We start from the raw sequence: 56,220 nt of genomic DNA, 5'->3' as shown, positions 1-56,220 counted from the left end.
GAGACCTGCCAGTGGGCGATCTTCCTGCGCAACCACGACGAGCTCACGCTCGAAATGGTGACCAGCCGCGAGCGCGACTATCTCTGGAGCGTATATGCGGCCGAGCCGCGTGCCCGCATCAACCTCGGCATCCGCCGGCGCCTGGCGCCGCTGCTGGAGCGTGACCGCCGCCGGGTGGAGCTGATGAACAGCCTGCTGTTCTCGATGCCCGGCACGCCGGTGCTGTACTACGGCGACGAGCTCGGCATGGGCGACAACGTCCATCTCGGCGACCGCGATGGCGTGCGCACGCCGATGCAATGGTCGCCCGACCGCAACGGCGGCTTTTCGCGCGCCGATCCGGAGCGCCTGCCGCTGCCGGTCATCATGGGCCCGCTCTACGGCTACGAAGCCATCAACGTCGAGGCGCAGCAGCGTGATCCGCATTCGCTGCTGAACTGGACCCGCCGCCTGCTGGCGCAGCGCCGCCAGACGCAGGCCTTCGGCCGCGGCTCGCTGCGCTTTCTGTATCCGGGCAACCGCAAGGTGCTGGCGTATCTGCGCACCTGGCAGGACACCACCATTCTGTGCGTGGCCAATCTTTCGTCCGCGGCGCAACCGGTGGAGCTGCATCTGCAGGACTACAACGGCCGGGTGCCGGTCGAGATGCTGGGCAAGACGCCCTTCCCCGGCATCGGCGAACTGCCCTACCTGCTGACCCTGCCGCCCTACGGCTTCTACTGGCTCGACCTGAGCGCCGATGTGGCGCCGCCGGGATGGCACGCCAGCATGCCGGAAGCGATGCCCGATCAACTCACGCTGGTCCTGCGCGGCAAGCGCCGCGGCGGCCTGGCGTTTACCGACACCTCGCAGCCGCTGCTCGAACGCGAGGTGCTGCCCGCCTATCTGGCACGTCAGCGCTGGTACCCCGCGGACGGCGCGCCGTCGCGCGCCCAGGTGGTCAGCATCACGGCGCTGCCGGTGGCCTCCAGCGAACTCGAGTGCTATCTCACCGAGCTCGATACCGGCGCGGCGCCCACACGCATGCAGGCGCCGCTCGCGCTGTGCTTCGCGGATGCCTCCGTGCCCTACGCGATCGCCCGCGCCCGCCGCGTCGCCGAGGTCGGCACGATGACCGACGCGATGCTGTTGCCCGAGTTCGTCCGTGCGCTGGTGTCGCAGTTCGCGCAACAGACCCGCCTGCCCAGCATCGATGCCGACGGCGCGCCCGACGGCGAGGTCAGCTTCGAGGCCGAGGCCGGCCTGCCGGAGATCGACGCGGCCGAGATCGAGCTGCGCTGGCTGTCGGCCGAGCAATCCAATACTTCCGTCGTCATCGGCGAGCACGCCGTGTTCAAGCTGATGCGTACCGTCGCGCCCGGCGCCTCGCCCGAAGTCGAGATGAGCCGCTACCTCACGCGCGGCGGGTATCGCCACACGCCGGCCCTGCTGGGCGAAATGGTGCGCATCGACGCGCAGGGCGAGCGCCGCACGCTGGGCGTGATGCATGAATACGTCGTGAACGAAGGCGACGCCTGGCGCTGGACGCTCGATACCGTCAAGCGCCATCTGGACGGCGCCCTGCTGACCGGCACGTCCGTCGAAGAATTCGAAGCCAATCTCGAGGGCTTCGAGGTCATGGTCGGCACCATGGGCCAGCGTCTGGCCGAGCTGCACGCGCTGCTGGCGCAGCCCAGCGACGACGCAGCGTTCGCGCCGCAGACGGCGAGCGACGAGGACGGCGAGGCTGCTGCCGCGCGCGTCGTGGCACAACTCGACGCGGCGCTGGCGGCGCTCACGGCCACGCAGGCCCGACTCGAGCCCGGCTCCCGCGCGTGCGCGGCCTGGCTGGCCGAGCACCGTGACCGGCTGGTCGCGCTGATCGAGCGCCTCGCGGGCCACCTGACCGGCACCACGCTGTCTCGCGTGCACGGCGACCTGCACCTGGGCCAGATCCTCGTGGCGCAGACCGACGCCTACCTGATCGACTTCGAGGGTGAACCCATCCAGGGGCTGGAGCAGCGCCGCGCGCTCGCCAGCCCCATGAAGGACGTGGCCGGCATGCTGCGTTCGTTCGATTACGCCACCGCCACGCTGCAGCGCGATGAAGCCGCGGGCGCGGTGCCGCTGGACGCCAACACGCCGCCGGCCACCGCCGCCGGCCAACCGCAAGAACAACGTGACCATCTGCTGGGCCGGGTGCGGGCACGCGCGGCGCAGGCCTTCCTCGCGGGTTACGCGACGGGCGGCCAGACCGTGTCGGAGCCGCTGCTGTTGCTCGCCCAGCTGGAAAAGGCCGCCTACGAGATCTGCTACGAGGCGGCGCATCGCCCCGACTGGATCTCCATCCCCCTGCACGCACTGGCCGAACAGGCGCGCGCCTGCCTGATCGACGCCGCCCTCGACAAGGACCCCGAGTGATGTCTTCCCGCCGTACCCCCGTCTCCGACACGGACCTCGCCGCGCTGGTCGCGGGCCGTCACGCCGATCCCTATGCGGTGCTGGGCCCGCACGCCGGCGAGGTGCGCGCGCTGCTGCCCGGCGCCGTCTCGGTCACGGCGCTCTCCCCGGACGGCGAACGCGTCGCGCTCGAAGAAACCACGGCCGGCGTGTTCAGCGCGCCGGTCGACTTCGCGCGCGCGGGCGAGCCCGGCTCGTACCGGCTCGCCATCGTCTGGCCGGGCAGCGCCGGCCAGCAGACCGAGATCGAAACCGCCGACCCGTATGCCTTCGGGCCGCTGCTCGACGACGACACCGTGCATGGCCTGGCGCAGGGCTCGTGGTGGCATGCGGGCCAGGTGCTCGGCGCCACGCCCATGACGGTGCACGAGATCGACGGCGTGCGATTCGCGGTGTGGGCGCCCAATGCAGACCGCGTCGCGGTCGTGGGCGACTTCAACGGCTGGGACACGCGCCGGCATGCCATGCGGCTGCGCCATGCCGCCGGCGTCTGGGAAATTTTCGTCCCCGCCATCGGGCCGGGCGAACGCTACAAGTTCGCCATCACCACCCGCGCGGGCCAGACGCTGATGAAGGCCGACCCCTGCGCGCGCCAGACCGAGCTGCCGCCCGCCACCGCGTCGGTGGTGGCCGAGCCCGCCACCTACGCCTGGTCGGACCAGGCCTGGATGGACCGGCGCGCCGCGGCGCAATCGCCGCAGGCGCCCATTTCGATCTACGAGCTGCAACCCACGTCGTGGTTGCCCGCGCCCGGCACGACCGACGGAGACAGCGTGTGGGCCCGCCTCGCGGACCGGCTGCCCGACTACGTGCAATCGCTGGGCTTCACCCACATCGAGCTCATGCCGATCATGGAGCATCCGTTCGGTGGCTCCTGGGGCTACCAGCCGCTCTCGATGTTCGCGCCGAGCGCGCGCTACGGCACGCCCGCCGAGTTCGCGCGCTTCGTCGACCGCTGCCATGCCGCGGGCATCGGCGTGATCCTCGACTGGGTGCCGGCGCACTTCCCCGACGACGCCCATGGCCTGGGCCGCTTCGACGGCACGGCGCTGTACGAATACGAAGATCCGCGCGAAGGCTATCACCCCGATTGGCACACGCTGGTCTACAACCTGGGCCGCACCGAAGTGCGGGCCTTCATGATCGCCAGCGCCATGCACTGGCTGCAGCAGTTTCACATCGACGGCCTGCGCGTCGACGCGGTCGCCTCGATGCTGTATCGCGATTACAGCCGCAAGGCCGGAGAGTGGATTCCCAACGTGCACGGTGGCCGCGAGAATCTCGAGTCCGTGGCCTTCCTGCAGAGCCTGAACGAGACGCTGCGCGAGCACTGCCCCGGCGCCATCTCGGTGGCCGAGGAGTCCACCGCGTGGCCTGGCGTGACGGCACCGGTCGCGCAGGGCGGCCTGGGCTTCCATTACAAGTGGAACATGGGCTGGATGCACGACACGCTGCGCTACATGGCGCACGACCCGGTGCATCGCAAGCACCATCACCACGACATGACCTTCGGCATGGTCTACGCCTACTCCGAGCACTTCGTCCTGCCGCTCTCGCACGATGAAGTGGTTCACGGCAAGGGCTCGCTCGTGCGCAAGATGCCGGGCGACGACGAGACCCGGCTGGCCAATCTGCGCGCGTACTTCGGCTACATGTGGGCCCATCCCGGCAAGAAGCTGCTGTTCATGGGCGGCGAGCTGGCGCAGTTCGAGGAGTGGAACCACGATGCACCGCTGCCGTGGCACCTGCTCGACCAGGCGCGGCATCGCGGCGTGCAGCGTCTGGTGGGCGACCTCAACCGTCTCTACCGCGACCTGCCCGCGCTCTCGGCGCGCGACTGCGAGCCCTCGGGCTTCGCGTGGGCCATCGGCGACGACGCCGACAACAGCGTGCTCGCCATGCTGCGCACCGACGGGCAGGACTGGGTGCTCGCGGTGAGCAACCTCACGCCGGTCACGCGCCGCGAGTATCGCATCGGCGTGCCTCGCGCCGGCCGCTGGACCGAATGCCTGAACACCGACGCCAGTGTCTATGGCGGCCATGGTGAAGGCAACGGCGGCGCCGCGCAGACCGCCGAGACGCCGGCCCATGGTCATTCGCAATCGCTTTCCCTCACCCTCCCCGGCCTCTCCACGATCTACCTGTCGTTCAAGGAATGACTCCCATGGATTATCTCGGTCTGCCCCGCCTGCTGCCAGGCCGTCCCTACCCGCTCGGCGCCACCAGCGACGGCCTGGGCGTGAATTTCGCGGTTTTCTCGGCCAACGCCACCCGCATCGAGCTTTGCATTTTCGATGCACGCGGACGCAAGGAGCTCAAGCGCTTCACCCTGCCCGAGTGCACCGACGAGGTCTGGCACGGCTACCTGCCCGACGCCCAGCCCGGCCTGCTTTATGGTTATCGCGCTTATGGTCCCTACGATCCGCGCAACGGTCACCGCTTCAACCCGCACAAGCTGCTGCTCGACCCTTACGCGCGCCAGTTGTCGGCGCCCTTGCAGTGGTCCGACGCGCTGTTCGGCTATCGCCTGAACCACGCGCGCGCCGACCTGAGCATGGACCGCCGCGACAGCGCGCCGGCCATGCCCAAGGCCGTCGTGACCGAAGACGGCGTCTTCAACTGGGGCGATACGCGCCCGCCGCGCACCAACTGGAACGACACCGTGGTGTACGAGGCGCATGTGCGCGGCGTGTCGATGCAGCGCGACGATCTGCGCCAGCCCATGCGCGGCACCGCCACCGCCCTGGGCGATCCCCGCTTCATCGATCACCTGCATCGCATCGGCGCGACCGCGATCGAGCTGCTGCCGGTCCACGCCTTCCTGCAGGAACGTTTCCTGACCGAACGCGGGCTGCGCAACTACTGGGGCTACAGCACGCTGGCGTTCTTCGCGCCGGAGCCCGCCTACGTGCCGCAGCAGGGCCCGAACGAACTGCGCCAGGCGATCCGCCGGCTGCACGCGGCCGGCATCGAAGTCATTCTCGACGTGGTCTACAACCACACCTGCGAAGGCAGCGAACTCGGCCCGACCCTGTCGTGGCGCGGTCTGGACAACGCCAGCTATTACCGCCTGATGCCCGGCGAAGAGCGCTACTACATCAACGACACGGGCGTCGGCAACACGGTCAACGTGTCGCACCCGCGCGTGCTGCAGATGATCACCGACTCGCTGCGCCACTGGGTGCAGTCGTACCAGGTCGACGGGTTCCGCTTCGACCTGGGCTCGACGCTCGGCCGCGAAGGCACGGGCTTCGACCCGGGCTCGGGCTTCTTCGACGCGGTGCTGCAGGATCCCGTGCTGAACGGCGTGAAACTGATTTCCGAACCCTGGGACATCGGCCCCGACGGCTACCAGCTCGGCAACCACCCGCCCCGCTTCGCCGAATGGAACGACCGCTTCCGCGATGGCGTGCGGCGTTACTGGCGCGGCGACCCCGGCCAGCGCGGCGATCTCGCGGCACGGCTGGTCGGCTCGCGCGACGTCTTCGACCGGCGCCACCGCCGGCCCTGGGCCAGCGTGAACTTCGTGGCCGCCCACGATGGCTTCACGACCGCGGACATCGTGAGCTACAACGAGCGCCACAACGAAGCCAATGGCGAGGAAGGGCGCGACGGTCACAGCGAGAACTACAGCCGCAACTGGGGCGAAGAAGGCCCGACCGACAACGCCGACGTGCTGGCCACGCGCGCCCGCGTGCAGCGTGCCTTGCTGTCGAGCGTGTTGCTGGCCGACGGCACGCCCATGCTGCTGGCGGGCGATGAGTTCGGCAACAGCCAGGACGGCAACAACAACGCCTATTGCCAGGACAACCCGCTCTCGTGGCTGGACTGGAACCAGGCCGCCTCGCCCGAGGGCCGGTCGCTGACGGCCTACGTCGGCCGCGTGGCGGCGCTGCGCCGCGAGCACCCGAGCCTGCGCGCCGCGCGCTTCGGCAACGCCGACGAGGAACTGCATCCCGGCGTGAACGCCGTCACCTGGTTCGATGCCGGTGGCCAGCACATGAACCAGCCGGCCTGGGAGAACGCCGAGGACCGCGTGCTGCAACTGCGGCGCGCCTTCCGCTGCGAAGACGGCTCCGTCGACGTGACGCTGCTCATCATGAACGCCGGTGACGACGATGCCGAGGTCACGCTGCCCCAGCCGCAACTGGCGTGGGAAAGCGCCCTGGACAGCGCCGCGCCCGATGCCGCGCCCGGCCCGCATGGCGAAGCCACCATTGCGGTCGGCGCGCACGCGCTGCGCGTGCTGTGCGTGCGGGTGCCGGCGGCGAGCGACGCCGCCCCCGCAAAGGAACAGGAGGCCGGATCGCCCGAGCCCGACGCGCCGGGCGAACCGCGCCCGGACGATGGCGGCGCCGATCAGCCCGCCGCGCAACCCGAAGCACAGGTGTCCCCATGATTCAGGCTCGTTTCCCCGCCTTTGGCGCCTGGGTGCTCCCCGACGGACGCACCCGCTTCCGCCTGTGGGCGCCCAGCGCCCCGCCTGGCCTGGCCCTCGAGATCGACGGCCGCGCGCCGATTCCGCTGGTGCCTGACGCCGACGGCTACGCCGAGACCGTGGTCGATTGCGGGCCGGGCGCCCGCTACCGTTACCGCATCGACGACGACACGGTGGTACCGGATCCCGCGTCGCGCCTGCAGGACGGCGATGTGCACGACCCCAGCGTCGTCGTCGCGCCCGACAGCTATGCCTGGCAACACACCGAATGGCGTGGCCGCCCCTGGCACGAGTCCGTCATCTACGAAGCCCATCCCGGCCTGGCCGGCGGCTACGCCGGTCTTGCCGCGCGGCTGCCCGCGCTGGCCGCGCTGGGTATCACCGTGCTCGAGCTGATGCCGATCGCCGACTTCCCCGGCCCGCGCAATTGGGGCTACGACGGCGTGTTGCCCTACGCGCCGGACACGGCCTATGGCACGCCCGACGAACTGAAGGCGCTGATCGACACCGCCCATGGCCTGGGCGTGTCGGTGATGCTGGATGTGGTCTACAACCACTTCGGGCCCGACGGCAACTATCTCCCGTTGTATGCGGGTCCGTTCTTCACGGCCGATGCCTCCACGCCGTGGGGCTCCGCCATCGATTTCAGCCAGACCGCGGTGCGGCAGTTCTTCGCCGAGAGCGCGCTGCACTGGCTCAAGGAATATCGCTTCGATGGCCTGCGGCTGGACGCCGTGCACGCCATCGCCAGCGACGAATGGCTCGTGGAGCTCGCCGCCACCTTGCGTGCCGAGATCGGCGATGGCCGCCATCTGCATCTGGTGCTGGAGAACGACGACAACCGCGCCCATCTGCTGCAGAACGCGTACGACGCGCAATGGAACGACGACGGCCACCACGTGCTGCATCGCCTGTTGACCGGCGAGTCCGCCGGCTACTACGGCGACTACAACGAGGAACCGGCCACGCTGCTGGCGCGCTGCCTGCGCGAAGGGTTCGTCTACCAGGGCCAGCCGTCGGCGCACCGCGGCGGCGTGCCGCGCGGCGAGCCCAGCGGCGCACTGCCGCCCACGGCGTTCGTGCTGTTCCTGCAGAATCATGATCAGACGGGCAACCGCGCACTCGGCGACCGCCTGCAGGCGCTGGTCGACGACCCGGAACGACTGCGCGCGGCGGTCGCGCTGCAACTGCTCGCGCCGCAGATCCCGCTGCTGTTCATGGGCGAGGAAACCGGTTCGCAGGTGCCGTTCCAGTACTTCACCAGCCATCCCGATCCCGCGCTGGCCGAGGCCGTGCGCGAGGGCCGTCAACGCGAGTTCGCGAGCTTCCTGCGCGATCACGACAGCGCCACCCTGCCGGATCCCAATGCGGCGTCGACCTTCATCGCGAGCCAGCCCGAACTGCTGCCGGCGCCCGGCGAAGCCATCCCGGACGTGCGCGCGACCGCGTGGATCGACTATTACACCTTGCTGCTGCAGCGACGTGCCGAGTGGGTCACGCCGCGCCTGGTGGGTGCCCGCGCCGTCGATGCTCAGCCGCTGGGCCCCGCCGCCGTGTACGCCAGCTGGCGGCTCGGTGACGGCAGCACGCTGCTGTTGCTGGCCAACCTGGGCGAGGCCGAAGCCGTGCTGCCCGCCGGGCTGCGTCAACAGCTCGCCGGCATCGACACCGGAACGCGCTTCGAGAGCCGTGATGGCGCGCTCGACGCCTTGAGCGATGGCGTGCTGGCGCCCGCCTGCACCATCGCGCTCCTGACCGCTCCCGACGAGGCCGCATGACGCATCGCGCCGATCCCCTCCTGAGCGAACTGGCCGAGGCCGCCGGGCTGGCGCGGCACTGGACCGATGCCCAGGGCCGCGGCCAGCAGGTGGGCCCGGACACCCTGCGCACCGTGCTGGACGCACTCGGCTTCCCCGCGGCCAGCCTGGAGCAGGCGCGCGAGAGCCTCGCCGACCTGCGCGCGCAGCAGGAGGCCCCGCCCGCGCTGCTGGTCACCGACGCGGGCGCCGCGTGCCCGATCGCCGGTCTGCCGGGTGCGGCTAGCGGGCCCTACGAGATCCAGCTCGACAACGGCTCGGTCGCGCAGGGCGTGCTGCAGCTGGACACGCAGGGCCGGCCCTGCATCGTGGCGCCGCAGCGCCCGGGCTACCATCAGTTGGTCATTGGCTCGCACAGCGTGCGACTGGCCGTGGCGCCCGCCACGCCGACCTCGCTGCCGGCGCGCTCCTGGGGCGTGGCCGCACAGGTCTACGGTCTGCGTTGCGGCGATCCGGCGCGCCCCTCCAGCCGCGCCGGCCACGGCGACTTCGCCGCGCTGCGCGAACTGGCCGTCGCGGCCGCCGCGCAAGGCGCCCAGGCCGTCGCCATCAGTCCCGTCCATGCGCTCTACGCCGCGCATCCCGCGCACGACAGCCCTTATTCGCCGTCGAGCCGACTCTTTTTCAATCCGCTTTATGCCGATGCCGCGGCCGTGCTCGGCAGCGCCATGGTGGAACGCGCGTGGCAGGCCCTGCCCGCGTCCGAGCGCGCGCTCGCGGCGCAGATCGATGCCCGCAGCGAGATCGACTGGCCGCGCGCCGCGCGCGTGCGCTTCGCGCTGCTGCGTCAGCTGCATCGCGACTTTGCCCGCGCGCCCGCCGTTCTCAAGCGGCGCTATGCCGGCTTTCGAACGGCCGGCGGCCAGGCCTTGCGCGACCACGCGGTGTTCGAGTCGCTGCACGCCGAGCACACCACCGCCGTGGGCAGCGTGGCCGAGGCGCACTGGCAACACTGGGCGGAGCCGCTGCGCGACGCCCGCTCCAGCGCCGTGGCGGCCTATGCGCTGCGTCACGAGGACGACGTCGATTTTCATTGCTTCGCGCAGTGGCTCACCTCCGCCAGCCTGAGCGAGACGCAGCTGGCGGCGCGCCGCGCGGGCATGCGCGTCGGGCTCATCACCGACCTGGCCGTGGGCGCGGATCCGCGCGGCAGCCAGACCTGGAGCCGGCCCGGCGACTTCCTGGCGCAGCTCTCGATCGGGGCGCCTCCCGACATCTACAACCCGCTCGGCCAGGCCTGGGGCCTGTCGGCCTACTCGCCGACCGCGCTGCGCGCGCAGGGGTATCAGCCCTTCATCGACCTGCTGCGCGCCAGCCTCAAGCCGGCGGGCGGCGTGCGCATCGATCACATCCTCGGCCTCGCACGCCTGTGGCTGGTGCCGGGCAACGTGCCCGCCGAGGGCGTTTACCTGCGCTATCCGCTGGCGGATATGCTGCGGCTGGTGGCGCTCGAGGCATGGCGGCATGAAGCCGTGGCCATCGGCGAGGACCTGGGCACCGTGCCCGAAGGCATGGGCGAAGCGCTGGAGGCGGCCGGCGTGGCCGGCATGAGCGTGCTCTGGTTCGAACGGGGCGCCGCCCAGGACGGCCCGGCGCCCTTCCTGCCCGCGCGCGAATGGTCCGACCGCAAGCTCGCGCTGACCACGACGCACGATCTTCCCACCGTGCGCGGCTGGTGGCGCGAACGCGACATCGACTGGCGCGTGCAGCTGAACCTGCTCGGCCCCGACGAAACCGAGGCGAGTATGCGCGAAGCCCGCGCGGCGGATCGCGAAGCGCTGTGGCAGACGCTGGCGCCGGCCTCGCGCCGGCCCGCGCCCGTCGCCGCCCCGCTGGCGCGCGTGCTCGACCACGTGGCCGCCACGCCCGCCCCGCTGATGATCGCGACGCTGGAAGACCTCTGCGCCGCGACCGAACAGCCCAATCTGCCGGGCACCGTCAGCGGCCATCCCAATTGGCGGCGCCGCCTGCCCGCGCGGCTCGCCGCGCCCTTCGACCAAGCGGCCGTGCAACGCCGCGCAGCCCTGCTGCGCGCTGCACGACCCGGACCCACCTCTACCGAAAGCGAGCCACAATGAGTTCCCCGCGCGCCACCGCCCGCCTGCAGCTGCATGCAGGCTTCACCCTCGATCAGGCTCGCGACCAGGTTCCGTATTACGCGGCACTGGGTGTGAGCCACCTGTACCTCTCTCCGATCACGCAGGCGCGCGAGGGATCGACGCACGGCTACGACGTGGTCGATCACACCGTCGTGAGTCCGCATCTGGGCGGCATCTCGGCCCTGCGGCGACTCGCCGAAACGGCCCGCACGCACGGGCTCGGCCTCATCATCGACATCGTGCCCAACCACATGGCGGCGCATCCCAGCAATGCCTGGTGGTGGGATGTGCTGGCCAATGGCGCCGCGAGCGTTCACGCACGCTGGTTCGATATCGATTGGCATGCGCAGGACCCCGCGCTGCGCGGCAAGGTCCTGCTGCCCATCCTGGGCCAGCCCTACGGGCAGGCGCTCGAGAGCGGCGACCTGCGGCTGGTCTTCGACACCAGCGCCGCGCGGTACGCCGTCGCCGCGGGCGGCACGCATCTGCCGGTGGCAGAGGGCTCCTTCGCGGCGGACGCCCTGCCCGACGCCACGCTGGCCGCCCATGCGCCCGACGACGCGGCCGGCCGCGCCCGTCTGCACGAGCTGCTCGAAGCCCAGCATTACCGCCTGGCGTGGTGGCGTTGCGCGCCCGACCAGATCAACTGGCGCCGCTTCTTCGAGATCAGTGAACTCGTGGGCGTGCGCGTCGAGGAGGAAGAGGTCTTCGATGCCGTGCATGCGCTCGTGCTGCGCCTGTACGGCGCCGGCCTCATCGATGGCGTGCGCGTCGACCACATCGACGGCCTGGCCCAGCCGGGCGCGTATGCGCGCCGCCTGCGTACCGCGCTGCGCGATGCCGGCGCCCATCGGCAGGCCCAGGGTCTGAGCGTCGAGCCCTATATCGTCGTCGAAAAGATTCTTGCCGCCGGCGAGCCGCTGCCCGCGAGCTGGCAGGTGCAGGGCACGACCGGATACGACTTCATGGATCAGGTGTCGGCCGTCCTCCACCTGCCCGACGCGCAGGCACCGTTCGAGGCGCTGTGGCAGGAGCTCGCCCACGACGACCGCCCCGTAGAGGAACAGTGGCTGGCCGCGCGCGACCGCATGCTGCGCCGGCATTTCGTCGCCGAACGGCGCACCCTCACGCGCCTGCTGGCCGAGATCGCCCGCAGCGATCGCGCCACGCGCGACTGGACCGAGGCCGCGATCGGCCGCGCGCTGTATCTGCTGTTGCGCCACTTTCCGCGCTACCGCAGCTATGCCGGCGAGCACGGCCGCAGCCCGTCGGATCAGCAAGCCTGCGATGTGGCCCTGCAGGCGGCGCTGGCCGAGTCGGCGGGCGACCCCGCGCAACAGGACTTGCTCAGGCAGATCGACCAGTGGCTCTCGGGCGGCGCCCCCGCCAGCAAGGCCACCAACGGGCAGCGCGCGCAGGCCGAGACGCAGGCGCGCCTGCGCGCCCAGGCCGTGCAACGCTTCGAGCAACTGACCCCGCCGCTGGCCGCGAAGTCGCTCGAAGACACGCTGTTCTACCGCTACGCGCCGCTGCTCTCGCGCAATGAAGTGGGCTCGGAGCCGACCCACTTCGCGCTGTCCGTGGCCGACTTCCATGAGGCGTGTACCACGCGCGTGAGCCATCATCCGCAGGCGATGCTCGCCACCGCCACGCATGATCACAAGCGCGGCGAAGACGTGCGCGCGCGTCTCGCCGTACTCACCGAAGACCCCGAGCACTGGGTGCGATGGGCGCACGACTGGGTCGCCGATGCCGGCGCCGCGACGCGCGTCCATCCCGCCGACCGCTACCAGCTCGCGCAGACGCTCGTGGGCGCATGGCCCGACGGCCTGAGTCCCGACGACGCCGAAGGCGTGCAGGCCTGGCGCGAGCGGCTGGAGCAATGGTGGATGAAGTCGCTGCGCGAAGCGAAGGAGCGCACGAGCTGGACCGATCCGGACGCCGACTACGAGGCCGCGTGCACCGCGTTGCTCGAGGCGCTGGCACCGGGCGCCCCGCTCGCCCCGCTGATGCAACGCGCCGCGGCGCTGTCCGCCCGACTCACGCCCGCCGGCCGCATCAATAGCCTGGCGCAGACCTTGCTGCGCCTGACCACGCCGGGCGTGCCCGATCTATACCAGGGCACCGACCTCTGGGACTACAGCCTGGTCGACCCCGACAACCGGCGCCCGGTCGATTTCGACGCACGCGCGGCGCTGCTGGCACGTCCGGCGCAAGCCGGCGCCGCACCGGCCGCGGGCGACTGGGAAGACGGCAGCGTGAAGCAGCGCGTGATTCGCGCGGCGCTCGCGAGCCGGCAGGACTGGCCCGCCCTGTACGCGCAGGGCGACTACACGCCCCTGACGGCGACCGGCCCCGGCGCGGACCACGTCATCGCGTTCCTGCGCGCGCACGGCGGCCGCTGGATGCTGGTGGCGGTGCCGCGGGGCTGCGCCACGCGCCTGGCCGCGCCCGACGACGCCGCAACGAAGCAGGGGCTGGCCGATACGCGTATCGGTCTGCCCGCGGACCTGGCCGGCTTGAGCTGGACCGATGCGCTGTCGGGAGACGCCGCAGCGGCGCGGATCGCGGCGCACGACGGCCAGGATCAGCTGACGCTGGCCGATCTGTGGGGCCGGCTGCCCGTGGCCCTGCTACACGGCGCCTGAGCGCGGACACGCGCCCGGCTCCCTGCGGGTTCAGGCCACGTCGGAGGCGGGCGGTTCGGGCGCCACGGCCCCGGCCGCCCCGTCCGGGCCCGTGAGCTGGCGCATCTGCTGCTGACGCAGCACGCGACTCACGCGCTGCGTCAGCTCTTCCATGTGGAACGGCTTCACGATGAGCTCCATGCCCTCATCGAGAAAGCCCTTGCCGCGCGCCGCATTCTCGGCGTAGCCGGTCATGAGGATGATCTTCACGTGCGGATGGGTGATGCGCGCCGCGTCGGCCAGCTGACGCCCGTTCAGGCCCGGCAGTCCGACGTCGGTCAGCAGCACATCGACGCGCGGCGCGTTGCACACCATGTTGCGGCCCGCTTCGCCATCCGCCGCCGTGATCACGCGCACCTGCAGCTGCTCGAGGCTGGCGCGCACCATCTCGCGCACGCCGGCATCGTCTTCCACCAGCGCCACCACGGCATGCGGATCGCCGACCGGGCCCACGCTCGCGTCGAAGACATCGGGCGGCACTTCCGTCACGACACCGTCGTAACGCGGCAGGAAGATGGTGACCGTCGTGCCGCGGCCTGGCGCGCTCTGGATCGTGGCCACGCCGCCGGCCTGCTGCGCGAAGCCATAGATCATCGACAGGCCGAGGCCCGTGCCCTCGCCCAGCGGCTTGGTGGTGAAGAACGGATCGAAGGCCTGCGCGACCACGTCGGGCGGCATGCCGACGCCGGTATCGATGACCGACAGCGCGACATACTCGCCCGGCACCAGTTCGGGAAACTGCCGCGTCACGACCGGCTCGAGACGGCGATTCTCGGCGCGAATGCGCAGCGTGCCGCCATCGGGCATCGCGTCACGGCCGTTGATCACTAGATTGAGCAGCGCGTTTTCGAGTTGGTTGCCATCGCAACGAACGCCCGCCAGATCGTCGGCGAAGTCCAGCACCAGCGCGACGTGCTCGCCGATGTAGCGGCGGAACAAATCCTCCATCGAGGTCAACACCCGGGCCGGCGACAGCGGTTTGGGATCGATGGGCTGGCGGCGCGAGAATGTCAGCAGCCGCTGCGTGAGCCGCGCGGCGCGCTCGGTCGACTCCATGGCCGTGTTGATGAAGCGTTCGACCTCGTCGACCTTGCCCGACGCCAGCTTGCGACGGATCAGGTAGAGCGCGCCGGAGATCCCCTGCAGCATGTTGTTGAAATCGTGGGCGATGCCGCCCGTGAGGCGGCCCACCGCCTCCATCTTCTGCGATTGGCGCAGGGCGTCGGCCGTCTGGGCCAGCGCCTCGGCCTGCGCCTTCATTTCGGTATCGTCGCGGCCCGCCAGGTACAGCATGCCCTGGGTCTGGGCCATGCTCCAGGTGATCCAGCTATAGCTGCCGTTGCGATTGAGCAGCCGGCTTTCGAGGTGGCGCGCGCCCAGCTGACCCGGTTGCGGCGGACTGAACGCGGCCAGCGTGTCGGCGAGGTCTTCGGCGTGCACCAGCTCGGCCAGCGGCATCGACAGAAACTGATCCGGGCTCCAGCCCAGAATCGATCGGACGGCCGGATTCACGCTGATGAAGCGGCCCTCGGCGTTGACGACGGCCAGCAGCTCGGGCGACAGGCGCCAGATGCGATCGCGTTCGGCGATCGCGAATTCCACGCGCTGCTCGAGCATCTTGGAATAGCCCGCGCGCTCGATGGCGTCGCAGACGCGTTCGGCCACTTCTTCGATGAACGCGATGTCGTTGCCCTTGATGCGTCCGCCGGCGCTGGGCCGCACATACAGCGCGCCGCCCATGCGGCCCCACCGGCGCATCGGCACCGCGAGCGCGCTCGGATGCGCGGTGCCCGTGGCGGTGGTGAGAAACGGCGCGAGATACGCGGTCTTGCCGCTGCGCACGGCTTCGCGGAATTCGCTGCTCAGCTGATTGGCCAACGCATCCGGCTCGAGCTCGTCTTCACCGTGGGCGAACCAGCAGGTCGAGAGCGTCACGCGGTCGTCGGCCTCGACATCGACCACGGCCGACACGCCCAGCCCCAGGTGGCGGCCGAGGGCCTCGCAGGCCGTCGTTTCGATCTCGTGCTGGCCTTGCTGGTTGCGCAGGGTGTCGCCCAGCGTCAGCAGGAAACTCTTGCGGTGCTGCCCTTCCCAAAGCTCGGCCTCGGCCGCCTTGCGCGCGGAGACGTCGAGAAACAGCGCGGTGAGCTGATCGTGCCCTTCGCGCCGGGCGCGCGCCTCGTACCAGCCTTCGCGCGGGCCGGGCACGGCGATCTCGAACTGCGCTGGTTCGCCCGTCTCCACCACGTTGATGAAGGTCTGCATGATCTGGTCGGGCACGCGCGGAAACATCTCGCGCAGCGTGCGTCCCAGCGTGTCGCCCGCGCGCAGGCCGCTCTGGCGTTCGAGCGCCGGATTCACCTCGAGAAAGCGGAAGTCGGTGATCTGGCCATTGCGGTCGCGGATCGCCTCGCTCAGGAAGAAGCCTTCCTGCATGCGTTCGAAGATGCCGCGCCACCGCTCGCTGCTGCGGCGCAGCGCGCGATCGCTCATGTAGCGTTCGATCACCAGGGCCGCGGTGCGCGTCACCAGCGCGATCGCGTCGATGTCCTGCGCGGAGGGCGTGTGCGGCGTCAGGTAGTAATTCGAGAAGACGCCGAGCACGCGGCCGTCGGTCGCACGGATCGGCGTGGACCAGCAGGCGCGCAGGCCATGGGCCAGCGCCTCGTCGCGCCAGGCCGTCCAGTTGGGATGCTGAGCGATGTCATCGACATAGACCGGCGCACAGAAATACGCGGCCGCGCCCCACGACGCCACGGTCGGCCCGATCGGCGCCTGCTCGATGGTGTCGAGATAGGCCTGCGGCAGGCTCGGCCCCACGACATCGATCAGGTGCTCGCCGGTGTCGTCCAGAAACGAAATCGCCGTGCGCAACGGAACACTGGACTGCGCCTCGACCGCATGCAGCACATGCGCCAGCACATCCGCGAGCGGCACGCCCGCGGCAATGCGTTGCAGCATGACGCGCTCGTCTTCGAGACGCGCCAGGGTATCGGTCCATGGATTGCTGACCTGGTCGCCCTTGCTCAGCATGCTCGCCCTCCCGCGCCTGCAACCATTCTGCCCATCGGCCTCCCCAAAACGGTGCTTCGTATCCTATGCCGACTGTATTGCGGATGACGGCATGCGCCAAGTCCTGCCCGGCCCACGGGCGCCAGCAAACGATGTGCCATGCGGGAATAGCGACCGGCGGTCGCTCTGAGGGAGCGGGACATAGGGCGGAGAAACAGTGACCGGACTCCGCATGGTAACCGAGTGGGGCAGCCGCCCCCGCGCGGGCGGGCACGGCGCACCCTCGCCGCCGCGTTGCGCGGCGGCGCGCCGGCGCCTCAATAGCGGGCGCGAGATGACGCCGTTGGGGGGGCGCCTGCGCGGGTCAGGGACCACGCGCTCCGGGCAGAGCGTGCCCGCAGCGACGCTCAGCGCGCGGTGGCGCCCAGCACCTCGCACAGCAGCCGGACATGGGCGTCGCGGCGCTCGATCCAGCCGGCCGTGCTGCCGGGCGGCTCGGTCAGCGTGAGCACGATGCCGTGGACCAGCGGCGAGAGCGCGAGCCAGGGTTGTTCGATCAGCACCGTATCGCCGCACAAGCCACGCTCGCGCGCGCGCCGCAGCATGTCGGTGACGGCGCGCAGATGTTGCGCCACCGCTTCTTCACGCCAGCGCTGCACCAGTTCGGGCACACGCTGGCTTTCGGTCAGCAGCAGCCGCAGAACGCGAATCCGGTCGGGCTGCCCGATCCACTCATAGACCTGGGCCAGGAAGCGCTCGATCAGGGTGCGCAGATCCGGCGCGAAATCTACCAGCGCGGCCACATCCAGCGGCAGCGGCGCCAGGCCGCGTTCGAGCAGCGCTTCGAACACGCGCTCTTTGCTGCGGAAATGCGCGTACAGCCCTCCTTTGGACAGGCCCGCGCGGCGGGCGATGTCGTCCATGCGCGTCTCGGCATAGCCGCCTTCGGCGAACTGCACCAGCGCCGCATCCAGGATCTGGTGCATGCGCAGGGCGGGCGGGAGCCGGCGACGAACCGGCGAGTGGCCGGACGGTGTCGAGGCGGGGGCGTGGCGAGTGTCCATGAGGGGCGGCGAGCGGCCGGCATTTACAGTGATCCCCCATTGAAATCCGACCGCCCGGTCGATTCATTGATCTGTATCAAACGCGCCGCAAGCAGTGTGCCGAAACCGCGTTCCCGAGGCCGTTCGGGCCCGCGGGGCACGCCTCGGAAAGGCTCGCGACATGCCGATACACACTATTTGATCGTGCGCAAGGCACGAACTTTCTACTTTGCTATCCTGGACTTGCGGGTTACGAGCGGGGAGGCAGGCGCACGGGGCGCCCGCCGGCGACCCCGCCGCATACTAAGGAAGAGACCATCATGCTCAAGATCCTGGTTCCCATCGACGGTTCGGACTGCTCCCTGCGAGCGCTCGACAACGCCATCGCCATGGCGAAAGACAGTGCCAGCGCCGAGCTCTACCTGCTCAACGTGCAGGTGCCCATCGTGTCCGGCCACGCCAAGATGTTCCTGCGCAATAACGAGATCGACGAGTACTACGCCGCCGAGGCCAAGACCGCGCTCGAAGAAGCCGTCAAGCGCGCCGAGGCGAGCGGCGTGTCGTACAAATCGGAAATGCGCAGCGGCCAGCTGGGCGAAACCATCGCCACCGCCGCCAAAGAACACGGCTGCGACCGCATCGTGATGGGCACGCGCGGCCTGGGCGCCGTCGCCGGCCTGGTGCTCGGCTCCGTGGCGCGCAAGGTGATCCACGTGGCCGAAGTGCCGGTCACCCTCATCAAGTAAACAGCCGCGCGCATCGCGACGATGCGCACAGCCCCGGCACGCGCGGGATCGGCGCGGCCGGGGCTATTTTCAGCCAGGCCATACAAAACGCCCCCCGGGGGGGGCAGCAAGCCGAAGGCGCAGCGTGGGGGCCCTAACCCTTTTTGTTTACCCTTTTTTCCCTGACATCACGAGCCAACGCCCGTGCAGCGCCTGGTCGCGCGCGGCCTGGGTCCAGTAATCGCGCTCGTATGCGTCGGCCGCGCGCCGGCGGCGTCCGGACAGGTACATCTTGGCCGGCAGTGCCAGCAGCCGTTCGCGCATGCGGCGCGGCTTGGGTTCGTTCACCTCGTGCAGCTGGATATCCTGCAGGCCGGCGCTATCCAGGAACAGGTGCAGCTGCGGGAACGAAAACGGAAAGTACGGGATATAGTCGCCGCGCTTCAGCCCGACGCACGGGCGGAATCCCGAGTGATAGCCGCGCAGGAAATACTGCAGCCGGCTGGCCAGATTCCAGGTATTCGGCGTCGTGATGATGATCCTGCCGCCGGGCCGTACCGCTTGCACGAAACCATCGAGCAACAGCCCCGGATTGCGCACCAGATGCAAGGCTTCGCCGCAGACCACGGCGTCGTACTGCTGGCAGTTCGACGGCAGCGGCGTGTCGAGGTCGTGCTCGCGGGCGCTGGCGTAGCCGTCATCGGCTTCCGGAAACTCCCACAGCCCCAGGCCGTCGAGGTGCAGCGAGCGCCCCTGCTGCTTGAGCGCCTGGCCGAGCCAGCCTTGGCCGCACGGTGCATCGAGCACCCGTTGCGCGCCCATCTCGCCGAGGATGGACAACACCGTCGCATGGTACGGCTTGATCTTGTGGCGGCCACCGGCGTCGTGATGGGTCGAGGCAAACGAGGATGAAGACGAAGACGACATCGGGTCTGACAGGCTCTCGGGTGGCGGAGGGTTGAGCGGGCCCGGATCGCCGGCCCCGCTGCGCATCCCGTGCGGATCGCGCGGGCCACATGGTGCCCCAGACCTGTTACGCACGCTACCCCCCGCCCCCGCCGCGCTTACCATTCGAGCGTAATCCCTAAGTCTCGCATCAAAACGATCGGACGCTTCCCGGGCGCCAGGTACGACAGGCCCGGGCTTCGACGGCAGCCGCCACCGCTGGCGCACAGTCCGCCAGCCCTGGGGGATGGGCAAGCGTGCGGCCCCCGTGATCTACTGCGCTGAGCGCCGCGCGCGGCCGCACCGTGCGCACCCGCCGTGGCCGCGGCCCGCACCGCCGGGGTGGCGCAGGCTGCCGCCGCCCACTGGCCGTCCTATAGGAGTACGCATGTCCCTTCGCCCTGCCCCCGCCGACGCGCCGTCCAATCCGGCTCGCGCCCGCCTGCTGCGCGCCGGCCTCGCCGCCTGCGCCGTCGCCGCGGGTACGCGTGTGCTGCCGGCGCACGGGCAGTCCGCCTCCGCGCTCGCGCGGCGCAGGATCCCGTCGAGCGGCGCGTTGCTTCCCGTCATCGGCTGCGGCACCTACATCGGCTTCGATGCCGCCGAGGGCAAGGCCGCGGGTGGCGAGCTCGACGGCGTGGTCCGTGCGCTGGTCGACGGCGGCGGGTCGGTGCTCGACAGCTCGCCGATGTACGGGCGCGCCGAAGCCGTCACCGGCGAGATCGTGCAGCGCCTGGGCCTGCGTGACCGCACCTTTCTCGCCACCAAGGTCTGGACCAGTGGCCGGGCCGCGGGCATCGCCCAGATGGAAGACTCGTTCCGGCTGCTGCGCACCGATCACATCGATCTCATGCAGATCCACAACCTGCTGGACTGGCGCACCCATCTGCCGCAACTGCGGCAGTGGCAGGCCGACGGCCGCATCCGCTATCTCGGCATCACGCACTACACCTCGAGCGCCTACGATCAGGTGGAGGCGGTGCTGCGCCAGGAAAAGCTCGACTTTCTGCAGATCAATTACGCCGCCGACGACCGGGAGGCGGCGCGACGCATCCTGCCGCTCGCCGCGGAGCGCGGCGTGGCGGTCATCATCAACCGCCCGTTCGGGGGCGGCGGCCTGCTGCGCCGCCTGGCGGACCGGCCGCTGCCCGGCTGGGCCGGCGAGATCGGCGCGGGCTCCTGGGCCCAGGTGCTGCTGAAATTCGTGTTGTCGCAGCCCGCCGTGACCTGTGCCATTCCGGGCACCGCGCGTGTGCGCCACATGCGCGACAACCTGGCGGCGGGCAGCGGCACGATTCCGGAGCCCGGCTGGTGGAAAGACAAGTTGGAAGCGCTACGTTAGCCATCCCTCGGTATAGCTATTCCACTTGCGCGGAATTTGCAATAATGAGCCGCTTTTCGCGGAACTTTCCGACCCAGGCCCGGCTCTGACTCGCGCTCTTGCGCCCGACACTGTCCCGTCCCGCGTCAGATCTCTAACACCTCTACTAGCCGAGTTCCTACCATGATTAAATCCGACGACACTGGCAAGCTGATCCTGCGTCTCGCCCTGGGCATCCTGATCCTGCTGCATGGCCTGTTCAAACTGAGCAGCGGCGTGGGCGGCATCGCCGGCATGCTCTCGCAGCACGGCCTGCCTGCCTTCCTGGCCTACGGCGCCTATGTGGGCGAAATCGTTGGCCCCCTGCTCATCATCCTGGGCATCTACACGCGCCTCGGCGCGCTCATCATCGCCGTCAACATGGTGGTTGCGATCCTGCTGGCCCACAGCCATCAGATCGCGGCGCTCAACGCCCAGACCGGCGGCTGGCAGATCGAGCTGCAGGGCATGTTCCTGTTCACGGCGCTGGCGCTGATGTTCATGGGCGCGGGCCGCTTCAGCCTCGCCGGCTCCGGCGGCCGCTGGAACTGATCCTGGCTTGGACAACCGGCCGGTGCGCGAGCGCCGGCCGGTTTTTTTATGCGCGCCGTCGATGCGCAGGAGAGCCGCACCGGCGTCGCGCGTCGGCCGCCGCTGCAACAATTGTCAATGCCAGTCACCGATTAAAGGTGTTTCTCATCCATTACATCGATGCACGCGGCCCGCGCACGGTGGCCTAATGGAAGCATCCAGACTCGGCGCCGCCTGCCGGCGCGCCACCCGGACCCGCACCATGAAGAACCCTCGTCTTTCCCCGCTCGCGCTGCCCCGCCACGCCGGCCGGCTGGCCTTGCCGCTCGTCCTGCCCCTGCTGGCGGCCTGCGCGCAGGCCCAGGTTGCCGATCCCGCCTATGCGCCCGGCTACGATCCCGCTTACGACGCCGCCTACCCCGCGGCTCAGGGCACCGATCCGGCCACCGCCAACATGGCGCCGGTGTCCATCTCTCAGGAAGCCCCGCCGCCGCTGCCGGCCTATCAGCAGCCTCCGGTGCCGGGAGATGGCTATATCTGGGTGCCCGGTTACTGGGCCCGCAATGCCATCGGCTTTTACTGGGTGCCCGGCGCCTGGGTCATCGCGCCGTATGCCGGCGCGCTCTGGACCCCGGGATACTGGGCCTACGACACCAGCTACTACCGCTGGAACCCCGGCTACTGGGGTCCTCACGTGGGCTTCTATGGCGGCATCAACTACGGCTATGGCTACCTCGGCTTCGGCTACGTGGGCGGCTACTGGAACGCGGACCGCTTCTACTACAACCGCGCCGTCACCATGGTCAACGTCACCCGCGTGAAGTACGTCTACGATCGCCGTATCGACGTGCACGACTACGACCGCGGCCGCATCAGCTATCACGGCGGCCCGCGCGGCATCCAGCGCGCGCCGAGCCCGCAGGAGCTTGCCGCGCGCAACGAGCGCCACCGCCCGCCCACGCAGGCGCAGTTCGATCACGCGCGCTGGGCCGGCAACGAACGCGGCCAGCGCTACGGTCATGGCAACGGGCCGGCGCGCATGGCCGACGACCGGCCGATCGGCGGCCCCCGCGACGGACGGCGTTGGGACGACGGGCAGCCTGGCCGCGGCAATGTCGCGCAAGGCGGCCGCCCGGGACAGGAATGGAGCACGCGTCCGAACCCGCAGCGCCCGGATCGCGACAACCTCACCCCCAATCCGAATCGTCCCGACAACGGCCAGCTACGGCCCAACCCCAATCGCCCCGACGGCGGACAACTCACGCCGCGGCCGCAGCCGCCGCTGCCCAACGGGCACCCCGGCTTCTCGCGGCCCGCGCCGACGCCCTCGCCCACGCGACCGGAAACGGGGCGTGGGCCCGACAACCGCCCGGGCCAGGGCCGTCCCGACACGGGGCGGCCTGGCGCGGCCCGGCCTGACGTGGCGCGGCCTGACGCGGCCCGGCCGTCGCGCCCCCGGCCGGACGGTGGCCAGCCCGGCGCCGGCGGAGGTTCCGGACGGCCCCAGGCCGAGCGGCCGCCGCAACGCGAAAGCCGTCCGCCTCCCCAGCGCGAGGCGCGGCCCCAAAACCCCAACGCCGGACAGCCGCAGCAACAGCGCGGCCCGGAGCGCGCAGCGCCTCGCGGCAATGATCGCGGCGACGGCGGCGGTCGCGGGGGCGGAGGCGGAGATCGGGGCGGTGGCGGCGGTGGCGGTGGCGGTGGCGGCGGCCCCCGCTCCGATCGCGGCTGAGCCTGACGAAAAAAGGCATCGGAGGATCCGATGCCTTTTCTCTTTTGGTTGCATGCGCAACCAACTGCACAACCCCGGCCGTCGCGGGCGCAGGGTCGTCAGCGCGGGCCGCGCAAGCCGCCGCGATTACTTGCCGTCGAGCTCACGCTTTGCAGCGGCGAGATCGTCGTTGTAGTTGCGGCGCGCTTCGGCCTCGCAACCCTTGCGCTCGGCAGCGCCCATCGCGCGGCACTGCTTGCGCGACTCATCGTAGCCATTCACGGCTTCCTTGCGCTTGGTTTCGTAGCGCTGCTTGGGCGTCACGTCCTCGCGGTGCCATTGCGGCGGATCGCCCGGCAAGGCCACCGGCGCCGGCGCGGGGGCGCCCATCGGTGCGGCCGCGCCAGCCGGAGGCGGCGGCGGAGTCTGATAGCCCGGGCGGGGCGGCGGGGTCTGGTAACCCGGCTGCGGCGCCGGAGGGGGCGTCTGGTAGCCGGGTTGGGGCGCGGCCGGCGCATTCTGATAGCCCGGCTGCGGGGCCGGCGTCTGATAGCCAGGCTGCTGGGCCGGCGGCGTCTGGTACGTCTGCGTGGGCGTGGCGGCGCCAGGGGCCGGCGGCTGCCAGCCCTGCGCGTGCGCGGCGCCAGCGCCGAACACCATGGCGGCGGTCAGGCTCGCGGCCAGCACCGGGCGGGACAAGATACGGGACAGCGGACGGACACGCGATTGTTCGAGTTGGTTCATGACATCCTCCTTGCCGTGATGACGCGGTTTAGACCCCCTCAGACTCCCTGATCGGCACGCACCGGTCAACGGGCCCACGTAAACGAATGTGTACGGGATCGGCGCGTAACTGGACCGGAGAAACATCTGTCTATAAATTAACGCAAGGCCTGCGAGGATTGCGACAGAAACCCCTGCCGCACGGGCCGCCAGGAGTCCTTCATGTCCGTCTTTTCTTTCGGCAAACTGCGCGGCCTGCGCGTCTTGCATGGTCTGGCGCTGAGCACCGCGCTGACCGCCCTATCGCTTTCCGGCGCGGCGCATGCCGAGCTGCCGGCGGGCGCCAAGGCCCCCACGTTCTCCACCGAAGCGGCCCTCGCCGGCAAGGTGTTCCGCTACGACCTCGGCGCGGCGTTGCGCGACGGCCCCGTGGTCCTCTACTTCTACCCCGCGGCGTTCACCCAGGGCTGCTCGCTCGAGGCGCGCGCGTTCGCCGAGGCCATCGATCAGTACAAGGCGCTCGGGGCCAGCGTGGTCGGCGTATCGGGCGACGACATCCAGACGCTGCAGAAATTCTCGGTCAGCGAGTGCGGTGGCAAGTTTCCCGTGGCCGCGGGCACCGCCGACATCATCAAGGCCTACGAAGTCACCTCCAGCCGCGACCCCGCGCGCTCCAAGCGCACCTCGTACGTCATCTCGCCCAAGGGCGAGATCGTGTACAGCCATACCGACAGCAACTTCGAGCACCACGTGACCAACACGCTCAAGGCCGTGCAGGACTGGAAGGCGAAGCAGCCGTCCTGAGCGCGCGTCCGGTCCCGGCCACGTGCCGGGACCTGTGCGGATCGTTGCAGGCGCAACGGACCCGCGCGACCCGTTCACAAAAAAATGGCCCCGCTTGCGCGGGGCCCTTGCGTTGCGGACCACGACCCGGCCGCGGCGCGTCGCTCAGGGCAGGATTTCCTGCACCCGCTCGGCCGGGCGGCACAGGCGCGCGCCGCGCTCGGTCACGACGAACGGGCGGTTGATCAGGATGGGGTTCTCGACCATCGCGTCGAGCAAGGCTTCGTCGTCGACACCGGGCTCGCCCAGGCCGAGCACGTCGTAAAGCGACTCTTTGCTGCGCACGGCCTCGCGCACGGACAGCCCCGACTGCTGAATCAGCCCGGCCAGCGTGGGACGCGACGGCGGCGTCTTGAGATACTCGATGATGGTGGGTTCGATCCCCGCGTCCCGCAGGGCCTGCAACACGTTGCGCGAGGTACTGCAACGCGGGTTGTGATAGATGGTGGCGGACATGAGGGCTCCTCAGAGGTTGCACGGTGCTGCCGAAGCGCGCCGCGCGGCTTGCTGAAACAAGCGCCCAGTCTACCCCGGCCGCGCGCCGGCCGGTGCCTTACCCCTTCAGTTGAACGGCCATACCGTCGGATGGGTGCCGGGCGGCACCGAGGGCCGCGTCCAGCGTGCCGGCGTGGCCGAGAATTGCGCGGCATGACGCACCGCGCGCAGCGAGCCGAAGCCCGAGGTCTCGGTGTCGAGCAGGCCTTCGATATCGGGCAAGGGACAGGCAAGCCCGTCCGCCACGCGGCCCAGGCTGCGCAGCCACGCGGCGGTGCGGGCGAGCGACACGCGCACATGCCAGCTGCCGCCTTCGGTGCTCTGACGCGCCAGCGCGGCCAGCGCACCGAACGCCATCAAATACCCGCTCGCGTGGTCGAGGATCTGCACCGGCAGCGGCTTGGGCTGCGCCTGTCCGGCTGCCTGCGCTTCGGCGTGATTGAAGCCCGTCGCGGTCTGCACCAGCGAATCGAATCCGCGCCGCGCCGACCACGGACCCTGGGAGCCGTAAGCCGACAAGGACACGTAGACCGCGCCGGGCCGGATGCGGGCCACTTCTTCGGGACCGAATCCGAGCGCGGCCATGCCACCGGGGCGATAGCCCTGCACGAAGACATGCGCGCTGCGCAGCAGATTGCCCAAGGCGATCCGGCCATCGGCGGTCTCGAGGTCGGCATGCACCGAAAGCTTGCCGCGGCTGGTGTCGATGATGTTGTCGATGTTCGGCAGATGCGGCGAATTCACCAGCATCACGTCCGCGCCGTAGGCGGCCAGTGCGCGGCCGCAGACCGGGCCCGCGATGATGCGGGTGAGGTCGAGCACGCGGATACCCTGCAGCGGGCGGGCCTCGTGGCCGTACTTGGGCAACGGCCGCGGGTCGGCGTCACCGATGCGCTCGATGGCGACCAGCGGTTCGGACGCCAGCGCCAGCGACTGCGGATGGGCGTCCCACTCGTCGAAGCTGCGCATGGCCGCGACCGCGAGCCCCGCGTCGGCGGCCACTTGCTCGAAATCGAACGCGCGCCAACGGGTGAGCGCCTGCTCTACGGTGGCACGCGTGGAGCCATCGCCCGGCGCGCAGCCCAGCAAGGCCAGTGCGCCGTCACGATGATGCGCGAAATTGGCATGAATTCGGACCCATCCGCCATCGCCACAGGGATAGACGCCCGTGATCGGATCCCAGATATTGGGCGCGATGCCATTGATCAGGAAGTGGCTGCGGCACTCCTGGGCGGCATGCAGCATGTCCAGGGAGACGGTCTGGCGCGGCTTGCCGCGCAGATGCCAGATCTCGGCGGCCGCCAGCGCAGCCGCGGCGATGCTGGCCTGCGCCGCGGTGCCCACCGCGAACGACGAGGGCAACACGGGCTCCGTGCCGCGAAGCACCACGTGCTCCAGCGACTCATCCGGAAGATCGGCGCCACGCCAGATGTTCTGCAGGGCGTGCAGTGCCGTCTTGCCCGTCGAGTTGGTTTTCGCTTGTCCCCGCGAAAAGGGGGAGCGCAAATCCATCAAATTTCCCATAGCCTTCGTTCCACGCGTCGTTCTCACTTTTCCAGCACCTGGATTACAGAACTCCGGGTCGCCAGGCGTCAAGAAACCCGCCGCGCCACGGTGTTTCACGGTTTGACGCGTTGGAGGTGCCTGCCAGGCCGCGCCATTGCTCGCTGGCGGGGCGGCGAGCCAGCACTGGCGCGGTCTTGCACCGGACCCGGCGCGCGGCCGGACCGACGTTGCGGAGATGCTACCGCTCGTGCTTTGGTCACAACTTCACTCACGTTTTACACGAAACCACGCTGCGCGGAACCTGCGGCGCGGGCATCGTGCAGCGCACCATCGCGGCTGTCCGGGGGAGTGCTCATCCACGTAGAATGCCGGATCGCCGCGCATGTCGGACGGCCCCCCGGGCCCTGCCGCATGACGCGTTGGCATGAACATCGTACCGATCAGACTCCATGACGCACACCCTGGCCTGGCTGCGCACCGACCTGCGCCTGCACGACAACCCCGCCCTCGCCGCCGCGGCCGAAGGGGGGACCGTCACGGCGCTCTTCATGCCGGCGCCCGCGCAGTGGCGCTCGCACGGCGACGCCGCGGTCAAGGTCGACTTCTGGCTGCGCAACCTGCGCGCTTTGCAGGCCAGTCTGGCCGAACGCAACATCGCGCTCGCGCTGCTGCCCGTCGCGGATTGGGGCGAGGCACCCGAGGCGCTGGCGCGCTGGTGCCGCGACCACGACATCGCGGCCGTCCATGCCAACGCCGAGTGGGGCATCAACGAGCAGCGCCGCGATGCGGCGACCGCCGAGGCCCTGGCCGACGCAGGCATCGACTTCACCCTGCATCACGGCGGCACGCTGCTGCTACCCGGCAGCGTGCTCACCGGCAAGGGCGACACCTACAAAGTGTTCACGCCCTACGCGAAGTCCTGCCGCGCGCGCCTGCAGGGCGCCATGCCGCAGGCCGTGCGGGCACCGCGTGCTCAGCCCCAGGCGGGCCTGCGCAGTGATCCGCTGCCCGCGTCCTTCGACGGCTACGACACGCCCGACGAGGCCTTGCGCACGCAGTGGCCGGCGGGCGAGGACGCCGCGCACGAGCGCCTGCGCGCGTTTCTCGATGGCGAGATCGCCGAGTATCACGACGCGCGTGACTTCCCGGCGCAACGCGGTACCAGCATGCTCTCGCCTTATCTGGCGGCCGGGGTGCTGTCGCCCGCGCAATGCCTGCGCGCCGCGCTGTCGGCCAATCAGGGCGAGATCGACAGCGGCGGGATCGGACCGCGCACGTGGATCACCGAGCTGCTGTGGCGCGAGTTCTACCAGCACCTGCTCGCCGCATCGCCCGGCCTCTCGATGCATCAGCCGATGCGCCCCGAGACGGTGTATCTGCAGTGGCGCGACGCCCCCGACGATCTCGCCGCCTGGCAGACCGGGCGCACCGGCATCCCGATCGTCGATGCCGCGCAGCGCCAGTTGCTCGCGACGGGCTGGATGCACAATCGCCTGCGCATGGTCACGGCGATGTTTCTCACCAAGAATCTGTTGATCGACTGGCGCCAGGGCGAGGCCTGGTTCATGGCTCACCTGATCGACGGCGAGCTCGCCGCGAACAACGGCGGCTGGCAATGGAGCGCGTCCACGGGCGCGGACGCCGCGCCCTACTTCCGCGTGTTCAACCCGGTATCGCAGTCGCGCAAGTTCGATCCGCAGGGCGTGTTCTTGCGCCGCTGGCTGCCGGAGCTGGCCGACCTCGACAACGACAGCCTGCACGAGCCCAGCGCGGCCCAACGCCGCGCGACTGGCTACCCCGAGGCCATCGTCGATCTCAAGAGCAGCCGCCAGCGCGCCATCGAGGCGTTCGCCGCCCTGCCGCGCGCGCTGCCGACCTGAGCGGCCCGGCGTGCCGGGCCGTGGGCCCGCGCTCGGGCGCGCGCCGCCCCAGGCTCAGCTGCCCGGCGTTTCCGAGGCCGCCTTGTCCAGCCGGCGCAGAAACACGCCGATCTCTTTTTCCACCTGCTTGTCGCCGCGCTCGCTGGCGCAGCGCGCGCCCTGCTCCCAGGCCTCGCGCGCGCCCGCCGCATCGCCCTGCGCCAGCAAGGCGCGCCCGAGCCACTTCCAGGCCACCGAATACGTCGCATCGAACCCCAGGGCCGCCCGCAAATGCGTGACGGCCTCGGCGTATTGCTCCTGCTCGGCATAGGTTTTGCCCAGCGTGAAACGCAACAACATGTTGTCCTGTCCCTGCGCCAACATGGCGCTCAGGCGCGCGATCATCTCCGCCATAGCCGCTTTTTCCTCCGTGCTGCCCGCGCGTACGCGCGTGACCGATCCCATGATGATAGGTGCGCAAGCGCTTCAGACAGGGAAAAACCATGTGTGTCGGAGCGTTTCCCGCCACGCAAATCGCGGAATTCTTGAGCGATAGTGCGGTCCAGAACCACAGTCGTCCCTGGAAACCGCTCGTGCTCCACCGCCACCCGCATCTGTTCAAGCGCGCCGCCGCGCTGCTCCTTCTTGCCGCCGCCGCGCTCGCGCAGAGCGCCGTGCTGGCAGCGGAATCCGTCGCGCCCGCCGACCTGGCCGCGCGGGTCGACCGCCTCACCTGGGGCAGCACGCCGGCCGAGCTCGAACGTGCGCGCCAGATGGGCTGGCCCGCGTGGCGAGACGCCCAGCTGGCGCCGGCCGCCCGACCCGCCCTGCCGGCCTACGTGGCTGCGCAGATCGCGGCCATGCCGATCAGCAAGGTGGACGCACGCGAGGCGGTGCTGACGCAGCGTGCGCGCAATGCCGAGGTGCAGGAGATCCAGGATCCGGACGACAAGCTCGCGGCACGCCGCGAGAATCGCAACTATGGCCGCGAGCGCGCGGCGCAGACGCAGGCGCGGGCCGTCTGGCTCGCGCTGTATTCGCCCAATCAGTTGCAGGAGCAACTGACGTGGTTCTGGATGAACCATTTCAGCGTCTATGCGGGCAAGGCCAACGTCGGGACCGTGCTGGCCGATTACGAAGACCGCACGATCCGCGCCCATGCGCTGGGCAAGTTCAGCGACTTGTTGCGCGCCACCGCGATGTCGCCCGCCATGCTCATCTACCTGGACAACATCCGCAACACCGACGGCGCGATCAACGAGAACTACGCGCGCGAGTTGCTGGAGCTGCACACGCTGGGCGTTCATGGCGGCTACAGCCAGAAAGACGTGCAGGAGCTCGCGCGCGTGCTGACCGGCGTCGGGCTGAACCAGACCGACCAGCCCTTGAAGGTGCGCGCGGCCCTGCGTGATCGCGTGGTGGAAGACGGCCTGTTCGCGTTCAACCCGCAGCGTCACGACGCCGGCGACAAAGTGCTGCTGGGCAAGACGATCCGCGGTGGCGGATGGCCCGAGGTCGAGACCGCGCTGGACCTGCTGGCCCGCCACCCCGCCACCGCGCGGCACGTCAGCACCAAGCTGGCCGTGTACTTCGTGTCGGATACGCCGCGCAAGGCACTCATCGACGCCATGGTGCAAACCTGGCAGCGCACCGATGGCGACATCGCCGAAGTGCTGCGCACCATGATCGACTCCGACGCCTTCACCGCCTCGCTCGAGACAGGCAAGTTCAAGGACCCCACGCACTACATGATCTCGGCCGTGCGGCTGGCCTATGCCGATCGCGAGCCGATCCGCCATCCCGAGGCCGTGGTGGCCTGGCTCGACCGCATGGGCCAGCCGCTCTATCAACGCCTGACACCCGATGGCTGGCCCATGATGCAGACCGACTGGTCCGGCTCGGGGCAGATGACCACGCGCTTCGAGGCCGCGCGCGCGGTGGCCGCCGTGCCGGCCACGTTCTATCAACGCAAGGGCGAGCCCAAGCCCGAGCTCGCACCGCTGCCGCGTCTGGCCCAGGCCTATGGCCAGGACGGCCCCTTCGCCCAGTGGTCGCCCGCCTCGCGCGAGGCCATCACCGACACCCGCAACCTGCGCGACGCCAACACTTACGTGCTGGCGGCGCCGGAGTTCATGCGCCGCTAGCGCGCACGCCGCTGCCGCGCGCCGCTACCGCGCAGGCCCGCCTGACCGCCGACCGGGAGATTCCATGCATCGCCGCGACCTTCTCAAATGGGCACTCGCCCTGCCCCTCACGTGGCACGCCACGCGGCTGCTGGCCGCCCCCGCCACCGATCAGCGCCTGCTGGTGGTGTTCATGCGTGGCGCCTACGATGCGGCCAACCTGCTGGTGCCCGTAAACAGCGACTTTTATTACGAGTCGCGGCCCACCATCGCCATCCCGCGTCCGGGCGAGCGCAACGGCGCGATCGCGTTGGCCGACGGCTGGGGCCTGCACCCGGCGCTCGAGCAAAGCCTGCTTCCGCTCTATCGCGACAAGTCGCTGGCATTCGTGCCGTTCGCGGGCACCGACGACACCAGCCGCAGCCATTTCGAAACACAGAATCGCATCGAGCTGGGACGCGGTGCCGACGCGGGCGGCGCGGCCAACTCGGGCTTTCTCAACCGCCTGGTCACCGAGCTCGGGGGGCCGGTGCCCGCAGCCGCGTTCACCGAAGACGTGCCGCAGATCTTTCGCGGCAATGCGCGCGTGCCCAACATCGATCTCGGTGGCGCCAACCGCAAATCCCGCCTGGACGACGACCGCAATCGCGCGATCGCGCAGATGTACCAGGGCACCGATCTTGACGCCGCGGTGCGCGAAGGCATGCAGGTGATGGGCGACACGCGCCAGGCCCTGGCCAAGGAGCTCGCCGAGGCCAACGGCAAGTCGGTCTCCACCGAAAAGCTCGAACAGGAGGCGCGCCGCATCGGCCGCTTCATGGCCGAGCGCTACAACGTGGGCTTCGTCGATGTAGGCGGTTGGGACACCCACGTCGGCCAGGGCGGCGCGCAGGGCGTCCTCGCCACCAAGCTCGGCCAACTGGGCCGCGCGCTCGTCGCGTATGCCGACGCCATGGGGCCGGCCTGGAAGCAGACGACCGTGGTCGTCATCAGCGAATTCGGGCGGACCTTCCGCGAAAACGGCAACAAGGGCACCGACCACGGCCACGGCAGCGTCTATTGGGTGCTGGGCGGCAACGTGCGCGGCGGCCGCCTTGCCGGCCGCCAGATCGAGGTGGCGCAAAAGACCTTGCACCAGGATCGCGACTATCCGGTGCTCAACGACTACCGGGCGTTGTTCGGCGGGCTCTTCGGGCGGCTCTACGGGCTCGCGCCGGACCGGCTCGCGCGCATCTTCCCGGGCGTACCGCCGCAGGATCTGCAATTGGTGTGACGTCGCCCGCTCCCGCGCGGCGCGGCCCGGCGCTACACTGGCGGCCGAACCCGTCCGAACCCAGGCGGGGCATGCCCCACCGGGTGCCCCGCTTTTACGCTGGAGGCATCATGGCCACACTTTATGAATTCACCGCACGCGATCTCGCCGGACAGGATGTCGGGCTCGACCGCTGGCGCGGTCAGGTCGTGCTGGTGGTCAATGTGGCCTCGCAGTGCGGCTTCACGCCGCAATACACCGGCCTCGAAGACCTGTATCGCGCCTACCAGGATCGCGGTTTCGCGGTGCTGGGATTCCCGTGCAATCAATTCGGCCACCAAGAACCCGGCGACGAGGGCGCCATCCGCCAGTTCTGCGAAACGCAATACGGCATCAGCTTTCCGCTGTTCGCCAAGATCGACGTGAACGGCGCCGATGCCCACCCGCTCTACCGCTGGCTCAAAGAACAGAAGCCCGGCCTGCTCGGCACCGAAGGCATCAAGTGGAACTTCACCAAGTTCCTGATCGGCCGCGACGGCCAGGTCCTCAAGCGCTACGCTCCGACCGACACCCCCGCCTCGCTCAAATCGGATATCGAAGCCGCGTTGGCCACGCCGCTGCCCGAGTGACACGCCGGTAAGAGGCGCGCCGGCAGCACGACACCGAACCGACGGTAAGAGGCGCGCCCACGGCGCGACGTGCGCTACCGCAGCGGCGGCAGCCGCCGCGCGATGGGCGAGGTCTTCACGATGGCGGTGTTGGTCTCGGCAAACTCGGTCACGCGCTCGAGAATGGCGTCGAGCTCGCTGATCGACCGGAGCACGAGGCGCGCGACGAAGCAGTCGTCGCCGGTGACCTTGTCGCACTCGATGAAAGACTCGATCTCCGTAATCAGACGCTCCACGCGTTGCAACTGCCCCGGCAACGGGCGGATGCGCACGATGGCGGTCAGGCCATAGCCGAGCGCCGCCGGGTCGATGTCGACCGTGTAGCGGCGGATCACGCCGCTCTCCTCGAGGCGGCGCAACCGGTCCGCCACGCTGGGGGCGGACATGCCCACCTGACGCGCAAGGTCGGCGACCGAGGTGCGCGCGTGGTCCGTCAGGGCCTGCACCAGACGGCGATCGATGCCGTCGAGAATGTGATTTTCGTTTTCAAGGTCGGAAGGCATTAAATAACTCCAAAACCAAGGCTAATACTCGGCATTCAACGAGAATTATGCCTGCTCCTGCGCTTCTCCGCCTGGGATAATTTTTCCATCAAATCCCACTCCGGAGCCGCGCCATGCGCACCTTCTCCTCTCCCTCCCTGTCCTCCGCCGGCCCCGCCCCGGCCCCTCGCTCGCCCGCGTCCACGGGCCAGAGCGGTCTGTGGCAAATGGCGGGGGCCATGACCCTCTCGGGCACCATCGGCCTCTTCGTCATCGAGTCCGGCCAAAGTCCATGGAACGTCGTCTGGCTGCGCTGCGTGTTCGGCGCGCTCGGCCTGGCGCTCTACTGCTGGCGCGCCGGTCTGCTGCGCGACACCGGCTTCACGCGGCGCACGCTGCTGCTGGCGCTGGCCGCCGGCGCCGCGCTGGTGCTCAATTGGGTGCTGCTCTTCTCCGCCTACCGCCACGCGTCGATCTCCCTGGCCACGGCGGTCTACAACGTCCAGCCCTTTCTGCTGATCGGCCTGGGCGCGCTGGTGCTGGGCGAGCGGCCCGGCTGGAAGCGCGTCGGCTGGAGCGTGCTGGCCTTTGCCGGTGTGCTGCTGGTGCTCCCCTGGCACGGCACGCCGGCCGAACGGCACGAGCTGCTGCTGGGCACGCTGTACGGCCTGGGCGCGGCGCTGCTCTATGCGTTCACGGCCTTGATGGTCAAGCGGCTGCGCGCCATCCGCCCGCAACTGCTGGCGCTGGTGCAGGTCACGCTGGGCGCCGTGGCGCTCGCGCCGTTCGTGGATGTGAGCGCCCTGCCCGTCACGGCCGGCCCCTGGGCTTACCTCGTGACGCTCGGCCTCGTGCACACCACGCTGATGTACATCCTGATGTACGGCGCGATCCAGAAGCTGCCGACCACCTCGGTGGCGGCGCTGTCGTTCATCTATCCGGCCGTGGCGATCCTGGTGGATTTCGTGGCGTTCGGCCAGCGCCTCGATCCGCAGCAGTGGCTGGGCGTGGCCGCCATCTTCGCCGCGGTCGCCGGTGTCACGCTGGCCTCCCGCCCGGCGCCCACGGTGGCGGCCGCACCTCGCCGCAACGTGACGGCGCGGCTATGATGACCGGCATGAGCCAAGCCGACCTGCTGTTTCGCCGCGCCACCCGCGCCGACCTGCCCGCCATCATCGCCATGCTGGCCGACGACACCCTGGGCCAGACCCGCGAAGATCCGGCCATGCCGCCGAACGCGGCCTACGAGCGCGCCTTCGGCGCCATCGATGCCGATCCCAACCAGCTCCTGGCCGTCGCCGAGCGCGGCGGTCAGGTGATCGGCTGCCTGCAGCTGAGCTTCATTCCGGGCCTGTCGCGGCTAGGCCTGTGGCGCGGCCTCATCGAAAGCGTGCGCGTGGCCGCCAGCGAACGCGGCGCCGGCACGGGCCGCGCCCTGTTCGAATGGGCCATCGCGCAGTGCCGCGAACGCGGTTGCGGGCTGGTGCAGCTGACCACCGACAAGCGCCGCGCCGATGCCCAGCGCTTCTACGCCTCGCTCGGCTTCGTCGCCACCCATGAAGGCATGAAGCTGGAACTGTAGAATCCGCCTATCGGCCGCGCCGCTTGCGCGCGGCCCCTTCATTCCGGCGCCTCACGCGGCGTGCAGCAACAGGAGTCCGTGCCATGCATGGCGAATACAAGGTCCCCGGCGGCAAGCTGGTGGTGGTGGATCTGGCGGTGGCCGACGGCCGCCTCGCCGAGGTCCGGCTCTCCGGCGATTTCTTTCTCGAACCGCCCGAGGCGATCGACGCGATCAACCGCGCGCTGACCGGCCTGCCGGCCCAGGCCAGCGAAGCCGACATCGCCGCGGCGGTCACGCGCGCCCTGCCCGCCGACGCCGAGCTGTTCGGCTTTTCGGCCGAGGCCGTCGCCGTCGTCGTGCGGAGGGCGCTCGCATGAGCCACACCGCCTGGAACGACTACGAGTGGCAACTGATCCACCCGGGTCCGCTCACGCCGATGCTGCACATGGCATTGGACGCGGTCATCACCGACGAAGTCGGCGCCGGCCTGCGGCCGCCCACGCTGCGGATCTGGGAGTGGGCCGCGCCCGCGGTGGTGATCGGCCGTTTCCAATCCCTCAAGAATGAGGTCGACCCTGAAGGCGCGCGCCGCCATGGCGTCGAAGTCGTGCGCCGCGTGAGCGGCGGCGGCGCGATGTTCGTCGAACCCGGCAACACCATCACGTATTCGCTGTCGGTGCCCGAAGCGCTGGTGCAGGGCATGAGCTTCCAAGACTCGTATGAGTTCCTCGACAGCTGGGTGATCAAGGCACTGCACGAGCTCGGCATCAAGGCCTGGTACCAGCCGCTCAACGACATCACGTCCGACGGCGGCAAGATCGGCGGCGCCGCGCAGGCGCGCCGCTCCAAAGCCGTGCTGCACCACGTGACGATGTCGTATGACATCGATGCCGACAAGATGGTCGAGGTGCTGCGCATCGGCCGCGAAAAACTCTCCGACAAGGGCACCACCAGCGCCAAGAAGCGCGTCGATCCGCTGCGCAGCCAGACCGGTCTGGCCCGCGACGTCATCATCGAACGCATGCTGCAGACCTTCAGCGGCATGTGCCACGTGACCCCGGCCACGCTGTCGCAGGACACCCTGGCCAAGGCCGAGCAGCAGGTGCGCGAGAAGTTCGCCACCGAAGACTGGATCGGCCTCGTGCCCTGAACTTTCCCGCTGCCCGCGGAGTCTGTCCCAGGGCGCGCGCGTGATCGCGAGCGCCCTGTCATCTGTTGCAAGGAGTCGTCGTTACATGCCCGGCACGCTTACCCTGACCTCGTGGCGCACGCTCGCCGCCGCCACCGCGCTCGCCGCCCTCGCCGGCTGCGCCAGCTCGCCCCCGGCCGACATCAGCCTGCCGCCCGGCGGCGCGCAAGCCGGCTCCGCCAACGCGGCCTTGCCGGCCGGCGGCCGTGCGGTGCAGGTGGGCAATCTGCGCACCGAGCGGATCGAATGGAAAGGCGTCAAGCCCGAGTGCAGCGGTGAATGCCCACGCATCGAGATCGACAGCGTCGCGTTTCCCGACATCCCGCAACTGACCAAGCTGGTCGACCGTGTGCTCGCCAGCCTCACCGGCGTCGACGAAAACCTGCGCGGCCAATACGACTCGCTCTCGACCTTCGTGCAGTATTTCTGGCGCAACGCGCAAGGCCGCGACACCACGTATTTCAAGGCCCAGGTGCGCGACGTCCAGGCCGGCGTGATCGCCGTCGAGCTGCACACCGCCCAGTACTTCACCGGCGCCGCGCACGGCATCCCGGCCACGGTCTTCCTCAACTGGCAGGTCGCCACCAACAGCGTGGTCCCGCTCGACGCCCTGTTCATCCCGGGCCGCAAACCCGAGTTCGACGCGCTGCTCAAGAGCGCCCATCAGCGCTGGCTCGGCACCAACGAAGACGCAAAGCGCGACCGCGCCGCCTACGATCGCATGTGGCCGTTCCAGCCCAGCGAGAACTACGCGCTCACCGAGAAAGGCATGGTCATCAAGTACGACGCCTATTCGATCGCGCCCTACTCCCACGGCGAACCCGAGCTGCTGATCCCCTACGACCAGTTGCGCGGCGTGCTCAAACCGGAGTTCCTGCCGCGCGGTTGACCCGGCCCTCGGCATGCAAAAAGCCCACGGCGAGCCGTGGGCTTTTTGCTGTCTCCTGCCATTCACGGGCACCTCGCGGCGCCCGCTCCGACCTTGTGTATCAGGGGTACAGACCGCGCACCTGGCGCGCCTGCAGGATGCGGGTGCACGCCACCACGAACGCGGCGGTGCGCAGCGTGATGTTGTGCTCGCGGGCGACCAGGGCGACCGACGAATAGGCTTCGCGCATCAGGCGCTCGAGGCGCTGATTGATCTCTTCTTCGCTCCAGAAGAACATCGAGAAATCCTGCACCCATTCGAAGTAGCTGACGGTCACGCCGCCGGCGTTGGCCAGCACGTCGGGCACGACGTACACGCCGTTTTCGCGCAGGATGTCGTCGGCCTCGGGGGTCGTCGGGCCGTTGGCGCCTTCGACCAGGATCTTGGCGCGCACCTGCGACGCGTTGGCCTTGGTGATCTGGCCTTCGAGCGCGGCCGGGATCAGGAATTCGGTTTCGAGGTGCCAGAAGGTCTCGGCATCGATTGCCTCGGCTTCGCCGAAGCCGCCCACACCGCCGGTGCGCGAAACGTGGGCCAGCAGACGATGCACGTCCAGGCCATTGGCATTGTGCACGGTGCCGGTGTGATCCTGCGCCGCGATGACCTTGGCGCCGGCTTCATGGAACAGGCGGGCGGCGGTGCCACCCACGTTGCCGAAGCCCTGCACCACGACGCGGGCGCCCTCGACGGGCACGCCCTGGTCGCGCGCGGCTTCGCAGGCCACCACGAACACGCCGCGGCCGGTCGCTTCGACACGGCCCAGGCTGCCGCCCAGCGCGATCGGCTTGCCGGTGACGACGCCGGTCGCGGTCGCGCCTTCGTTCATCGAATACGTGTCCATCATCCAGGCCATGGTCTGGGCGTTGGTGTTCACGTCGGGCGCGGGAATGTCTTTCGACGGTCCGATGATGACGCCGATTTCCGAGGTGTAGCGGCGCGTGACGCGCTCGATCTCGGATTGGGAGAGGTTGCGCGGATCGAGCCGCACGCCGCCCTTGGCGCCGCCATACGGCAGGTTGACCGCCGCGTTCTTGATCGACATCCAGGCCGCCAGCGCCATCACTTCGGAGAGCGTGACATCCTGGTGGAAACGCACACCGCCCTTGCCGGGACCGCGCGAGGTGTTGTGCTGGACGCGGTAGCCTTCGTAGTGCGCGACCGTGCCGTTATCGAGCTCGATGGGCACGTCGACGATCAGCGTACGCTTGGGGCGCTTGAGGGTTTCGACCCAGCGGGCCAGCGATCCCAGATACGGCGTGACGCGATCCACCTGCTGCAGGTAGATGCCCCAGGGGCCGAGATGCTGAGGGTCCAGATACGAAGGCAAAGGATGGGCGGGTTGTTGCGACATTTTGAGCGACGCTCCTCACTGAATTTGCGCCATTTTACGGATAAAAGTAGTACGTCCCCTATTAATATAAAAATATATTTAATAGGGACATATACCTGACTACCCCGTCCCGCGGGCTGGCCCACCGCTCGCCACCCGCCCCTCCCCGCCTTGCGCGGCGCCTGCATCGGACGCCCTGTGATCGCTCATGCTACGACGCCATCCGTTGCCGCGTCCAGACCTGTGTCAGACCACCCTCGGACTCGCGTCCAGATCAAGAGACGGCCCTTCCGCTGCGTCCGTTTCGCTTCTGCCCTCCCGCTCCTTTCCCGCCGCGCCGGCCCCTTCCGATTCGGCCGCGCTCAGGCCGCGACGCGGTTCTTGCCGCCGCGCTTGGCCGCGTACAGCTGGGCATCGGCACGCCGGTACAAGACCTCCCAGGCCTCCTCCGCCCCGGCCACGGCCACGCCGGCGCTGAGCGTGACGGGGGACGCGCCATCGGGCGTGCGCACCTGACGGGCGACCGCGTCGCGCAGACGTTCCGCGCGCGCCAGCGCGTCGTCGATGCCGGCACCCGGCAACAGCACTGCGAACTCCTCGCCGCCGATGCGGCCGAGCAGGTCGCCCGGCTGTGTGGCGCCTTCCAGCGCGCGCGCCACGTCCTTCAGCACCGCGTCGCCGCCGTCATGGCCGTAGACGTCGTTGATCCGCTTGAAGTCGTCCACGTCGCACAGCACCAGGGCGCACGTCGCCGGCGCGGGCACGCCGGCTCGGGCCGGTGCGAGCCGCGCGTCGAACCCACGGCGGTTCAGGAGCCCGGTCAGCCAATCGGTGTCGCCCTCGCGGCGGGCGTCGTCGAGCGCGTCCGCCGCGACCGCCGCCAGCAGCGCGATGGCCAGGCCCACGCTGAAGACCGCCAGCGACAGCTGCGTGAGCTGCCAGAAGCGCGAGTCCGCGAACGCCAGCGGGCCTTCGGGCGCGCGGCGGCCCAGGCTGAGCAGCGTGCGCGGCAGGAAGTGCAGCCCGAAGACCAGCACGATGGCGAACAGCGCGCGATCGATCCTGCGGCGGCTGCGCGCGCCGCGCATGCGCAGCGCGGTGACGCAGAACAGCGCGCCCAGCCCGCCGTTGAGCAGGTATACGCGGGCGAGCAGATTGCGATCGATATAGAAGAAGTAGGCCAGGACGCCGACCAGGGCGCCGCAGAACAGGGCATAGACCCACCACGGCAGCGGGCGTCCCGCGCGCAGCAGCAGGCTCTGGGCGACCAGGCTGGCGGCAACGGCATACAGCGTCGCGGAGACGACGGCATTGAGGCCCGTGTCGCGCGGGATGTAGAGCACCTGCGACGCCGCCCCCAGCGCGAACAGCAGGCAGGCGGCGGCCAGATGCAGCAGATGGGCACGACGCCGGAAGCCATACCAGAGGCCGAAAAACGCCAGACCGAACACCACCAGCAGCGCGGGCGCGATCAGGGACAGCGTGACACGGACTTCAGCACCGATCATGGGCACGTGCGAAGACGCCGCGCGCGAGCGGCGGGAGGGTCGAAGAAAGACGTCCGCGGCGGCAAGCCTGGCCGATCACCGCGTGGCGCAGGCCGGGGGTACGACCGCGACGCGTTCAGTAGCGGTTGAGGTTCACGCCCTGCACGCCCTGCACGCCCGAGCCATTGGTCGCGGGCGCAGCGGGAGCGGACGGCATGGCTGGCGTACCCGTTGCAGGACCGCCCGCCGCCGGGGCAGACGGCATGGACGGCGCCGACGGCAAGGAAGGCGCGCTCGGCGCGGCCGGGGCCGACGGCAGACTCGCGCCCGCCGCGCGCTGCGCGTCCCGCTCTTTCCATGTCTTGTCGGCAATGCGCTTGAGCTCTTCCGACAGGCTTTCGGATTTGCCGGCCAGCGCCCAATCGGCGGCCGAGCGGCCCTGCTGATCGGTCGTGGTCGGATCGGCGCCCGCATCCAGCAGCAACTGCACCATGTCGCGATTGCCGGACAGCGCGGCCATCATGAGCGGCGTGCGGCCCTCGCCCGACGGCGCATTGACCATGGCCTTGTGGCGCAGCAGCATGCGCGCCGTGTCGACGTTGCCCTTGGAGGCGGCATACGCGAGCGGCGTCCAGCCCAGGCGATTGACCTGCGCGCCGCGCGCGATCAGCGCCTCGGCACGCCGGGTGTCGCCGGCGATGGCCAGATACATGAGCGGCGTCTCGCCGGCCGGGTTCTCGATGTTGAGGTCGGTGCGCCGATCGGCGGCCAGCACATCGAACACCTCCCAGGCGCCTTCGGCGACCGCACGCATGATCGTGGGCTGGCCGGTGCGATGCCGCGTGTTGGGATCGGCGCCCTGCGCCAGCAGCTTCTTCAGGTCGTCCGCGCGATCGTTCGTCACGTACACCCACCAGTTGCTCATGTCGGCAGCGGCGTGGGCCGGGGGCGGCGCCACGGTGAGCGCCGCGCCGGGCACGGCGAGCGCCAGCATCAGCGGCAAGGCCGCCAGCCAGGAACGACCGCGGCCACCCGGGCGGCGTGATTCGGCGTTGCGATTGTGCTTGCTCATGCTCCCTCCTCGTGGGGCGCGATCGTTGCGCCCGCAGCCATCATGATTCGGCGCCGGCCCGCGGCAGGCCCCTCAGCGCTCGATCTTGCTGAACAGTTTGAAGAAATTCTCGGTGGAGGCCTGCGCCACTTCCGCGACCGACAGACCCTTCAGATCGGCGATCTTCTCGGCCACGTGGATCACCTTGGCCGGGTCGTTGAGCTTGCCCCGGTAAGGCACCGGCGCCAGATAAGGCGAATCCGTTTCGATCAGCAGGCGGTCGAGCGGCATGTTGGTCGCGACCTCGTGCACCACGGCGGCGTTCTTGAAAGTGACGATACCCGACAACGAGATATGAAAGTTCAGGTCCATCGCGGCCTGCGCGATCTCCCACGACTCGGTGAAACAGTGCATCACGCCACCCACCTCGTCCGCGCCCTCTTCCTTGAGGATCTTGACCGTGTCTTCGGCCGACGAACGCGTGTGGACGATGAGCGGCAGCCCGGTTTCGCGCGCGGCGCGGATGTGGCGGCGAAAACGCGCGCGCTGCCAATCGAGCGGCTCGCTCAGGCGGTAGTAGTCGAGGCCCGTCTCGCCGATCGCCACGACCTTGGGATGCCGCGCGAGGCGCACCAGCTCCTCGGGCTCGGGATCGGGCGTGTCTTCGTAATCGGGATGGACCCCGACCGAGGCCCAAAGATTGCCGTGCGGCTCGACGAGCTCGATCAGCCCCGGCCACTCGGGCATGTTCACGCTCACCACGAGCGCATGCGTGACCTGATTGGCGCGCATGCGGTCGAGCACGCCAGGCAGGTCGCCGGCGAGCTCGGGAAAATTCAGATGACAGTGCGAATCGACGTACATGGACTTCAACAAAAATCGGCCCGGAATGCGCCCGGGCCGGGGTCTCTCAACCCTGGCAGGATAGCACCACGCGCTGCAGCGTCGCGTGGGCGAAGAGCTTGGCATTGAGCGGATGCGAGGCAAGGCGGCGCTGCTTCGTCAGCCACTGCGCGGCATCGGCCACCTGGGCCGCGCGCACGCGCTTGCCGATCGCGCCGACATCGCCCGCCAGCGCCGGAAAATAGCGCACCGGCGCGCCGCTCGCGGCCAGCATCAGATCGGTATAGAAGCGTTGCAACGCGTCCAGCCACTCGGCCGCGGGCAGCTTCTCGACGGCCTCCGCCAGGCTGCCCACATCGGGCTGTCGCCCGGCGGCCAGCGGCTCGGTGAGCTGCGTGAGCCAGGCGGGCACCGGGCTGTCGCCCTGCTGCGCCAGGCGCAGCGCGCCCAGCGGCGCGCCGCCCGCGGCGGCCAGCCAGCCCTCCGCGGGACGCACGCCCTGCTCGCGCAGCCACGCCAGGGCCACGTCGGGCGCGGGGGCGGCCAGCGGCAGGCGGCGGCAACGCGACACGAGCGTGGGCAGGAGCCGGTCGGGCGCCTCGATCACCAGCAGAAACACCGTATTCGGCGGCGGCTCTTCCAGCACCTTGAGCAAGGCATTGGCCGAGATGATGTTCAGGGCCTGCGCCGGGTACAACAAGGCCACGCGATAGCCACCGCGGTGAGTCGCGGTGTTGAACCACGACTCCAGCGACCGGATCTGGTCGATCCGGATTTCCTTGGAAGGCGCGCGCTTGCTCGCGCCGGTCGGCGCCGCCTCGGCGCCGTCCTCGCTGTCGGGAGCGGCGTCCGCGCCCTCCTCGAGCGCCACGGCCTCGGGCCGGATGCGGCGCAGGTCGGGATGGTTGCCGCTCTTGACCCAGCCACAGGCGATACAGGCGCCGCAGGCCAGGCCATCGCGCGGCGACTCGCACAGCAGGCTGGCGGCCGCGGCGGCGGCGAAATCGAGCTTGCCGATCCCCGCGGCGCCGTGGATCAGCCAGGCATGCGCGAAGCGTTCACGATGGCCGAGCCACGCACGCGCGGTGGCCTCGTGCCACGGAAGAAATTGCGCCAGACTCATGCCGCGGACGCGGCGGGCACGCCCGCCTCACGCAGAAAGGCCTCGACGTCGGCCGCCAGCGCGGCGCGCACCTGCTCGAGCGACTGGCTCGCGTCGATCACGTGGATGCGGGCGGCGTCGGCGCCCGCGCGCGCCTGATAGGCTGCACGGGTGCGCTCGAAGAACGCCTGCTGCTCGCGTTCGAAACGGTCCGGCGTGCGCGCGGCCGTCATGCGGGCACGCGCGACCTCGAGCGGCACATCGAACAGCCAGGTGCGGTCCGGCGCGAGCGGCGGTTGCATCCATTGTTCGAGCACGGCGATGCGCGCCGCGCCGAGTTCGCGGCCGCCGCCCTGATAGGCGTAGGTCGCGTCGGTATAGCGATCGCACACCACCCAGGCGCCGCGCGCCAGGGCCGGCGCGATCACCTGGCGCAGATGTTCGGTACGGGCCGCGAACATGAGCAGGGTTTCGGTGTCCAGGCCCATGGGCTCGTTGAGCACCAGCTCGCGCAGCTTTTCGCCCAGCGGCGTGCCGCCGGGCTCGCGCGTGGACACGACCTCCAGGCCGCGCGCACGCAGGGTCTCGACCAGCCACGCGATGTGCGTGCTCTTGCCGGCGCCATCGACGCCTTCGAGCGTGATGAAGCGTCCTCGTTGGGTCATTGATTCTGCCCTTGTCCCAGGATGTAGCGGGCGACGTTGCGGTTGTGCTCGGCCAGACTCACCGAGAACTCGCTGGTGCCGTTGCCGCGCGACACGAAAAAGATGAACTTGTGTTTTTCGGGCTGCACCGCCGCCAGCAGCGCGGCCCGGCCCGACGCCGCGATCGGCGTGGGCGGCAGGCCCGGACGGGTGTAGGTATTCCAGGGCGTGTCGGTCTGCAGATCGCGCTTGCGGATGCGGCCCTGGTACGCCTCGCCCATGCCGTAGATCACGGTGGGATCGGTCTGCAGCAGCATGCCCAGGCGCAGCCGGTTGGCGAACACGCCCGAGACGCGCGCGCGCTCCGGGCCATGGCCGGTTTCTTTCTCGACGATGGACGCCATGATGAGCGCCTCGTAGGGCGTGGCCAGCGGCAGATCGGGCGCACGCTGGGCCCAGATATCGGCCAGCACCCGCTGCCCTTCGTGGTAGGCCCGGCGCAGGATGTCGTAATCGGTGCTGCCCGGCGTGAAGACATAGGTGTCCGGGAAGAACATGCCCTCGGGATGTTTGATATCGGACCCGAGGCGCTCCATCAGCGCTTCGTCGCTCACGCCCTCGAGCGTCTGTTTGATGTCGGGGTGCGCGGCCAGCGCGGCCCGGATCTGACGGAAGTTCCAGCCCTCGAGCAGCGTCAGCGTGCGCTGCGACATATCGCCGCGCGCCATGCGCTGCAGCAGCAGCCAGGGGGTATCGCCGTTGATGGCCTGATAACCGCCGGCCTTGATCAGCTTGTCCTGCTCGGACAGGCGCGCCATCCAGACGAACCCGGGCTCCCAGACGGGCACCCCGGCCGAATTCAGGGTGCGGGCGATCACGCGCGGGCTGGCGCCCGGATCGACCACGAAGTCGACGCGGTCGGCGGCCAGGTGCATGGGCCGGTGCATCCAATACCAGGCCCCGCCTGCGGCGACGGCGCCCGCCAGAACGGCCAGCAACAACGTCAGCAGAACGAAAAAGCGGAAGCGTTTCATCATAAGTGAGCGAGAGTGTAATGGATCGGACGCGACGCCGCCGTGTCATCCGTCCCTGTTGGTGACACGGACTTGCGACGCCGCGCCCGCCGTGGCGGGTATCATGAACAGCAGTCGCAACCACTCTGGGGCGCGGGTCAAACCGGCGCCTTCCGTCCATGCACGCATTCTTAAATTCGATTCCCCCCGCGCGCGAAGGTTCGCCCACCTGCGCGCCGCTCGCCGGCTTCCGCGTGATCACCGCCGCGGGCAGCGACGCGCTCGCCTTCCTGCACGGCCAGGTCACGCAGGACATCACCGGGCTCAAGCCCGAGGCCGCCGCGCTGGCCGGGTACTGCACCGCCAAGGGCCGTCTGCTCGCCACCATGGTGGCGTGGCGCGCCACCCAGACCGACGACCCCGAGGGTCCGCAGCTCCACGCGCTGGTGCGCGACGATCTGGCCGATGCGCTCATCAAGCGCCTGGGCATGTTCGTGCTGCGGGCCAAGGCTAAGCTCTCCAGCGCCGATCTGCAGGCCGGCGGCGTCACCGCCGCGCCGGCGCAGGTCGAGGCCCTGGCGGCGGCCGCGGGCGGAGATCTGCCGCATGTGCCGTGGCAACGCGCCGAGCTGCCCAGCGGCACCTGGATCGGTGCCCCGTCGGCCGACACCCAGCGCCGCTGGTGGTGGATCGCCACCGCCGCGCAGTTCGACAGCCACGGCGCCGCGCTGGCCGCCCTGCTCGGCCGCACCGACGAAGACAGCTGGCGCGCCGCCGACCTCGCGGCCGGGCTGCCCTGGATCGCCCAGGCCACGCAGGATGTCTTCATCCCCCAGACGGTCAACCTGGATCTGATCGGTGGCGTGAACTTCCGCAAGGGCTGTTATCCCGGCCAGGAAGTGGTGGCGCGCAGCCATTACCGCGGCACGGTCAAGCGCCGCATGGCCTATGGCACGCTGGCCGACGGCGGCCCCGTGGCCGCCGGCACCGATGTGTACGATGCCACCCAGCCCAACGAACCCTGCGGCCGCGTGGTCGACGCGGCGGCGCTGGGCCGGCATGTCGCGGTGCTGTTCGAAACCACGCTGGCCAGCCTGCCCGCCGGCGCCCTGCATCTGGGCGCCCCCGACGGTCCGGCGATCACCGTGGCCGCGCTGCCCTATCCGATCGAGCCCGACGCGTCCTGACACAGGCACACGGCCGGCCTGAATGCGGGCCGGCCGTGCCCGGCGGACCCCGCGCTACACCGACACGTCGAACAGCGCGCCCACGCCGGCCGTCAGCGCGATGGCGAGTGCGCCCAGCACGGTTACCCGCAACGCCGCGCGCCCCATGGGCGCGCCGCCGGTCCGCGCCGCGATCGCGCCCAGCGCCCCCAGACCGATCACCGATCCCACCATCACCACCGGGATCAGCACGCTGAGCGGTGCCAGCACCGACAGCAAGAGCGGCAAGGCCGCCCCCGACGCGAACGAGCACGCCGAGGCCAGCGCCGCCTGGACCGGCCGCGCGCGGTTATGCGGCGAAATGCCCAGCTCGTCACGGGCATGCGCGCCCAGCGCATCATGCGCGGTCAGTTGCCGCGCCACCGTGCGCGCCACATCCGGCGCCACGCCACGCTTCATGTAGATCAACGCGAGCTCGTCGAGCTCCTCGCCGGAATTCGCTTTCAGGGCCGCGCTCTCGATGCGCAGGTCGGCCTCTTCGATGTCGAGCTGCGATTGCACCGACACGTATTCCCCGGCGGCCATCGACAGCGCACCGGCCACCAGCGCGGCCACGCCCGAGGTGAGAATGGCTTCATGGCTGGCCTGGGCCGCCGCGACGCCGGCGATCAGGCTCGCCGTGGACACGATGCCATCGTTGGCACCCAGCACGGCCGCGCGCAGCCAGCCCGCGCGATTGATTCGGTGATGATCGGGTGGCGGCATGCCTAGCCCCTTCAGACAGCCACGGCGGCTGCGTCCGGAGTATAAGAGCGGCGCCGGCACGCCGCCATGCTCAGCGCGGCGTCACGCGTACCGTGGTCAGCAGGCCGACCAGGCACAGCGTGGCCTCGGCGCCGCGCCAGGCGTGCATCTCGACCTGGCAGACCTGCAGGCGCCTGCCTTCCTTGAGCACGCGGCCCTGCGCCACGAAACGCTCGCCGCCCGCCGGCGCCAGGAAGTTCATCTTGAACTCCGAGCTCAGCACGTCCTCGCCCGGCGCAAACAGGCTGTAGGCCGCGTAGCCGCCGGCGCTGTCCGCGATGGTGGTGGAAATGCCCGCGTGCAGATAACCATTCTGCTGGCAGAGGTCGGCCCGGTAAGGCAGCTCGATCGTGACCTGTCCGGGCGTCACGTCGCCCAGCCGTGCGCCGATCAGATGCATGATGCTCTGGCGGTCGAAGCTGGCCTGCACGCGTGCGCGGACCTCGTCGTGGGATTCAGCGGAAGTCATGGAAGCCGTGTGATGGGTGCCGGGCCGGGCGCGGCCGGCGCGCGGCGGTGACCCGCCCGCGGCCCGGGCGCCCCGGAGCCGCGGCGCAGGCGCTCAACGCGACGCGTCGTCGGCGTAGAGGTTGACGATGCTGGAGAAGTCGAGGCGGCCGCTGCCGCCCTTGCTGTGCAGCGCATACAGGTTGCGCGCCAGCTCGCCCAGCGGGATCGACGCCCGGCTGTCGAGCGCGGCCTCGGCGGCCAGCCCCAGGTCCTTGAGCATCAGGTCCACGCCGAAGCCGCCGGCGTAGCCCTTGGATGCGGGCGCGTGTTCCATCACGCCCGGCCAGGGGTTGTAGAGCTCGGTGGCCCAGTTGCGGCCCGAGCTCTTGGCGATGATGTCCGACAGCACCTTCGGGTCGAGGTCATTGGCCACGCCCAGCGCCAGCGCCTCGGACGTGCCTGCCATCAGGATCCCGAGCAGCATGTTGTTGCAAATCTTGGCGACCTGCCCGGCGCCGGCGGCACCGGCGTGAAAGATGTTCTTGCCCATGTTCTCGAGCACGGGCCGCGCCCGCGCCAGCGCCTGCTCGGGGCCGCCCACGATGAAGGTCAGCGTGCCGGCGGCCGCGCCGCCGGTGCCGCCCGATACCGGGGCGTCGATCATCGGAATGCCACGCGCCTCGGCCGCCGCGGCCACCTTGCGGGCGGCGTCCGGCGCGATCGTGCTGCAGTCGATGACCAGCGTGCCGGTGGCGATCTTGCCGAGCAGATCGTGTTCTAGGTAGAGCCCTTCGACATGGCGGCTGGCCGGAAGCATGGTGATCACGACTTCCACACCGGCCACGGCGGCATCGGCCGACGCGGCGGCGCGCGCCCCGGCGTCGGTCAGCGTCTTGACCGCGGCGGGCACCAGGTCGAATACCGTGACCGCGTGGCCCGCCTTCAGCAGGTTCAAGGCCATCGGCGCCCCCATGTTGCCCAGCCCGATGAATGCAATACTGCTCATGATGCTCGTCTCCAAGTGGTGCGCCGGCACGGATGCGCCGCGCTTTTATGTTTTGTGCGCTGTCGCGCGGATGGCGCCCGTCAGCCGAGCTCCGCGCGACCGAGGTCTTCGAGCGGATGCTCCGTGCCTTCGGGCCAGGGCTCGACGAAGAACTGCTGCACCCAGGCATCGGTCGCGTCTTCGAGCGTGGCCGGATGCCAGCGCGGGCGCTTGTCCTTGTCGATCAGCAGCGCGCGGATGCCTTCCTGAAAGTCGCCGTAAGAGGTCGCGACGAGCGCGGCCACGTATTCCGCGCGGAACACGTCCTCGAGCGAGCGCAGACGCAGGCGGTTCTGCAGCGCGAACGCCAGGCGCGCCGAGCCGGGCGAGCCGGCCAGCATGGTCTGGGCGGCACGCGCCAGCCAGGGATCGGCGTGATCCTTCAGCTCGGCGATCTCTTCATACACTTCTTCGAGGCGATTGCTGCCGGCCACGCTGTTGACCAGGAACGCGTTGTGACGCAGCGGACCCGGCTCGAGCGGCGCGGACGGCTCATGCGCCAGCAAGACCTGGCGTAGCAGGCCGTCGTTGATCGAACGCGGCGCGATATTGCCCGTGCCCGGGCCGCCCGGCTGGGCCGCCCAGGGCTCGTGCAGCAGGGCCTCGTTGAAATCGTCCCAGCGCGCCGTATCGAGGCGGAAATCCGCCATGCCGGCATAGAACGCGTCGGAGCCATTCAGGTTAGCGCCGGTCAGCGCCAGAAACAGGCCGGTGCGGCCGGGCATGCGGTTGAGCAGCCAGCTGCCCCCCACGTCCGGAAACAGGCCGATCGTGATCTCGGGCATGGCCATGCGCGTGGTCTCGCTGACCACGCGATGGCTCGCCCCCATCATCAGCCCCATGCCGCCGCCCATCACGATGCCGCTGCCCCAGCACAGGATGGGCTTGGGAAACGCGTGAATGCGATAGTCGAGGCGGTACTCGTGCTCGAAGAACCTGCGGGCGTAGGCATTGGCCCAGGGCCCCTCGCCCTGATGCTCTTTCATGCTGCGATACAGCCCTTGCAGATCGCCACCGGCGCAGAAGGCGCGGTCGCCCGCCCCTTGCAGAATCACCAGCGCCACGGCCGGATCCACCGCCCAGCGTTGCAGGCGCTCATCGAGCAGGTCGACCATCTCGAGCGACAGGCCATTGAGCGTCTGCGGGGCATTGAGGGTGGCCACGCCGATGCGCGAGCCGTTATCGGCGATCCGTTCTTCGAACAACACAGGGGAAGTCATCGTATATCTGCTCCTTTCTCCAACAACTGACGCGCAACGATCACTCGCATGATCTCGTTGGTGCCCTCGAGTATCTGATGGACACGAGTATCGCGCACAAGGCGCTCCAGCGGGTAGTCCCGCAAATACCCATAGCCGCCGTGTATCTGCTGGGCGTCGAGGCAGATCTGAAACCCCATGTCCGTGGCGAAGCGCTTGGCCATCGCGCAGTAGGTGCCCGCGTCGGGCGAGCCCGCGTCGAGCTTGCACGCCGCCAGCCGCACCATCTGGCGCGCCGCCACGAGATGCGTCGCCATGTCGGCCAGCTTGAACTGCAGCGCCTGGAACTCCGAGAGCTTGCGATTGAACTGGCGCCGCTCGTCCATGTAGCGGCGCGCGGCATCGAGCGCGCCCTGCGCGGCGCCCACCGAGCAGGTGCCGATGTTGATGCGGCCGCCGTCCAGGCCTTTCATGGCGAACTTGAAGCCCTCGCCTTCCTGGCCCAGCAGGTGGTCGGCCGGCACGCGCACGTTCTCGAAGGTGATGGGCCGGGTGGACTGGCTGTTCCAGCCCATCTTCTCTTCCTTGCGGCCGTACGTGATGCCGGCGCTGTCGGCCGGCACCGCGAAGGCGCTGATCCCGCCCGCGCCCGCGCCGCCGGTGCGCGCCATCACGAGCAGCAGATCGGTGTCGCCCCCGCCCGAGATGAACGCCTTGGCGCCGTTGAGCACGTAGCTGTCGCCATCGCGTTCGGCGCGGGTCGAGAGCGAGCCCGCATCGGAGCCAGCGCCCGGTTCGGTGAGACAGTAGGAGGCGAGCTTCTCGCCGCTCGCCAGCAGCGGGCCCCAATGCGCCCGCACCTCGGGCTTGGCCCATTCACCGATCATCCAGGTGACCATGTTGTGAATGGTGAGGAATGCCGTGGTCGACGGGTCCACCGCCGCCATTTCTTCGAACACCAGCGTGGCGTCGAGCCGGGGCAGGCCCAGGCCGCCGATCTCTTCGCTGGCATAGATCGCGCAGAATCCGAGCGCGCCGGCGCGGGCGAAGGCCTCGCGCGGGAAGATGCCCTCGGCGTCCCAGCGCGCCGCGTGCGGCGCGAGCTCGCCCTGCGCGTAGTCGCGCGCGGCCTGGGCGAACGCCCGTTGTTCTTCGGTGAGTTCGAGATCCAAAGCCCGTCTCCTGATTATTGTCGGTATGGTCTTATGGGATTGCTGCGGCCTCGTGAACCGTCGCATGCCCATTCTGGCATGACGTTGACGTAAACGTAAGACCGCGACGCCGATGTTACGGCGTACGCCGCCGGCCGGCTGTCTTGCGCAAGACAATCGGGGCGGCGCCCACGGACAAAAATCAGGGACGAATTAAGCGGCGAGAACCGGTGGCTACAGCAGCCCGGCCGGACGGGTGCGACCGCCCTTGGCGGCCGCCGTGGCGCGGCGGTGGGCGTCGCGCCGGCGTCGCGACTCCTTGGGATCGAAGCTTAGCGCGCGGTAGATCTCGACCCGGTCGCCATCGGCCAGCACGGTCTCGGGCCCCCGCAGCTGACCGAGCACGCCCACGCCGTGGGCCAGCGCGTCGACCCCAGGGAAGGCCTGCGCGAAGCCGCTTTCGGCGAGCGCCCGCGCCAGCGTGGCGCCGGCCGGCAGGCGCAGCTCGCGCGACCACACATCGTGCGCCCGCGCATAGCAGACGCTCACGGCGATGTGGCCAGGCTCACTCGCCATACACCTGCCCTGCCCGCTTGGTGAACGACTCGATGAAACTGCTGGCAATCCGGTTGAACACCGGCCCCACCACCATCTCGAGCGCGCGGTTCGAGAACGCGTACTCCATGGTGAACAGCACCTTGCAGGCATCTTCGGCGAGCGGCTGGAATTCCCAGTGCCCCACCAGCATCGAGAACGGCCCATCGACCAGCTCGAGGTCGATGCGGCGCGGGAAGTCGTGGGTGTTGCGCGTGGTAAAACGCTGCTTCAGCCCGGCAAAACTGATCGTCACCGAGGCCTGCATGCCGTGTTCGTCACGCGACTGGATCTCGGCACCACCACACCAGGGCATGAATTCCGGGTATTTATCGACATCGGCCACCAGCTGAAACATCTGGGCGTCGCTGTAGGGCACGAGGACGGAACGTTGGACTTTGTGCATCGGCTATCGCAAATGGCTAGAATGGCAAGATTTTACCGGTATCGCGCGCCCCATTCATTGCGTCTATGAGCATCATCGAAAACCGCAAGGCCACGCACGACTATTTCATCGAAGATCGCTTTGAGGCCGGCCTGGTCCTGGAAGGCTGGGAGGTCAAGGCGATCCGCGAAGGACGCGTGCAGCTCAAGGAGAGCTACGTCATCGTACGCGATGGCGAGTTGTTCCTGCTGGGCATGCACGTCAGCCCGCTGCCCACGGCCTCGACACACATCCATCCCGACGCCGTGCGCACGCGCAAGTTGCTGCTGCACAGCGAAGAAATCAGCAAGCTGATCGGCAAGGTCGAACAGCGCGGCTTCACGCTGGTTCCCCTCAATCTGCACTACAAAAACGGCCGCATCAAGCTGGACTTCGCGCTCGGCCGCGGCAAGAAGCTGTACGACAAGCGCGACACCGCCCGCGAAAAAGACTGGCAGCGCGAACGCGAGCGCGTCATGAAACACGACACCCGCAGCAAGCCGCGCGACTGAACCCGGCCCACGCCCTGCCCCCGCCCCTGTGCGCGGGGGTGGTGCCCCCCTGCGCCCTGGGCGTGCGCAGCGCGCACGCTACACCGGGACGCTGGTATCCATCACCACGCGGTTACGGCCGCCCTGCTTGGCCGCATACAGCGCGCGGTCGGCGCGCTCGATCACGTCGGCCAGGCTCTGCTCGTCGTCCCAGCGCGCAATGCCCGCGCTGAAGGTGTAGCTCACGACATGCTCGCCATGGCGGCACGGCACGGCCGCCACCGCCGCGAGCAGGCGCTCGGCCGCCAGCCGGGCGTCCTGCAGCGACGTGCCCGGCATCGCCACCACGAACTCTTCTCCGCCCAGGCGTCCCAGCACATCGCTCGCACGCAGCGCCGTCGCGGCCAGCGTGGCGAAGTGGCGCAGCACCGCGTCGCCACCGGCGTGGCCACAGCTGTCGTTGATGCGCTTGAAGTTATCGATATCGAGGACCAGCACGGCGACCGAGGCGCGGCCACGGCGCGAATGCGCGCCCAGGCGCTGCACCTCGCCCCACCAGGCCTTGCGCGACAGCACGCCCGTCAGAAAATCAATGTTGGCCTCGCGCTCGCGCTCGGCCAGCATGCGATCGTGGATCATCAGGATGAAGCCCAGCGTGAGGCTCGGCATCACGAGCACGCCCAGCGACAGGAACAGCACGTTCCAGAAGGTGGGCGACATCATCACCACCGACTGTTCGAGGTCGGCGCCATACACCACCATGCGCACCGCATGGCCGATCACCGCCGTCACCATGAGCGCGAGCGTGAACACCTCGCTGTAGCGCCAGCCCCGCTTACGCTCGAGCGACCAGATCTGATAGCCCAGGGACGCCAGGATCACCAGGTGCAGACCGGACGCCGCCACGATGCGCGCGGCGAGGTTCCAGTGCACGTAGGTGAAGAAGAACAGCGTGCCCATCAGCAGCGCGAGGCCCAGCCCGAGCCGGCGCCACGGCACCGCCAGCCCGAGAAACTGGCGGAAGCCCGCGTAGAACAGGCAGATGCCCCCGCTCATCAGCAGGTTGGCCACCATGATCGACAACCACCAGCCATCCTGACGCGTCTGGCCGGTGAAGGCGACCAGCGCCACGATCGTCAGGACATTGGACCAGAGCGCCGCGCGAATGCCGGCGATACCGCTGCGTGCCAACGACCCCAGCACGCAGAGCGCGATGAAGGCCGCGAGCGCGGTGATGAGGAGCAGATTGACCGGTGCCAGCATGGCGTGAGTGCGCATACGGCGCCGCCACCCCCGGGGCAGCGGCGCCGTATGCGCAAGGATGGAATCAGGGCGTGCGGGTGGATTTGACGATGGACATGGCCGATGCCACGAGCCCGCCCATGTCGGAGAGGGTCGAGGGCACGATGAGCGTATTGCCTTCCTTGGCCACCTTGGCGAAGGCATCGACATACTGCTCGGCGACCTTCAGGTTGACCGCCTCCATGCCGCCCGGCAGCTTGACCGCTTCGCCGACCTGCGCGATGGCGCGGGCATTGGCCTCGGCGATCGCCACCACCGCGGCGGCCTCGCCCTGGGCCTTGTTGATCTGCGCCTGCTTTTCACCTTCGGAGCGGGCGATCGCCGCTTCGCGTTCGCCGGTGGCGATGTTGATCTGCTCCTGGCGGCGGCCCTCGGAGGCGGCGATCAGCGCGCGCTTCTCGCGCTCGGCCGTGATCTGCGCCTGCATCGCGCGCAGGATTTCGTTGGGCGGGGTGAGATCCTTGATCTCGTAGCGCAACACCTTCACGCCCCAGTTGAGCGCGGCCTCGTCGAGCGAGGCGACGATGGTGCTGTTGATGAACTCGCGCTCTTCGAAGGTGCGGTCGAGTTCGAGCTTGCCGATCACCGAGCGCAGCGTGGTCTGCGACAGCTGGGTGATGGCCAGGATGTAGTTCGACGAGCCGTACGAGGCGCGCATCGGGTCGGTGACCTGGAAGTACAGCACGCCGTCGACCTGCAATTGCGTGTTGTCACGCGTGATGCAGACCTGGCTCGGCACGTCGAGCGGGATTTCCTTGAGCGAGTGCTTGTAGGCCACGCGTTCGATGAAGGGGATCACGAAGCCCGCGCCCGGCGACAGCACGCGATCGAACTTGCCCAGACGCTCGACCACCCAGGCGTGCTGCTGCGGCACGATGGCGATGGCCTTGACGATGATGATCAGCGCCAGCAGCAGCACCACAAGCAAGACGATGGTAGAAATATCCAGCATATTCACTCCAGAAGAATTGCGCGGGCCCGCTGCCCGCGCATGAGTCTCAGCGCGCCGCGGGCGCGCCGGCCGGCGCGTCGTTGCGCGGCGTGAGGACCAGCACGGAGCCCCGCACCGCGGTGATGCGATGCGCGCCACTGACGCGCGGCGCCCCTTCGGCCAGCCGCGCCTGCCAGTGCGCGCCGCGGTACCAGACGCGCGCATCGCCGTCGGCGGACCAGTTCTGCACGTCGACGGGCTGCCCGATGTCGAGGTTGACGTCGGCATTGCCTTCGGCGTCGACCTCGCGCTTCTTGAGCACGCCGGAGCGGCGCAGCACGAGCAGGCCCACCAGGGAGACGCCCGCGCAGATGAGGATCTGCCACTGCAGATCGAGACCGCCCCAGGCTGCCAGGCCGCCCGCGAGCATGCCCAGTGCCACCAGGAGCAGATAGAAAGTGCCGGAACTCAGCTCGCCGATAAGCGCGAGCGCTGCCATGCCGAACCAGAACCACATGCTGACGACCCCCTGTACAGACCTCGGTCTTTAACGAATTGTACGGGCTTTCGCCGCCCTCGCCGATGACAGCGCCACGGTGGCGGTATCATGCAGACTCTCCGCGCGCCGCGCGGCTCCCACATTGCGTTTCACTCGACACCATGAGCTCCGTTCCCGCCCTGCCCGTCCTGATTCTGCACACCGGCGATCCCGCGCCGGACCTGGCCAGCCAATACGGTGGTTACGGCGAGATGCTGCGGCTGGCCGCGGGCCTGTCGGCGGGCGAGGTCGAGATCGTGCGGGTCTGGGAAGGCGAGCAGCCGCGCGCGCCCGGGCAGTACCGCGCCGCGCTGCTCACCGGCTCGCCCGCCATGGTCACCGATCTCGAACCCTGGAGCGAAACCTGCGCCCAGTGGCTGCGCGATGCGGCACGCGCCGACCTGCCGATGTTCGGCATCTGCTACGGCCATCAGCTGCTCGCGCACGCGCTCGGCGGCGAGGTCGGCTACAACCCGGCCGGCCGCGAGCTGGGCACCATGCCCATCGATCTCGCCCAGGAGGCCGGCGCCGACCTGCTGCTCGCCGGCCTGCCCGACCGTTTCGACGCGCAGATGATGCACGCCCAGACCGTGCTGCGCCTGCCCGAGGGCGCCGTCTCGCTGGCCCGCTCGGCGCTCGATCCGAATCAGATTCTGCGCTACGGTCCGCGCATCTACAGCACCCAGTTCCATCCCGAGTTCCAGCCGGCCTTCGTGGCGGATCACATCGTGCAGTACGCCGAGCCGTATGGCCGCGAAGGCCTCGATACCGCCGCGCTGCACCGGGGCGTGACCGACACGCCGCAGGCCGCGACGCTGGTACGCCGCTTCCTGGCGCTGCATGCCATGCGCCAGGACGACGCCATCGCCGCCTGAGACCGCGACCGCATTCGGCCGCGGGCCGCCCCGCGCGGGGCGCGACCGGCGCCCGGCCATGAAAAAAGCCTTGCCAGCAGATGCCGGCAAGGCTTTTTCACAAGCGCGGCGCGAGCCGCGCTGGCGCTTACTTGGCCAGACGCTGCCAGGTATCGACAACGGTGTCCGGGTTGAGCGACATCGACAGAATGCCCTCGTCCTTCAGCCACTGCGCGAAGTCCGGGTGGTCGCTGGGGCCCTGGCCGCAGATACCCACGTACTTGTTGGCCGACAGGCAAGCCTGGATCGCACGGCGCAGCATGAACTTGACGGCGTCGTCGCGTTCGTCGAAGTCGGCGGCGAGCAACTCCATGCCGGAGTCACGGTCCAGACCGAGCGTAAGCTGGGTCATGTCGTTCGAGCCGATCGAGAAGCCGTCGAAGTGCTCCAGGAACTGCTCGGCCAGAATGGCGTTGGACGGCACTTCGCACATCATGATGAGCTTCAGGCCGTTCTCGCCGCGCTTCAGGCCGTGCTTGGCGAGCAGATCCACCACGCGCTTGGCCTGATTCACGGTACGCACGAAGGGCACCATGATCTCGACGTTGGTCAGGCCCATTTCGTCGCGCACCTTCTTCAGCGCTTCGCATTCCATGCGGAAGCACTCGGCGAAGTCGTCGGCGATGTAGCGCGACGCGCCGCGGAAGCCCAGCATGGGGTTCTCTTCCTCGGGCTCGTAGCGCGAACCGCCGACCAGCTTGCGGTACTCGTTCGACTTGAAGTCGGACATGCGCACGATCACCGACTTCGGATAGAAGGCGGCGCCGATGGTGGCGATCCCTTCGGCCAGCTTCTCGACGAAGAAGGCGCGCGGGCTGGCATAGCCACGGGCGGCCGACTCAACGGCCTTCTTGAGCTCGCCATCGACGTTCGGATAGTCGAGCACCGCCTTCGGGTGGATGCCGATGTTGTTGTTGATGATGAACTCGAGGCGGGCGAGGCCCACGCCGGCGTTCGGGATCTGCGCGAAGTCGAAGGCGAGCTGCGGGTTGCCGACGTTCATCATGATCTTGACGTCGATCTCGGGCATGGCGCCACGGCGCACTTCCTCGACTTCGGTTTCGATCAGACCGTCATAGATGCGGCCTTCGTCGCCCTCGGCGCACGACACGGTGACCGCCTGGCCTTCCTTCAGCACATCGGTGGCCTCGCCGCAGCCGACCACGGCGGGAATGCCGAGCTCACGCGCGATGATGGCCGCGTGGCAGGTACGGCCGCCGCGGTTGGTGACGATGGCGGAAGCACGCTTCATCACCGGCTCCCAGTTGGGATCGGTCATGTCGGTGACCAGCACGTCGCCCG

General features: G+C 69.4%; 49 protein-coding genes (2 of these 49 running past the window's edge). 23 read left to right on the top strand and 26 right to left on the bottom strand.

Annotated elements, in window-relative coordinates:
* The 6 genes in view from treS to treY are tightly spaced (at most 5 nt apart) and all read left to right on the top strand, a layout consistent with a single transcriptional unit that may run on beyond the window.
* Positions 1 to 2,400 carry the 3' portion of a maltose alpha-D-glucosyltransferase gene (gene treS, locus CAL25_RS08760; protein ID WP_094799590.1) on the top strand. Its footprint begins 921 nt before the window's first position, so only the last 2,400 of its 3,321 coding nucleotides appear in the window; the start codon falls outside the window, past its left edge; the stop codon is at positions 2,398 to 2,400.
* On the top strand, positions 2,400 to 4,598 hold the full coding sequence (gene glgB, locus CAL25_RS08755) for a 1,4-alpha-glucan branching protein GlgB (protein WP_094799589.1): 2,199 nt from the start codon (positions 2,400 to 2,402) through the stop codon (positions 4,596 to 4,598). The genes treS and glgB overlap by 1 nt, the downstream gene beginning before the upstream one ends.
* Before the next feature lie 5 nt (positions 4,599 to 4,603).
* Positions 4,604 to 6,838 carry a glycogen debranching protein GlgX gene (gene glgX, locus CAL25_RS08750; protein WP_094799588.1) on the top strand — a complete coding sequence of 745 codons (2,235 nt, stop codon included), beginning with the start codon at positions 4,604 to 4,606 and terminating at the stop codon, positions 6,836 to 6,838.
* Positions 6,835 to 8,655: a malto-oligosyltrehalose trehalohydrolase gene (gene treZ / locus CAL25_RS08745; RefSeq protein WP_094799587.1), complete on the top strand. Its 1,821-nt coding sequence runs from the start codon at positions 6,835 to 6,837 to the stop codon at positions 8,653 to 8,655. Before glgX ends, treZ begins: the two co-directional genes overlap by 4 nt.
* A complete protein-coding gene (malQ, locus tag CAL25_RS08740) occupies positions 8,652 to 10,772 on the top strand; it encodes a 4-alpha-glucanotransferase (RefSeq protein ID WP_094799586.1) in 2,121 nt (706 codons plus the stop codon). The genes treZ and malQ overlap by 4 nt, the downstream gene beginning before the upstream one ends.
* The gene (treY, locus tag CAL25_RS08735) at positions 10,769 to 13,441 is read left to right on the top strand and encodes a malto-oligosyltrehalose synthase (RefSeq protein WP_094799585.1); all 2,673 of its coding nucleotides are present in this window, start codon (positions 10,769 to 10,771) and stop codon (positions 13,439 to 13,441) included. The genes malQ and treY overlap by 4 nt, the downstream gene beginning before the upstream one ends.
* A 30-nt stretch (positions 13,442 to 13,471) precedes the next feature.
* Here the strand turns inward: treY and CAL25_RS08730 are convergent, their stop codons facing one another.
* Together CAL25_RS08730 and CAL25_RS08725 are read right to left on the bottom strand one after the other, a co-directional pair.
* Positions 13,472 to 16,513 carry a GAF domain-containing protein gene (locus CAL25_RS08730; RefSeq protein WP_094799584.1) on the bottom strand — a complete coding sequence of 1,014 codons (3,042 nt, stop codon included), beginning with the start codon at positions 16,511 to 16,513 and terminating at the stop codon, positions 13,472 to 13,474.
* A 386-nt stretch (positions 16,514 to 16,899) separates the two neighbouring features.
* Positions 16,900 to 17,478 carry a TetR/AcrR family transcriptional regulator gene (locus tag CAL25_RS08725; RefSeq protein ID WP_249279001.1) on the bottom strand — a complete coding sequence of 193 codons (579 nt, stop codon included), beginning with the start codon at positions 17,476 to 17,478 and terminating at the stop codon, positions 16,900 to 16,902.
* Between the two features lie 377 nt (positions 17,479 to 17,855).
* Here CAL25_RS08725 and CAL25_RS08720 point away from each other — a divergent pair, with 377 nt between their 5' ends.
* The gene (locus CAL25_RS08720; protein ID WP_094799582.1) at positions 17,856 to 18,281 is read left to right on the top strand and encodes a universal stress protein; all 426 of its coding nucleotides are present in this window, start codon (positions 17,856 to 17,858) and stop codon (positions 18,279 to 18,281) included.
* Between the two features lie 147 nt (positions 18,282 to 18,428).
* Here CAL25_RS08720 and CAL25_RS08715 read toward each other — a convergent pair whose 3' ends face one another.
* Entirely contained in the window at positions 18,429 to 19,187 is a 759-nt protein-coding gene (locus tag CAL25_RS08715) for a class I SAM-dependent methyltransferase (protein WP_249279000.1), read from the bottom strand.
* A 406-nt stretch (positions 19,188 to 19,593) separates the two neighbouring features.
* On the opposite strand from CAL25_RS08715, the gene CAL25_RS08710 reads away from it, so the two are divergent.
* The 3 genes from CAL25_RS08710 to CAL25_RS24370 all read left to right on the top strand — a co-directional run bounded on the left by CAL25_RS08710 (position 19,594) and on the right by CAL25_RS24370 (position 22,828).
* Entirely contained in the window at positions 19,594 to 20,547 is a 954-nt protein-coding gene (locus tag CAL25_RS08710; RefSeq protein ID WP_094799581.1) for an aldo/keto reductase, read from the top strand.
* A gap of 162 nt (positions 20,548 to 20,709) precedes the next feature.
* Entirely contained in the window at positions 20,710 to 21,117 is a 408-nt protein-coding gene (locus CAL25_RS08705; protein WP_094799580.1) for a DoxX family protein, read from the top strand.
* A gap of 241 nt (positions 21,118 to 21,358) precedes the next feature.
* The gene (locus CAL25_RS24370) at positions 21,359 to 22,828 is read left to right on the top strand and encodes a YXWGXW repeat-containing protein (RefSeq protein ID WP_249278999.1); all 1,470 of its coding nucleotides are present in this window, start codon (positions 21,359 to 21,361) and stop codon (positions 22,826 to 22,828) included.
* 126 nt (positions 22,829 to 22,954) lie between these two features.
* On the opposite strand, the gene CAL25_RS08695 is transcribed toward CAL25_RS24370, so the two are convergent.
* Complete coding sequence (locus CAL25_RS08695) at positions 22,955 to 23,551, bottom strand: hypothetical protein (RefSeq protein WP_094799579.1); 597 nt, start codon at positions 23,549 to 23,551, stop codon at positions 22,955 to 22,957.
* Positions 23,552 to 23,752: 201 nt separating this feature from the next.
* On the opposite strand from CAL25_RS08695, the gene CAL25_RS08690 reads away from it, so the two are divergent.
* A complete protein-coding gene (locus tag CAL25_RS08690; RefSeq protein ID WP_094799578.1) occupies positions 23,753 to 24,334 on the top strand; it encodes a peroxiredoxin in 582 nt (193 codons plus the stop codon).
* A gap of 144 nt (positions 24,335 to 24,478) precedes the next feature.
* On the opposite strand, the gene arsC is transcribed toward CAL25_RS08690, so the two are convergent.
* Positions 24,479 to 24,829, bottom strand: coding sequence for an arsenate reductase (glutaredoxin) (gene arsC, locus CAL25_RS08685; RefSeq protein ID WP_094799577.1), 351 nt, complete (start codon positions 24,827 to 24,829; stop codon positions 24,479 to 24,481).
* A gap of 105 nt (positions 24,830 to 24,934) precedes the next feature.
* Positions 24,935 to 26,392: a CoA transferase gene (locus CAL25_RS08680; protein WP_094799576.1), complete on the bottom strand. Its 1,458-nt coding sequence runs from the start codon at positions 26,390 to 26,392 to the stop codon at positions 24,935 to 24,937.
* A gap of 431 nt (positions 26,393 to 26,823) precedes the next feature.
* Here CAL25_RS08680 and phrB point away from each other — a divergent pair, with 431 nt between their 5' ends.
* Positions 26,824 to 28,254: a deoxyribodipyrimidine photo-lyase gene (gene phrB / locus CAL25_RS08675; RefSeq protein WP_094799575.1), complete on the top strand. Its 1,431-nt coding sequence runs from the start codon at positions 26,824 to 26,826 to the stop codon at positions 28,252 to 28,254.
* Positions 28,255 to 28,308: 54 nt separating this feature from the next.
* Here phrB and CAL25_RS08670 read toward each other — a convergent pair whose 3' ends face one another.
* Complete coding sequence (locus tag CAL25_RS08670; RefSeq protein WP_094799574.1) at positions 28,309 to 28,647, bottom strand: tetratricopeptide repeat protein; 339 nt, start codon at positions 28,645 to 28,647, stop codon at positions 28,309 to 28,311.
* 179 nt (positions 28,648 to 28,826) lie between these two features.
* On the opposite strand from CAL25_RS08670, the gene CAL25_RS08665 reads away from it, so the two are divergent.
* The 3 genes from CAL25_RS08665 to CAL25_RS08655 all read left to right on the top strand — a co-directional run bounded on the left by CAL25_RS08665 (position 28,827) and on the right by CAL25_RS08655 (position 32,237).
* Positions 28,827 to 30,377, top strand: a complete 1,551-nt coding sequence (locus CAL25_RS08665; RefSeq protein WP_249278998.1) for a DUF1800 domain-containing protein — start codon at positions 28,827 to 28,829, stop codon at positions 30,375 to 30,377.
* 64 nt (positions 30,378 to 30,441) lie between these two features.
* Positions 30,442 to 31,629: a DUF1501 domain-containing protein gene (locus CAL25_RS08660; RefSeq protein ID WP_094799572.1), complete on the top strand. Its 1,188-nt coding sequence runs from the start codon at positions 30,442 to 30,444 to the stop codon at positions 31,627 to 31,629.
* Positions 31,630 to 31,739: 110 nt separating this feature from the next.
* A complete protein-coding gene (locus tag CAL25_RS08655) occupies positions 31,740 to 32,237 on the top strand; it encodes a glutathione peroxidase (protein WP_094799571.1) in 498 nt (165 codons plus the stop codon).
* A 74-nt stretch (positions 32,238 to 32,311) separates the two neighbouring features.
* Here the strand turns inward: CAL25_RS08655 and CAL25_RS08650 are convergent, their stop codons facing one another.
* Positions 32,312 to 32,779, bottom strand: coding sequence for an Lrp/AsnC family transcriptional regulator (locus tag CAL25_RS08650; RefSeq protein WP_094799570.1), 468 nt, complete (start codon positions 32,777 to 32,779; stop codon positions 32,312 to 32,314).
* A gap of 113 nt (positions 32,780 to 32,892) precedes the next feature.
* On the opposite strand from CAL25_RS08650, the gene CAL25_RS08645 reads away from it, so the two are divergent.
* The 5 genes from CAL25_RS08645 (at position 32,893) to CAL25_RS08625 (ending at position 36,400) form a co-directional block, all read left to right on the top strand.
* The gene (locus CAL25_RS08645; protein WP_094799569.1) at positions 32,893 to 33,867 is read left to right on the top strand and encodes a DMT family transporter; all 975 of its coding nucleotides are present in this window, start codon (positions 32,893 to 32,895) and stop codon (positions 33,865 to 33,867) included.
* A gap of 8 nt (positions 33,868 to 33,875) precedes the next feature.
* Complete coding sequence (locus CAL25_RS08640) at positions 33,876 to 34,340, top strand: GNAT family N-acetyltransferase (protein ID WP_094799599.1); 465 nt, start codon at positions 33,876 to 33,878, stop codon at positions 34,338 to 34,340.
* A gap of 83 nt (positions 34,341 to 34,423) precedes the next feature.
* Positions 34,424 to 34,699: a biotin--protein ligase gene (locus tag CAL25_RS24315; RefSeq protein ID WP_094799568.1), complete on the top strand. Its 276-nt coding sequence runs from the start codon at positions 34,424 to 34,426 to the stop codon at positions 34,697 to 34,699.
* A complete protein-coding gene (locus CAL25_RS08630) occupies positions 34,696 to 35,472 on the top strand; it encodes a lipoate--protein ligase family protein (protein ID WP_094799567.1) in 777 nt (258 codons plus the stop codon). The genes CAL25_RS24315 and CAL25_RS08630 overlap by 4 nt, the downstream gene beginning before the upstream one ends.
* Positions 35,473 to 35,557: 85 nt before the next feature.
* Positions 35,558 to 36,400 (top strand): RsiV family protein, encoded by an 843-nt coding sequence (locus CAL25_RS08625; RefSeq protein ID WP_094799566.1) that lies wholly within the window; start codon positions 35,558 to 35,560, stop codon positions 36,398 to 36,400.
* Positions 36,401 to 36,500: 100 nt separating this feature from the next.
* Here the strand turns inward: CAL25_RS08625 and CAL25_RS08620 are convergent, their stop codons facing one another.
* The 7 genes from CAL25_RS08620 to mltG all read right to left on the bottom strand — a co-directional run bounded on the left by CAL25_RS08620 (position 36,501) and on the right by mltG (position 43,933).
* Complete coding sequence (locus tag CAL25_RS08620) at positions 36,501 to 37,790, bottom strand: Glu/Leu/Phe/Val family dehydrogenase (protein WP_094799565.1); 1,290 nt, start codon at positions 37,788 to 37,790, stop codon at positions 36,501 to 36,503.
* 341 nt (positions 37,791 to 38,131) lie between these two features.
* Positions 38,132 to 39,277 carry a GGDEF domain-containing protein gene (locus CAL25_RS08615; RefSeq protein ID WP_094799564.1) on the bottom strand — a complete coding sequence of 382 codons (1,146 nt, stop codon included), beginning with the start codon at positions 39,275 to 39,277 and terminating at the stop codon, positions 38,132 to 38,134.
* A 115-nt stretch (positions 39,278 to 39,392) separates the two neighbouring features.
* Positions 39,393 to 40,250, bottom strand: a complete 858-nt coding sequence (locus CAL25_RS08610) for an ankyrin repeat domain-containing protein (protein ID WP_094799598.1) — start codon at positions 40,248 to 40,250, stop codon at positions 39,393 to 39,395.
* A gap of 150 nt (positions 40,251 to 40,400) precedes the next feature.
* Complete coding sequence (locus CAL25_RS08605) at positions 40,401 to 41,171, bottom strand: TatD family hydrolase (RefSeq protein WP_094799563.1); 771 nt, start codon at positions 41,169 to 41,171, stop codon at positions 40,401 to 40,403.
* 46 nt (positions 41,172 to 41,217) lie between these two features.
* On the bottom strand, positions 41,218 to 42,273 hold the full coding sequence (holB, locus tag CAL25_RS08600; RefSeq protein ID WP_094799562.1) for a DNA polymerase III subunit delta': 1,056 nt from the start codon (positions 42,271 to 42,273) through the stop codon (positions 41,218 to 41,220).
* Positions 42,270 to 42,917, bottom strand: a complete 648-nt coding sequence (gene tmk / locus CAL25_RS08595) for a dTMP kinase (protein WP_094799561.1) — start codon at positions 42,915 to 42,917, stop codon at positions 42,270 to 42,272. The genes holB and tmk overlap by 4 nt, the downstream gene beginning before the upstream one ends.
* Entirely contained in the window at positions 42,914 to 43,933 is a 1,020-nt protein-coding gene (gene mltG / locus CAL25_RS08590; protein WP_094799560.1) for an endolytic transglycosylase MltG, read from the bottom strand. Before mltG ends, tmk begins: the two co-directional genes overlap by 4 nt.
* A gap of 155 nt (positions 43,934 to 44,088) precedes the next feature.
* Between mltG and CAL25_RS08585 the strand changes: the two genes are divergently transcribed.
* Complete coding sequence (locus tag CAL25_RS08585) at positions 44,089 to 45,096, top strand: YgfZ/GcvT domain-containing protein (protein WP_094799559.1); 1,008 nt, start codon at positions 44,089 to 44,091, stop codon at positions 45,094 to 45,096.
* 54 nt (positions 45,097 to 45,150) lie between these two features.
* On the opposite strand, the gene CAL25_RS08580 is transcribed toward CAL25_RS08585, so the two are convergent.
* The 7 genes from CAL25_RS08580 to CAL25_RS08550 form a co-directional block, all read right to left on the bottom strand.
* Positions 45,151 to 45,840 (bottom strand): VIT1/CCC1 transporter family protein, encoded by a 690-nt coding sequence (locus CAL25_RS08580; protein WP_094799558.1) that lies wholly within the window; start codon positions 45,838 to 45,840, stop codon positions 45,151 to 45,153.
* A 70-nt stretch (positions 45,841 to 45,910) separates the two neighbouring features.
* Positions 45,911 to 46,348: a PaaI family thioesterase gene (locus CAL25_RS08575; protein WP_094799557.1), complete on the bottom strand. Its 438-nt coding sequence runs from the start codon at positions 46,346 to 46,348 to the stop codon at positions 45,911 to 45,913.
* Between the two features lie 93 nt (positions 46,349 to 46,441).
* A complete protein-coding gene (mmsB, locus tag CAL25_RS08570; RefSeq protein WP_094799556.1) occupies positions 46,442 to 47,335 on the bottom strand; it encodes a 3-hydroxyisobutyrate dehydrogenase in 894 nt (297 codons plus the stop codon).
* Between the two features lie 80 nt (positions 47,336 to 47,415).
* Entirely contained in the window at positions 47,416 to 48,594 is a 1,179-nt protein-coding gene (locus tag CAL25_RS08565) for an enoyl-CoA hydratase/isomerase family protein (protein ID WP_094799555.1), read from the bottom strand.
* Positions 48,591 to 49,745: an acyl-CoA dehydrogenase family protein gene (locus CAL25_RS08560; RefSeq protein WP_094799554.1), complete on the bottom strand. Its 1,155-nt coding sequence runs from the start codon at positions 49,743 to 49,745 to the stop codon at positions 48,591 to 48,593. Before CAL25_RS08560 ends, CAL25_RS08565 begins: the two co-directional genes overlap by 4 nt.
* 213 nt (positions 49,746 to 49,958) lie before the next feature.
* Positions 49,959 to 50,300 (bottom strand): RnfH family protein, encoded by a 342-nt coding sequence (locus CAL25_RS08555; RefSeq protein ID WP_094799553.1) that lies wholly within the window; start codon positions 50,298 to 50,300, stop codon positions 49,959 to 49,961.
* Entirely contained in the window at positions 50,290 to 50,724 is a 435-nt protein-coding gene (locus CAL25_RS08550) for a type II toxin-antitoxin system RatA family toxin (RefSeq protein WP_094799552.1), read from the bottom strand. The genes CAL25_RS08555 and CAL25_RS08550 overlap by 11 nt, the downstream gene beginning before the upstream one ends.
* Before the next feature lie 65 nt (positions 50,725 to 50,789).
* Between CAL25_RS08550 and smpB the strand changes: the two genes are divergently transcribed.
* On the top strand, positions 50,790 to 51,254 hold the full coding sequence (gene smpB, locus CAL25_RS08545) for an SsrA-binding protein SmpB (RefSeq protein ID WP_094799551.1): 465 nt from the start codon (positions 50,790 to 50,792) through the stop codon (positions 51,252 to 51,254).
* 78 nt (positions 51,255 to 51,332) lie between these two features.
* Here smpB and CAL25_RS08540 read toward each other — a convergent pair whose 3' ends face one another.
* From CAL25_RS08540 to CAL25_RS08530, 3 genes are read right to left on the bottom strand one after another with little or no spacing between them, the layout of a single operon-like run.
* Positions 51,333 to 52,511, bottom strand: a complete 1,179-nt coding sequence (locus CAL25_RS08540; RefSeq protein ID WP_249278997.1) for a GGDEF domain-containing protein — start codon at positions 52,509 to 52,511, stop codon at positions 51,333 to 51,335.
* Between the two features lie 49 nt (positions 52,512 to 52,560).
* Positions 52,561 to 53,487, bottom strand: coding sequence for an SPFH domain-containing protein (locus tag CAL25_RS08535; protein WP_094799550.1), 927 nt, complete (start codon positions 53,485 to 53,487; stop codon positions 52,561 to 52,563).
* A 46-nt stretch (positions 53,488 to 53,533) separates the two neighbouring features.
* Positions 53,534 to 53,983, bottom strand: coding sequence for an NfeD family protein (locus CAL25_RS08530; RefSeq protein WP_094799549.1), 450 nt, complete (start codon positions 53,981 to 53,983; stop codon positions 53,534 to 53,536).
* A 143-nt stretch (positions 53,984 to 54,126) separates the two neighbouring features.
* On the opposite strand from CAL25_RS08530, the gene CAL25_RS08525 reads away from it, so the two are divergent.
* A complete protein-coding gene (locus CAL25_RS08525; RefSeq protein ID WP_094799548.1) occupies positions 54,127 to 54,879 on the top strand; it encodes a glutamine amidotransferase in 753 nt (250 codons plus the stop codon).
* Between the two features lie 127 nt (positions 54,880 to 55,006).
* On the opposite strand, the gene ppsA is transcribed toward CAL25_RS08525, so the two are convergent.
* Positions 55,007 to 56,220: the 3' portion of a phosphoenolpyruvate synthase gene (gene ppsA / locus CAL25_RS08520; RefSeq protein WP_094799547.1), read on the bottom strand. Its footprint extends 1,150 nt past the window's final position; only the last 1,214 of its 2,364 coding nucleotides appear in the window; its start codon lies off the right edge, out of view; the stop codon is at positions 55,007 to 55,009.

The organism is Bordetella genomosp. 5, assembly GCF_002261315.1.
In the GTDB taxonomy this organism is placed as follows: Bacteria; Pseudomonadota; Gammaproteobacteria; order Burkholderiales; family Burkholderiaceae_B; genus Bordetella.
This window is presented reverse-complemented; position numbering and strand designations above follow the sequence as displayed.

Excerpts from the sequence above, each read along its gene's own strand:
- CAL25_RS08605 (WP_094799563.1), bottom strand. The coding sequence starts at position 41,171 with ATGTACGTCGATTCGCACTGTCATCTGAATTTTCCCGAGCTCGCCGGC.
- CAL25_RS08695 (WP_094799579.1), bottom strand. The coding sequence starts at position 23,551 with ATGAACCAACTCGAACAATCGCGTGTCCGTCCGCTGTCCCGTATCTTG.
- CAL25_RS08610 (WP_094799598.1), bottom strand. The coding sequence starts at position 40,250 with ATGCTGGCGCTCGCCGTGCCCGGCGCGGCGCTCACCGTGGCGCCGCCC.
- CAL25_RS08575 (WP_094799557.1), bottom strand. The coding sequence starts at position 46,348 with ATGACTTCCGCTGAATCCCACGACGAGGTCCGCGCACGCGTGCAGGCC.
- CAL25_RS08720 (WP_094799582.1), top strand. The coding sequence starts at position 17,856 with ATGCTCAAGATCCTGGTTCCCATCGACGGTTCGGACTGCTCCCTGCGA.
- mltG (WP_094799560.1), bottom strand. The coding sequence starts at position 43,933 with ATGATGAAACGCTTCCGCTTTTTCGTTCTGCTGACGTTGTTGCTGGCC.
- CAL25_RS08620 (WP_094799565.1), bottom strand. The coding sequence starts at position 37,790 with ATGTCGCAACAACCCGCCCATCCTTTGCCTTCGTATCTGGACCCTCAG.
- CAL25_RS08645 (WP_094799569.1), top strand. The coding sequence starts at position 32,893 with ATGCGCACCTTCTCCTCTCCCTCCCTGTCCTCCGCCGGCCCCGCCCCG.
- CAL25_RS08530 (WP_094799549.1), bottom strand. The coding sequence starts at position 53,983 with ATGTGGTTCTGGTTCGGCATGGCAGCGCTCGCGCTTATCGGCGAGCTG.
- CAL25_RS08710 (WP_094799581.1), top strand. The coding sequence starts at position 19,594 with ATGTCCCTTCGCCCTGCCCCCGCCGACGCGCCGTCCAATCCGGCTCGC.
- arsC (WP_094799577.1), bottom strand. The coding sequence starts at position 24,829 with ATGTCCGCCACCATCTATCACAACCCGCGTTGCAGTACCTCGCGCAAC.
- CAL25_RS08525 (WP_094799548.1), top strand. The coding sequence starts at position 54,127 with ATGAGCTCCGTTCCCGCCCTGCCCGTCCTGATTCTGCACACCGGCGAT.
- treY (WP_094799585.1), top strand. The coding sequence starts at position 10,769 with ATGAGTTCCCCGCGCGCCACCGCCCGCCTGCAGCTGCATGCAGGCTTC.
- CAL25_RS08660 (WP_094799572.1), top strand. The coding sequence starts at position 30,442 with ATGCATCGCCGCGACCTTCTCAAATGGGCACTCGCCCTGCCCCTCACG.
- CAL25_RS08550 (WP_094799552.1), bottom strand. The coding sequence starts at position 50,724 with ATGCACAAAGTCCAACGTTCCGTCCTCGTGCCCTACAGCGACGCCCAG.
- CAL25_RS08540 (WP_249278997.1), bottom strand. The coding sequence starts at position 52,511 with ATGCGCACTCACGCCATGCTGGCACCGGTCAATCTGCTCCTCATCACC.
- CAL25_RS08535 (WP_094799550.1), bottom strand. The coding sequence starts at position 53,487 with ATGCTGGATATTTCTACCATCGTCTTGCTTGTGGTGCTGCTGCTGGCG.
- tmk (WP_094799561.1), bottom strand. The coding sequence starts at position 42,917 with ATGACCCAACGAGGACGCTTCATCACGCTCGAAGGCGTCGATGGCGCC.
- glgX (WP_094799588.1), top strand. The coding sequence starts at position 4,604 with ATGGATTATCTCGGTCTGCCCCGCCTGCTGCCAGGCCGTCCCTACCCG.
- holB (WP_094799562.1), bottom strand. The coding sequence starts at position 42,273 with ATGAGTCTGGCGCAATTTCTTCCGTGGCACGAGGCCACCGCGCGTGCG.
- CAL25_RS08615 (WP_094799564.1), bottom strand. The coding sequence starts at position 39,277 with ATGATCGGTGCTGAAGTCCGTGTCACGCTGTCCCTGATCGCGCCCGCG.
- CAL25_RS08725 (WP_249279001.1), bottom strand. The coding sequence starts at position 17,478 with ATGCACCAGATCCTGGATGCGGCGCTGGTGCAGTTCGCCGAAGGCGGC.
- CAL25_RS08705 (WP_094799580.1), top strand. The coding sequence starts at position 20,710 with ATGATTAAATCCGACGACACTGGCAAGCTGATCCTGCGTCTCGCCCTG.
- CAL25_RS08630 (WP_094799567.1), top strand. The coding sequence starts at position 34,696 with ATGAGCCACACCGCCTGGAACGACTACGAGTGGCAACTGATCCACCCG.
- CAL25_RS08580 (WP_094799558.1), bottom strand. The coding sequence starts at position 45,840 with ATGCCGCCACCCGATCATCACCGAATCAATCGCGCGGGCTGGCTGCGC.
- CAL25_RS08650 (WP_094799570.1), bottom strand. The coding sequence starts at position 32,779 with ATGCCTTCCGACCTTGAAAACGAAAATCACATTCTCGACGGCATCGAT.
- smpB (WP_094799551.1), top strand. The coding sequence starts at position 50,790 with ATGAGCATCATCGAAAACCGCAAGGCCACGCACGACTATTTCATCGAA.
- phrB (WP_094799575.1), top strand. The coding sequence starts at position 26,824 with ATGACGCACACCCTGGCCTGGCTGCGCACCGACCTGCGCCTGCACGAC.
- treZ (WP_094799587.1), top strand. The coding sequence starts at position 6,835 with ATGATTCAGGCTCGTTTCCCCGCCTTTGGCGCCTGGGTGCTCCCCGAC.
- CAL25_RS08730 (WP_094799584.1), bottom strand. The coding sequence starts at position 16,513 with ATGCTGAGCAAGGGCGACCAGGTCAGCAATCCATGGACCGATACCCTG.
- CAL25_RS24315 (WP_094799568.1), top strand. The coding sequence starts at position 34,424 with ATGCATGGCGAATACAAGGTCCCCGGCGGCAAGCTGGTGGTGGTGGAT.
- malQ (WP_094799586.1), top strand. The coding sequence starts at position 8,652 with ATGACGCATCGCGCCGATCCCCTCCTGAGCGAACTGGCCGAGGCCGCC.
- glgB (WP_094799589.1), top strand. The coding sequence starts at position 2,400 with ATGTCTTCCCGCCGTACCCCCGTCTCCGACACGGACCTCGCCGCGCTG.
- CAL25_RS08680 (WP_094799576.1), bottom strand. The coding sequence starts at position 26,392 with ATGGGAAATTTGATGGATTTGCGCTCCCCCTTTTCGCGGGGACAAGCG.
- mmsB (WP_094799556.1), bottom strand. The coding sequence starts at position 47,335 with ATGAGCAGTATTGCATTCATCGGGCTGGGCAACATGGGGGCGCCGATG.
- CAL25_RS08655 (WP_094799571.1), top strand. The coding sequence starts at position 31,740 with ATGGCCACACTTTATGAATTCACCGCACGCGATCTCGCCGGACAGGAT.
- CAL25_RS24370 (WP_249278999.1), top strand. The coding sequence starts at position 21,359 with ATGAAGAACCCTCGTCTTTCCCCGCTCGCGCTGCCCCGCCACGCCGGC.
- CAL25_RS08585 (WP_094799559.1), top strand. The coding sequence starts at position 44,089 with ATGCACGCATTCTTAAATTCGATTCCCCCCGCGCGCGAAGGTTCGCCC.
- CAL25_RS08690 (WP_094799578.1), top strand. The coding sequence starts at position 23,753 with ATGTCCGTCTTTTCTTTCGGCAAACTGCGCGGCCTGCGCGTCTTGCAT.
- CAL25_RS08715 (WP_249279000.1), bottom strand. The coding sequence starts at position 19,187 with ATGTCGTCTTCGTCTTCATCCTCGTTTGCCTCGACCCATCACGACGCC.
- CAL25_RS08565 (WP_094799555.1), bottom strand. The coding sequence starts at position 48,594 with ATGACTTCCCCTGTGTTGTTCGAAGAACGGATCGCCGATAACGGCTCG.
- CAL25_RS08670 (WP_094799574.1), bottom strand. The coding sequence starts at position 28,647 with ATGGCGGAGATGATCGCGCGCCTGAGCGCCATGTTGGCGCAGGGACAG.
- CAL25_RS08640 (WP_094799599.1), top strand. The coding sequence starts at position 33,876 with ATGAGCCAAGCCGACCTGCTGTTTCGCCGCGCCACCCGCGCCGACCTG.
- CAL25_RS08625 (WP_094799566.1), top strand. The coding sequence starts at position 35,558 with ATGCCCGGCACGCTTACCCTGACCTCGTGGCGCACGCTCGCCGCCGCC.
- CAL25_RS08555 (WP_094799553.1), bottom strand. The coding sequence starts at position 50,300 with ATGGCGAGTGAGCCTGGCCACATCGCCGTGAGCGTCTGCTATGCGCGG.